The sequence below is a fragment of the Gordonia asplenii genome (genome assembly GCF_012933505.1).
GTDB classification, from domain to species: Bacteria; Actinomycetota; Actinomycetes; order Mycobacteriales; family Mycobacteriaceae; genus Gordonia; species Gordonia asplenii.
Genome location: NZ_JABBNB010000016.1, coordinates 1 through 57,671 on the forward strand (window position 1 = coordinate 1; position 57,671 = coordinate 57,671).

At 65.9% G+C, this 57,671-nt stretch carries 47 protein-coding genes; 21 read left to right on the forward strand and 26 right to left on the reverse strand.

Annotated elements, in window-relative coordinates; genetic code table 11:
• Positions 1-154 precede the first annotated feature (154 nt).
• Entirely contained in the window at positions 155-1,057 is a 903-nt protein-coding gene (locus tag HH308_RS15845) for an NAD-dependent epimerase/dehydratase family protein (RefSeq protein ID WP_170195196.1), read from the forward strand.
• Positions 1,058-1,064: 7 nt separating this feature from the next.
• Here HH308_RS15845 and HH308_RS15850 read toward each other — a convergent pair whose 3' ends face one another.
• Positions 1,065-1,592, reverse strand: a complete 528-nt coding sequence (locus HH308_RS15850) for an SRPBCC family protein (RefSeq protein WP_170195197.1) — start codon at positions 1,590-1,592, stop codon at positions 1,065-1,067.
• Complete coding sequence (locus HH308_RS15855; RefSeq protein ID WP_170195198.1) at positions 1,589-1,975, reverse strand: ArsR/SmtB family transcription factor; 387 nt, start codon at positions 1,973-1,975, stop codon at positions 1,589-1,591. The genes HH308_RS15850 and HH308_RS15855 overlap by 4 nt, the downstream gene beginning before the upstream one ends.
• Before the next feature lie 99 nt (positions 1,976-2,074).
• Between HH308_RS15855 and HH308_RS15860 the strand changes: the two genes are divergently transcribed.
• From HH308_RS15860 to HH308_RS15870, 3 genes are all read left to right on the forward strand, one after another.
• Positions 2,075-2,218 (forward strand): hypothetical protein, encoded by a 144-nt coding sequence (locus HH308_RS15860; protein ID WP_170195199.1) that lies wholly within the window; start codon positions 2,075-2,077, stop codon positions 2,216-2,218.
• An 81-nt stretch (positions 2,219-2,299) separates the two neighbouring features.
• Entirely contained in the window at positions 2,300-3,541 is a 1,242-nt protein-coding gene (gene kynU, locus HH308_RS15865) for a kynureninase (RefSeq protein WP_170195200.1), read from the forward strand.
• Between the two features lie 59 nt (positions 3,542-3,600).
• The gene (locus HH308_RS15870) at positions 3,601-4,023 is read left to right on the forward strand and encodes a hypothetical protein (RefSeq protein WP_170195201.1); all 423 of its coding nucleotides are present in this window, start codon (positions 3,601-3,603) and stop codon (positions 4,021-4,023) included.
• 604 nt (positions 4,024-4,627) lie between these two features.
• On the opposite strand, the gene HH308_RS15875 is transcribed toward HH308_RS15870, so the two are convergent.
• On the reverse strand, positions 4,628-4,834 hold the full coding sequence (locus HH308_RS15875) for a hypothetical protein (RefSeq protein ID WP_170195202.1): 207 nt from the start codon (positions 4,832-4,834) through the stop codon (positions 4,628-4,630).
• Positions 4,835-4,994: 160 nt separating this feature from the next.
• Positions 4,995-5,306 (reverse strand): EthD family reductase, encoded by a 312-nt coding sequence (locus tag HH308_RS15880; protein WP_170195203.1) that lies wholly within the window; start codon positions 5,304-5,306, stop codon positions 4,995-4,997.
• A 392-nt stretch (positions 5,307-5,698) separates the two neighbouring features.
• On the opposite strand from HH308_RS15880, the gene dnaK reads away from it, so the two are divergent.
• The 5 genes from dnaK (at position 5,699) to HH308_RS15905 (ending at position 10,940) form a co-directional block, all read left to right on the forward strand.
• Positions 5,699-7,552: a molecular chaperone DnaK gene (dnaK, locus tag HH308_RS15885; protein WP_170195204.1), complete on the forward strand. Its 1,854-nt coding sequence runs from the start codon at positions 5,699-5,701 to the stop codon at positions 7,550-7,552.
• Positions 7,549-8,139, forward strand: coding sequence for a nucleotide exchange factor GrpE (locus tag HH308_RS15890; protein ID WP_170195205.1), 591 nt, complete (start codon positions 7,549-7,551; stop codon positions 8,137-8,139). Before dnaK ends, HH308_RS15890 begins: the two co-directional genes overlap by 4 nt.
• Positions 8,140-8,205: 66 nt before the next feature.
• Positions 8,206-9,390, forward strand: coding sequence for a molecular chaperone DnaJ (gene dnaJ / locus HH308_RS15895; RefSeq protein WP_170195206.1), 1,185 nt, complete (start codon positions 8,206-8,208; stop codon positions 9,388-9,390).
• Positions 9,391-9,392: 2 nt separating this feature from the next.
• Positions 9,393-9,794, forward strand: coding sequence for a heat shock protein transcriptional repressor HspR (locus HH308_RS15900; RefSeq protein ID WP_170195207.1), 402 nt, complete (start codon positions 9,393-9,395; stop codon positions 9,792-9,794).
• Positions 9,795-9,860: 66 nt separating this feature from the next.
• Positions 9,861-10,940 carry a hypothetical protein gene (locus HH308_RS15905; protein WP_170195208.1) on the forward strand — a complete coding sequence of 360 codons (1,080 nt, stop codon included), beginning with the start codon at positions 9,861-9,863 and terminating at the stop codon, positions 10,938-10,940.
• Positions 10,941-12,029: 1,089 nt separating this feature from the next.
• Here the strand turns inward: HH308_RS15905 and HH308_RS15910 are convergent.
• Entirely contained in the window at positions 12,030-13,181 is a 1,152-nt protein-coding gene (locus tag HH308_RS15910; RefSeq protein ID WP_170195209.1) for an FAD-binding oxidoreductase, read from the reverse strand.
• Between the two features lie 138 nt (positions 13,182-13,319).
• On the opposite strand from HH308_RS15910, the gene HH308_RS15915 reads away from it, so the two are divergent.
• Entirely contained in the window at positions 13,320-14,414 is a 1,095-nt protein-coding gene (locus HH308_RS15915; RefSeq protein WP_170195210.1) for an amidohydrolase family protein, read from the forward strand.
• A 337-nt stretch (positions 14,415-14,751) separates the two neighbouring features.
• Positions 14,752-15,189, forward strand: coding sequence for a redox-sensitive transcriptional activator SoxR (gene soxR, locus HH308_RS15920; protein WP_211188549.1), 438 nt, complete (start codon positions 14,752-14,754; stop codon positions 15,187-15,189).
• A 70-nt stretch (positions 15,190-15,259) separates the two neighbouring features.
• Here soxR and HH308_RS15925 read toward each other — a convergent pair whose 3' ends face one another.
• From HH308_RS15925 to HH308_RS15935, 3 genes are all read right to left on the reverse strand, one after another.
• Positions 15,260-15,835, reverse strand: coding sequence for a hypothetical protein (locus tag HH308_RS15925; RefSeq protein ID WP_170195212.1), 576 nt, complete (start codon positions 15,833-15,835; stop codon positions 15,260-15,262).
• Between the two features lie 74 nt (positions 15,836-15,909).
• Positions 15,910-17,343, reverse strand: coding sequence for an aspartate aminotransferase family protein (locus HH308_RS15930; protein ID WP_170195213.1), 1,434 nt, complete (start codon positions 17,341-17,343; stop codon positions 15,910-15,912).
• 35 nt (positions 17,344-17,378) lie between these two features.
• Positions 17,379-18,890 (reverse strand): CoA-acylating methylmalonate-semialdehyde dehydrogenase, encoded by a 1,512-nt coding sequence (locus HH308_RS15935; protein ID WP_170195214.1) that lies wholly within the window; start codon positions 18,888-18,890, stop codon positions 17,379-17,381.
• Between the two features lie 136 nt (positions 18,891-19,026).
• Between HH308_RS15935 and HH308_RS15940 the strand changes: the two genes are divergently transcribed.
• Positions 19,027-20,646 carry a PucR family transcriptional regulator gene (locus HH308_RS15940; RefSeq protein WP_170195215.1) on the forward strand — a complete coding sequence of 540 codons (1,620 nt, stop codon included), beginning with the start codon at positions 19,027-19,029 and terminating at the stop codon, positions 20,644-20,646.
• Positions 20,647-20,758: 112 nt separating this feature from the next.
• On the opposite strand, the gene HH308_RS15945 is transcribed toward HH308_RS15940, so the two are convergent.
• Together HH308_RS15945 and HH308_RS15950 are read right to left on the reverse strand one after the other, a co-directional pair.
• Positions 20,759-21,643 carry a universal stress protein gene (locus tag HH308_RS15945; protein WP_170195216.1) on the reverse strand — a complete coding sequence of 295 codons (885 nt, stop codon included), beginning with the start codon at positions 21,641-21,643 and terminating at the stop codon, positions 20,759-20,761.
• Positions 21,640-23,466, reverse strand: coding sequence for an amino acid permease (locus tag HH308_RS15950; RefSeq protein WP_170195217.1), 1,827 nt, complete (start codon positions 23,464-23,466; stop codon positions 21,640-21,642). The genes HH308_RS15945 and HH308_RS15950 overlap by 4 nt, the downstream gene beginning before the upstream one ends.
• A gap of 303 nt (positions 23,467-23,769) precedes the next feature.
• Between HH308_RS15950 and HH308_RS15955 the strand changes: the two genes are divergently transcribed.
• On the forward strand, positions 23,770-24,654 hold the full coding sequence (locus HH308_RS15955; protein ID WP_170195218.1) for an SPFH domain-containing protein: 885 nt from the start codon (positions 23,770-23,772) through the stop codon (positions 24,652-24,654).
• Positions 24,654-24,851: a type II toxin-antitoxin system antitoxin gene (locus tag HH308_RS15960; RefSeq protein WP_170195219.1), complete on the forward strand. Its 198-nt coding sequence runs from the start codon at positions 24,654-24,656 to the stop codon at positions 24,849-24,851. The genes HH308_RS15955 and HH308_RS15960 overlap by 1 nt, the downstream gene beginning before the upstream one ends.
• A gap of 380 nt (positions 24,852-25,231) precedes the next feature.
• Here the strand turns inward: HH308_RS15960 and HH308_RS30455 are convergent, their stop codons facing one another.
• Together HH308_RS30455 and HH308_RS15970 are read right to left on the reverse strand one after the other, a co-directional pair.
• Positions 25,232-27,268 (reverse strand): LuxR C-terminal-related transcriptional regulator, encoded by a 2,037-nt coding sequence (locus tag HH308_RS30455; protein ID WP_170195220.1) that lies wholly within the window; start codon positions 27,266-27,268, stop codon positions 25,232-25,234.
• Between the two features lie 14 nt (positions 27,269-27,282).
• Positions 27,283-28,953 carry an Hsp70 family protein gene (locus tag HH308_RS15970; RefSeq protein WP_170195221.1) on the reverse strand — a complete coding sequence of 557 codons (1,671 nt, stop codon included), beginning with the start codon at positions 28,951-28,953 and terminating at the stop codon, positions 27,283-27,285.
• Positions 28,954-29,205: 252 nt separating this feature from the next.
• On the opposite strand from HH308_RS15970, the gene HH308_RS15975 reads away from it, so the two are divergent.
• The 3 genes from HH308_RS15975 to HH308_RS15985 are packed head-to-tail and all read left to right on the forward strand — an operon-like array spanning position 29,206 to position 35,592.
• Positions 29,206-32,304, forward strand: coding sequence for an IniB N-terminal domain-containing protein (locus tag HH308_RS15975; RefSeq protein ID WP_170195222.1), 3,099 nt, complete (start codon positions 29,206-29,208; stop codon positions 32,302-32,304).
• Positions 32,297-34,132, forward strand: coding sequence for a dynamin family protein (locus tag HH308_RS15980; RefSeq protein WP_376767227.1), 1,836 nt, complete (start codon positions 32,297-32,299; stop codon positions 34,130-34,132). The genes HH308_RS15975 and HH308_RS15980 overlap by 8 nt, the downstream gene beginning before the upstream one ends.
• Positions 34,129-35,592 (forward strand): dynamin family protein, encoded by a 1,464-nt coding sequence (locus HH308_RS15985; protein WP_170195224.1) that lies wholly within the window; start codon positions 34,129-34,131, stop codon positions 35,590-35,592. Before HH308_RS15980 ends, HH308_RS15985 begins: the two co-directional genes overlap by 4 nt.
• Positions 35,593-35,694: 102 nt before the next feature.
• Here HH308_RS15985 and HH308_RS15990 read toward each other — a convergent pair whose 3' ends face one another.
• From HH308_RS15990 to HH308_RS16005, 4 genes are all read right to left on the reverse strand, one after another.
• Positions 35,695-36,213, reverse strand: a complete 519-nt coding sequence (locus HH308_RS15990) for a hypothetical protein (protein ID WP_170195225.1) — start codon at positions 36,211-36,213, stop codon at positions 35,695-35,697.
• A 36-nt stretch (positions 36,214-36,249) separates the two neighbouring features.
• Complete coding sequence (locus HH308_RS15995) at positions 36,250-36,651, reverse strand: hypothetical protein (protein WP_170195226.1); 402 nt, start codon at positions 36,649-36,651, stop codon at positions 36,250-36,252.
• A gap of 4 nt (positions 36,652-36,655) precedes the next feature.
• Entirely contained in the window at positions 36,656-38,260 is a 1,605-nt protein-coding gene (gene qcrB, locus HH308_RS16000) for a cytochrome bc1 complex cytochrome b subunit (protein WP_170195227.1), read from the reverse strand.
• A gap of 90 nt (positions 38,261-38,350) precedes the next feature.
• Positions 38,351-38,806, reverse strand: coding sequence for a MarR family winged helix-turn-helix transcriptional regulator (locus HH308_RS16005; protein WP_170195228.1), 456 nt, complete (start codon positions 38,804-38,806; stop codon positions 38,351-38,353).
• A 92-nt stretch (positions 38,807-38,898) separates the two neighbouring features.
• On the opposite strand from HH308_RS16005, the gene HH308_RS16010 reads away from it, so the two are divergent.
• Positions 38,899-40,143 (forward strand): multidrug effflux MFS transporter, encoded by a 1,245-nt coding sequence (locus HH308_RS16010; protein WP_211188546.1) that lies wholly within the window; start codon positions 38,899-38,901, stop codon positions 40,141-40,143.
• Positions 40,144-40,331: 188 nt separating this feature from the next.
• The gene (locus tag HH308_RS16015) at positions 40,332-41,624 is read left to right on the forward strand and encodes a PucR family transcriptional regulator (protein ID WP_170195230.1); all 1,293 of its coding nucleotides are present in this window, start codon (positions 40,332-40,334) and stop codon (positions 41,622-41,624) included.
• A 109-nt stretch (positions 41,625-41,733) separates the two neighbouring features.
• Here HH308_RS16015 and HH308_RS16020 read toward each other — a convergent pair whose 3' ends face one another.
• From HH308_RS16020 to HH308_RS16040, 5 genes are all read right to left on the reverse strand, one after another.
• Positions 41,734-42,525: a TIGR03084 family metal-binding protein gene (locus HH308_RS16020; RefSeq protein ID WP_170195231.1), complete on the reverse strand. Its 792-nt coding sequence runs from the start codon at positions 42,523-42,525 to the stop codon at positions 41,734-41,736.
• A gap of 145 nt (positions 42,526-42,670) precedes the next feature.
• Complete coding sequence (locus HH308_RS16025) at positions 42,671-44,614, reverse strand: hydantoinase B/oxoprolinase family protein (RefSeq protein ID WP_170195232.1); 1,944 nt, start codon at positions 44,612-44,614, stop codon at positions 42,671-42,673.
• An 11-nt stretch (positions 44,615-44,625) separates the two neighbouring features.
• On the reverse strand, positions 44,626-46,662 hold the full coding sequence (locus HH308_RS16030) for a hydantoinase/oxoprolinase family protein (RefSeq protein ID WP_170195233.1): 2,037 nt from the start codon (positions 46,660-46,662) through the stop codon (positions 44,626-44,628).
• Between the two features lie 32 nt (positions 46,663-46,694).
• The gene (locus HH308_RS16035) at positions 46,695-46,961 is read right to left on the reverse strand and encodes a hypothetical protein (protein ID WP_170195234.1); all 267 of its coding nucleotides are present in this window, start codon (positions 46,959-46,961) and stop codon (positions 46,695-46,697) included.
• 171 nt (positions 46,962-47,132) lie between these two features.
• Positions 47,133-47,789: a TetR/AcrR family transcriptional regulator gene (locus HH308_RS16040; protein ID WP_170195235.1), complete on the reverse strand. Its 657-nt coding sequence runs from the start codon at positions 47,787-47,789 to the stop codon at positions 47,133-47,135.
• 39 nt (positions 47,790-47,828) lie between these two features.
• Here HH308_RS16040 and HH308_RS16045 point away from each other — a divergent pair, with 39 nt between their 5' ends.
• On the forward strand, positions 47,829-49,598 hold the full coding sequence (locus HH308_RS16045; RefSeq protein ID WP_246284651.1) for a long-chain fatty acid--CoA ligase: 1,770 nt from the start codon (positions 47,829-47,831) through the stop codon (positions 49,596-49,598).
• Between the two features lie 28 nt (positions 49,599-49,626).
• Here the strand turns inward: HH308_RS16045 and HH308_RS16050 are convergent, their stop codons facing one another.
• From HH308_RS16050 to HH308_RS16060, 3 genes are read right to left on the reverse strand one after another with little or no spacing between them, the layout of a single operon-like run.
• Positions 49,627-51,042: a phytoene desaturase family protein gene (locus HH308_RS16050; protein ID WP_170195236.1), complete on the reverse strand. Its 1,416-nt coding sequence runs from the start codon at positions 51,040-51,042 to the stop codon at positions 49,627-49,629.
• On the reverse strand, positions 51,039-52,841 hold the full coding sequence (locus tag HH308_RS16055; RefSeq protein ID WP_170195237.1) for a DUF3556 domain-containing protein: 1,803 nt from the start codon (positions 52,839-52,841) through the stop codon (positions 51,039-51,041). The genes HH308_RS16050 and HH308_RS16055 overlap by 4 nt, the downstream gene beginning before the upstream one ends.
• A gap of 50 nt (positions 52,842-52,891) precedes the next feature.
• Positions 52,892-54,337: a class I adenylate-forming enzyme family protein gene (locus HH308_RS16060; RefSeq protein WP_170195238.1), complete on the reverse strand. Its 1,446-nt coding sequence runs from the start codon at positions 54,335-54,337 to the stop codon at positions 52,892-52,894.
• A 115-nt stretch (positions 54,338-54,452) separates the two neighbouring features.
• On the opposite strand from HH308_RS16060, the gene HH308_RS16065 reads away from it, so the two are divergent.
• Positions 54,453-56,018, forward strand: a complete 1,566-nt coding sequence (locus HH308_RS16065; protein ID WP_246284652.1) for a putative hexosyltransferase — start codon at positions 54,453-54,455, stop codon at positions 56,016-56,018.
• A gap of 17 nt (positions 56,019-56,035) precedes the next feature.
• Here HH308_RS16065 and HH308_RS16070 read toward each other — a convergent pair whose 3' ends face one another.
• Together HH308_RS16070 and HH308_RS16075 are read right to left on the reverse strand one after the other, a co-directional pair.
• Positions 56,036-56,911, reverse strand: coding sequence for an oxygenase MpaB family protein (locus HH308_RS16070; RefSeq protein ID WP_170195239.1), 876 nt, complete (start codon positions 56,909-56,911; stop codon positions 56,036-56,038).
• A 68-nt stretch (positions 56,912-56,979) separates the two neighbouring features.
• A complete protein-coding gene (locus HH308_RS16075; RefSeq protein WP_170195240.1) occupies positions 56,980-57,570 on the reverse strand; it encodes a TetR/AcrR family transcriptional regulator in 591 nt (196 codons plus the stop codon).
• Positions 57,571-57,671: the final 101 nt, after the last annotated feature.

Below are 57,671 nucleotides of genomic sequence, written 5' to 3' on the forward strand. Positions count from 1 at the left end.
GCCTGCCCTCGGTGGCCCACTATTCGGACGATTTTCACAGCGGCGGCGGACCACCGCACAGGCCACCGCCGCTTGAGGTCTGGGTCGCCAGCCCCGACCCGACGACAGGCCCGACCGGAAACGGCCGGGCCTGTCGGCGTCGTAGGGTGATCGCATGCGACTGTTCGTCACCGGCGGTACCGGAGCGATCGGCGGGTATGCGGTGCCCGCATTGGTCGGTGCCGGCCATCAGGTTCGCGCCCTGGCCAGAGGCGCGGCCAAGGCGGCAACCCTCAGTAGTCAGGGTGCCGTCCCGGTCGAGGTGTCCCTATTCGACCGCGAGGGGTTGACCAGAGCATTCGCCGGCTGCGACGCGGTGGTCAATCTCGCCAGCGCCTTGCCCTCCACCGCGGCGTTCATCCGCAAGTCCGCGTGGGCCGACTGTGAACGGATCCGCACCGAGGGGGCGGCCGCCGTCGTCGACGCTGCCGACGCCGCCGGTGTCGGCGCCGTCGTCCAGGAGTCGGTTGTGATGATCTACCGAGATCAGGGCGCCGCCTGGATCGATGAGGATGCACCGGTGGACCACTATCCGATCTCGGCGGGCAACCATGCAGCCGAAGCGAGCGCACGACGGTTCGACGGCACCGGTGTTGTGCTGAGGTTCGGACTCTTCTACGGCCCCGGCGCCGCGCACAGTCAGCAGATGATGGACATGGCGCGACGCCACGTCCTCTTTCGGGCGGGCCGCCCGGCGTCGTATGTGTCCTCGATTCATCTCTTCGACGCCGCGGCCGCGGTCGTCAGCGCACTTGATGTTCCGGGCGGAACCTACAACGTCGTCGACGACGAGCCGCTGACGAAACGCGAGCACGCCGCCGCGCTGTCTCGTGCGGTGGGGGAGCGCCCGTGGATCATCGGACCGGGCCGCGCGGCCGAACTGCTCGGGAACCGCACGACGTCGCTGACCCGCTCGGTTCGCGCGAGCAACGCCCGGTTGCGTGCCGCGTCGAGCTGGCGCCCGACCTACTCCAGTGTGCGCGAAGGATATTCGGCGATGGCGGCCGAGTCGGGGTGATGCGTCGTCAGTCCAGGCCGGCGAACTCGTTGCGGTAGTACTCGGTCATCGACGACGAATAGTCGTCGAAGACAATCGATTCCACCGATCCGCCGGACTCCGCGGCGACCATCCTGTCCAGGTAGTAGTCCCAACCGGGGCCGACGCCCTGCGCCAACTTCAGGTCCGGGACGTTCTGTGCGAACGTCAGCGTCGTGACTCCGTCGGTCTCTTCGAGGTCGAGTCGCAGCAGCCAATGTTCGGGATTCTCACCGTCATTGGGCATCGACGTCGTGATCCGCAGTCGATGCGGTGGCTCGCATTCGTCGATGGTGAACATTTCGCCGGTGGCGTCGTCGCCCTCGAAGAGCATCTGAAACCTGACGTGGCCGTCGGCCGGATCGCCGGTCCATGTCCCGATCCACCGGGCCAGGCGTTCCGGTTCGGTGACGGCCGCCCAGACGTCGTCTATCGGGGCGTTGAACTCTCGCTGCCATACGCAGTAGGTTTCGCCGTCGGAGTCGTGGCGGCGGCCGGTCGGGGTCGGAGTGCTCATGCGGTGTGCTCCCTGTCGTCTTTGGTTGGGTTGTCGTCTTCGGTTGGGGCCGTGGAGTTTTCGCGATCGCGGGTGGTTCGCCGCACTTCCAGCTCGAGCGCGTCGAGTGCGTGCTCGGGAATGGGGGGGCGGGCTGGACGTAAGCCGGTCAGGTAGGTCTGCACCGGTTCCAGTCCGTCGCGGCGGATCGCGTAATGCCGTTCGCGACCGTGGTTCGTCGCCGTCACCAAGTCGGCCTCCGTCAGCAGACGCAGGTGCTTGCTGATGGCCGGGCGGCTGATCGGATAGTCGGCGGCCAGATCGACGACCCGAGCCGAACCGCGGGCGAGCCGCGCGAGAAGCGCGCGGCGAACCGGGTCGGCGAGTGCTTCGAAGGCGTCCACACCCATATTGGTAACCAAGTAGTTACCAATATGTCAAGGGGTGCCCAGCTGCCAGATGGTGCGGGGTGAGGCCTTGCGCCTCGATTCTGTTGAGACTGAATGCTTTTGGGCCCGACGTCGGTGAGCGAACGGTTGTCCGTCGGTCGATGGATGGGGCCGGTCTCCTGCTCGACGTCGGGGAGCGCGGCGTCGTCGACGCTGATCGGTGGCGCGTCGTCGGATCGTCACCGATCGGCCGCGTGATCAGACGATCGGGTAGACGATGGTGACCGGAGGGCGCCGCGACGTGCGTCGCATCCGTGAACCGCTCAACTTGGGAGACATATGACCGTCACTTCCCGTGCTGACTGCGTCGAGCTCGATGACCGTGATCCGCTGGCAGCCGTCCGAACGCGGTTCGAGCTGTCACCCGACCTGATCTACCTCGATGGCAACTCGCTCGGCCCGCTGCCGAGCGGGACGGCCGCGCGGATGACCGAAGTGATCCAGGCGCAGTGGGGACAGGACTTGATCCGCAGCTGGAACGACGCCGGCTGGTTCGACAAACCGCTGACGGTGGGGGACCGGCTGGCGCCGCTGGTGGGCGCGGGCCCGGGCGAGGTCGTCGTCTGCGATTCGACGTCGGTCAATCTGTTCAAGGCATTCACCGCGGCGCTTGAACTGCGTCCGGGACGGTCGGTGGTGATCTCCGAGACGCGGATCTTTCCCACCGATCTGTACATGCTGCAGGGTGCGATGGAATTCCTCGGCGGTTACCGGCGTGAGCTCATCGGCGAGGGCGTGTCGCTCGAGGACCTGCTGTCCGACGAGGTGGCTGTCGTCGTCCTCAGTCACGTCGACTATGTCACCGGCCGCGTCCACGACATGCGGGCGGTGACCGAGCTGATCCATCGTCACGGGGCGTTGGTGATCTGGGATCTCTGTCATTCGGTGGGCGCGCTGCCCATCGCGCTCAATGATTGCGAGGTCGACTTCGCTGTCGGATGCACCTACAAGTACCTCAACGGCGGGCCGGGGGCGCCCGCGTTCGTATTCGTGTCCCGGCAGCACCAGCCAGACGCGGTGCAGCCGCTGTCCGGGTGGCACGGGCATGCCGCGCCGTTCGCGTTCGACGCCGACTATCAGCCGGCCGCGGGGGTGGCCAGGTTCCGAGTGGGAACTCCACTGGTGCTTTCCTACGTCCCGTTGGAGGTGAGTCTCGATCTCTGGGACCAGATCGACCTGTCGGAGGTGCGCACCAAGAACCAGCGGCTGACCGACCTCTTCATCGACCTCGTCGAGCGCGACTGCGCTGACCTGGGTCTGCAACTCGCGTCGCCGAGGTCGGCCGCGGAGCGAGGGAGTCAGGTCGCGTTGCGCCACGAGGCGAGTTACCAAGTCGTTCAAGCGCTCATCGCTCGCGGCGTGATCGGCGACTTCCGCGCGCCGGACGTGATGCGCTTCGGATTCCCGGCGACGTATGTCAAGTACGCCGACGTCTGGGACGCGGTACAGATCCTTCGAGACGTGTTGATCACCGGACAGTGGCGCGACGCACGATTCGCGGTGCGTTCGACGGTGACGTGATCATCGGGCTGTGCGGCGGACCTCGCGCCGGTAACGCTGACGTGCAATAGGCTTTCGGGATGGCTGATGAGAAGTCGGGTGAGCAGAGCCTCGCGGCGGACGCGTTGGCGTTGTTCGTGAAATCGCAGGAACAGGCGGTTCAAGTCGCTACCGACACCTTGCGAAAGATCCGTTCGATGGCGCTCACCGGCGTATCCGCTCCCGACGAACTGCTGAAGCAGGTCGCCGAACTGAGCGGCGCGGTCACCGGGCTGGCCGGCAGTGCGACCGGCGTCGCCGGCGCGGTCGCGCAGCCGTTGCAGGACTTCATCGTGCAGCAGCGGCAGTTGGTCGAGACGATCGCCAGATTCGCCTCAGCTCAAGCGGAACTGTCGTTGGTGGTCGCAGAGTTCGCGCAACGGCAGGCCGCGACCGTGGCCGCGCTGGAGAAGGTGACCTCCCCGGTGCTCGGACTGCTGGGCACCCGCGAGGATGCTTCGTAGCCCTGGCATGTGATGTGCGGCGGCTATCCGAATTCGCCCGCGGCAACCCTGTCGGGGCAGTGGGGTCCGTGTAGCCGGACGATTGGGTCGAAACCACGGTGGTGCGGACTGTGGCGTCGTTGTCCGTTCCCGTTGGTTCTGGATCCACCGATGGTGGGCCCCTCCGCTGGTTCAACCTGGTTCAACCTGGATCCACCGATGGCACCCCGTCCGCAGGTTGAGCCGGTCCGAGGCGCTAGCCGAGGTCCGTGTCGAAACCTCTCAGCCACATCGACTTTCGACGGTCCGCGCCAATATCGGCGATGACACCCGGCAAGTGTCGCGCGTGCACCCTTCGGGTGCACGCGCCTCGATGTTCGATTCCGTCACAGTTCGACAAGTGCGCTGCCATCAAATGCATTGTGGCACAGGGGTTTCGACACGCTCGTCGCTAGCGCTCCTCGCGGCTCAACCAGCAGATGCAGTGCCCCGACCGGCGAACCCAGGTTCAACGAGCGAGCATGGCCGCGGCAAGAAGCGGGCCCCGGCACATGCCTACCGATATCCGCCGATTTGGTCTGAACGGACGAATCGCCGCGGACGAGAGTTGAGGAGCCGGTCCGGCTCAGTGGTGGTGGTGACTGCTGTGATGTGAGGTCCGGTGTCTGGTCGTGTGATGGTGCGTCGACCCGACGATGTGGTGGGTGGTCTGATGGATGGTCGTATGGGTCGTCGGATGCGACGTCGTCGAATGGCCGCACGACGTCAGCGTCCACGACGCGACGACGACGGCGACGATTGCGGCGCGAGCTGACCGATTCACTGGCGTCACCGGCTCAGTATCGTCCTTCCGCCGTCGGCTGCCCAGCCGATGCCGGGTATGTCTGGACGGTATGACACCCGACGTCGGAGCTTGGCTACACGAAAAACGGGGTGCACGACAACAATTGTCGTGCACCCCGATTCAGAGCGAGGGTAGCGCGGGCCCGACGCTACAGTTCGACCTCGGTGACCTCGGAGAAGAGCATCGTCGCCCCGCCGGTGGCGAAATTGGGGACGTCGCCCGCGGCTGCCCGACCCTCGGGTGAGCCCAAACCGGCGCCGAGTGCTTCCTTCGAGTCGAAGTACAGTTCGGCGATCTGGTAGATCGCCGGCGGGTTGCCGTCGAGCGAGTCGGTCTTCGACACCGCGGCGCTGCGCAGACCGGGGATCTTCGCGGCGATCGGCAGGTGGGTGTTGGTGTAGTACTCGTCGAATGCGGCGGGATCGGTCGGCTGGTTGTACAGGACGGTCAGGCGGTACATGATGCTCCAAACGTGAAGATGGGTTGTGACACCGCGTTTCACGCTACGGCAGCCACCGGCCCCGGCGTCGTCGAACTTCGGTAAATAGTCGACCCGGTGCGGGCAACCTGCCCGGCTCACCGGGGCGACTATCTGCGGATTTCTGCGCGGGCGACCCCAGGAATCAAACCTGAGCGAAGTTCGCTCAACTTTTTTCGAAAACTGGGAATGATCTCCGCAGCCCGCCCGTTACACATACCGAGAGACCTGAGCGTGGGGCACTCAAGTAGGCTTGACGACGATGAACCTGTCCGATAGAACTTGAGTCCGTTGCACTGAGGTTTCAGTTCTACCAAGACCTACAGACACATCTGACCGCCACCCGTTGGCCGGTCACAACAAGGAGGAAACACATGTCACGTGCTGTCGGAATCGACCTCGGCACCACCAACTCGGTGGTCTCCGTTCTCGAAGGTGGCGAGCCCACCGTCATCGCGAACGCCGAAGGTTCCCGCACCACACCATCCGTCGTCGCGTTCGCGCGCAACGGCGAGGTTCTCGTCGGACAGCCGGCGAAGAACCAGGCGGTCACCAACGTCGACCGCACCATCCGTTCGGTCAAGCGCCACATGGGCGAAGGGGACTGGACCGTCGAAATCGACGACAAGAAGTACACCCCGCAGGAGATCAGCGCCCGAACGCTGATGAAGCTCAAGCGCGACGCCGAAGCCTACCTGGGCGAAGACGTCAGCGACGCCGTCATCACCGTGCCCGCCTACTTCAACGACTCGCAGCGTCAGGCCACCAAGGAAGCCGGCCAGATCGCCGGACTCAACGTCCTGCGCATCGTCAACGAGCCCACCGCGGCCGCCCTGGCCTACGGCCTGGACAAGGGTGAGAAGGAACAGACCATCCTGGTCTTCGACCTCGGTGGCGGCACCTTCGACGTCTCGCTGCTGGAAATCGGCGACGGAGTCGTCGAGGTCCGCGCGACGTCGGGCGACAACGAGCTCGGCGGCGACGACTGGGATCAGCGCATCGTCGACTGGCTCGCCGACAAGTTCAAGGCGACCAGCGGCATCGACCTGACCAAGGACAAGATGGCGATGCAGCGTCTGCGTGAGGCTGCGGAGAAGGCCAAGATCGAACTGTCGGCATCGCAGTCGACCTCGATCAACCTGCCCTACATCACCGTCGACGCCGACAAGAACCCGCTGTTCCTCGACGAGCAGCTCTCGCGTAGCGAGTTCCAGAAGATCACCTCTGACCTGCTGGAGCGCACCCGCGCACCGTTCCAGGCCGTCATCAAGGATGCGGGCATCTCCGTCGGCGACATCGACCACGTCGTCCTCGTCGGTGGTTCTACCCGTATGCCTGCCGTGACCGAGCTGGTCAAGGAATTGACCGGTGGCCAGGAGCCCAACAAGGGTGTCAACCCGGACGAGGTCGTCGCGGTCGGCGCTGCCCTGCAGGCCGGCGTGCTGCGCGGCGAGGTCAAGGACGTGCTGTTGCTCGACGTGACCCCGCTGAGCCTGGGCATCGAGACCAAGGGTGGCGTGATGCACAAGCTGATCGAGCGCAACACCACCATCCCGACCAAGCGGTCGGAGACCTACACCACCGCCGACGACAACCAGCCGTCCGTGCAGATCCAGGTCTATCAGGGTGAGCGCGAGATCGCCTCGCACAACAAGCTGCTCGGATCCTTCGAGCTCGGCGGTATCGCGCCTGCTCCGCAGGGTGTGCCGCAGATCGAGGTGACCTTCGACATCGACGCCAACGGCATCGTGCACGTCACCGCCAAGGACAAGGGCACCGGCAAGGAGAACAGCATCCGCATCCAGGACGGCTCGGGCCTGAGCAAGGACGAGATCGACCGGATGATCAAGGACGCCGAAGCGCACGCCGAGGAAGACCGCAAGCGTCGCGAGGAAGCGGAGACCCGCAACCAGGCCGAGTCGCTCGTGCACCAGACCGAGAAGTTCCTCAAGGAAAACGAGGACAAGGTGTCGGCCGAGGTCAAGGGCAAGGTCGAGGCCGCTGTCGCCGAGGCCAACGACGCCCTGAAGGGTGGCGACACCACGGCCATCAAGAACGCGATCGAGAAGCTCTCGACCGAGTCGCAGGCACTGGGCCAGGAGATCTACGCCGCAGCTCAGGCTGAGGCAGCCGCCGCCGACGGTGCTGCCGCGGGCGGAGCCGGTGCCGCAGGCGCCGACGACGTCGTGGACGCCGAGGTCGTCGACGAGCCCGGAGACAACAAGTGACCTCATCCGAGCCCACCCCCGACGCCGCGACCGCGGCCGGGTCGGCCGGCCCGGACGAGAACGTCACCGTCCCGGCCGACCCACTCGCCGAGGCCTTCGCCGCTGATGCAGCCACATCGGCGGCGGGGCCGGCCCCCGACGGCGGGCCGGACGAGCCGACGGTACCGCTGGCCGATCTCCAACGCCTGCAGGCGGACTTCACCAATTTCCGACGCCGCGCGGCGAAGGAGAAGGAAAGCGCCGCCGCATTCGGCAAGCAGATTCTCCTGGAGAAGCTGCTTCCGGTGCTCGACGACCTCGATCGGGCGCGAGCCCACGGCGACCTCGGTGAGGGGTCGCCACTGCGCGGGGTCGCCGACAAGCTGGCTGAAACCCTGACCGCTCAAGGGCTTTCGCCCTTCGGTGCGCCGGGTGAGCCGTTCGACGCCGATCTGCACGAGGCCGTGCAGCACGACGGCGACGGTGCCAGCCCGGTGATCGGTGCGGTGTACCGCAGCGGATACCGCCTGGGCGAGCGGGTCATTCGGACCGCGATGGTCACCGTCACCGACCCTGCTCCGGAAACCGGTGCCGGGCAAGGTGATTGACGCGCAGTCGCGAAACAGTAACTCACTCGACACAACAACTATCAACAGCAAAGGAGGTGACGCCTGATGGCACCACAGCGAGAATGGCTGGAGAAGGATTTCTACAAGGACCTGGGCGTCGCTTCTGACGCTTCGTCCGACGAGATTCGCAAGGCCTATCGCAAACTGGCCCGCGAACTTCACCCCGACGCCAATCCCAACGACAGCGCGGCCGAGGAACGCTTCAAGCGTGTTTCCGAGGCGCACAGCGTGCTCGCCGATGCGGAGAAGCGCAAGGAATACGACGAGACGCGAGCGGCATTCGCCGGTGGACGGTTCCGCGGCGGCGGGGGATTCCCCGGCGGCGGTGGCACCTACACCACGACCGGTGGCGGCGATTTCAACATCGGCGACCTCTTCGGCAACGCCGGATCCGGCGACGCAGGCGGATTCGGGGACCTGTTCGGCGATCTGTTCGGCGGCGGACGCTCCACGCGTTCGACGACGGCGTCGAACCGCCCCCGCCGCGGCAACGACCTGGAGAGTGAAACCACTCTGTCGTTCCGCGACGCCGCATTGGGCACCACCGTCGGGCTGTCGCTGACCAGCCCCTCGCCATGCACCAAGTGCCATGGCAGCGGGGCCAAACCGGGGACCAGCCCGCGGGTGTGCCCGACCTGCAACGGCTCGGGTTTCGTGAGCCGCAACCAGGGCGCGTTCGGATTCAGCGAGCCGTGCCAGGACTGCCAGGGCACCGGATCACGGATCGACGATCCGTGCGACGACTGCAACGGCAGCGGTGTGCTCGTGCGTTCGCGCACCATCAACGTCCGCATCCCCGCGGGCGTCGAGGACGGTCAGCGCATCCGGCTGGCCGGCCAAGGTGAAGCGGGCATGCGCGGAGCGCCGTCGGGAGACCTGTACGTGGTGGTCCACGTGCGGGCCGACAAGATCTTCACCCGCACCGGCAACGATCTGAAAGTTCAGCTGCCGCTGAGTATTTCCGAGATGGTCCTCGGAGCGACGGTCTCAGTGCCGACGCTCGACGGGACCGTCGGAGTGAAGATCCCGGCCAACACCGCCGACGGTCGCACACTGCGGGTGCGCGGTCGGGGAGTGCCCAAGCGCTCCGGCGGCGCGGGTGACCTGCTCGTCACCGTCAAGGTGGCGGTACCGCCCAAGCTCGACGACGAAGCAGTCGAAGCAATGAAGAAGTACGCCGAGGCCGAGAAGGCCTCCGGCTTTGATCCACGAGCTGGATGGGGAGCGTAATCATGGATTCGCAATCCCACGAGGCGGCCACCTTCATGATCTCGGTGGCCGCCGAGCTCGCGGGAATGCACGCTCAGACGCTGCGGACCTATGACCGGCTCGGGCTGGTCACTCCGCAGCGCACCAGCGGCGGCGGACGCCGATACTCCTCGGGCGACGTCGAACTCCTCCGGGAGATTCAGCGTCTGTCGCAGGACGAGGGCGTGAATCTCGCGGGCATCAAACGCATCATCGAACTCAGTCGGGAAGTGGAGGCGCTGCGCACGCAAGTCGCCGAGCTGACCGAATCGCTCGACGCCGCGCGCGCCCGGCCGCGGGGCGATCTGGTACCTGTGCCGCGCACCAGCGCGCTGGTGGTGTGGCAGCCACGAACCGGACGTACCCGACGCCAGAGCGACAAGTAATTCAAAGCGCCTACCCAACGGTAGGCGCTCTTTGCTTGTCGGGCAGTCTTGATAGCCTGGTCAACCATGGGCCATGTGCTAGGTATCGCCGTCGTCGACCGACAGATCGCGTCTGTCGTGCACGATGCTGACGGTGCGCTGCTGGCCAGCAATCTGGTCGAACTCGACGTCGAGTCGCCGTCTGCCGTCGAAGCCGCCATCAACGATCTCGTCGACTCGGTTCCCTACGACATCGACTCGATCGGGCTCGCCTGCGCCGATCCGACATTGACCGAGACTCTCTCGCAGCGTTTCGTGCTCAGCCCCGGCCGACCGGCCTGGTATGAGTCGGTTACTGTCACCGACATCGCGCCCGCTCTCGCGCAGGTGGGTGTCACCGAATCTCGACGCCCCGGCACCGTCGCCATCGTCAACCTCGACGAGAACAGCGCGCCGGCCCCCGGAACGTCGATCGTCACCGTCGATACCACCACCGGCATCATCACCGCCGGAACCGATTTCGACGCCGGACACCGCGCCGACGAACCGTCCGCCGTCGTCGATCCGGCAGGCGCGAACACCGTGGCCGATGCGATCGCGGCGATGCCTGGAGGCGATGCCGTCACGTCGGTCATCTGCACGGGTCCGGGAGCCGCGCTCCCCGGCGTCGCACCCGCGTTCGAGTATGCGATGCAGCGCCCGGTGCAGATCGCCAGTCAGCCGCTGTATGCGATCGCGTCCGGGGCGGCCTCGATGTCCACTCGGCTGCCGGTGCTCGGTGCCGCCGCCGACCCCGATTACGACCGTGCCAATCGTCGACGCTGGGCGATGATCATCGCCGCGGTGGCGGGTGCGTTCTTCGTGGCCACCATCGCGGGCGTGGCGGTGCTCTTCGGCACCGGCACGGCACAGCGGGTCGTCGAGGGGCCGACACTGTCGGTGACGACGGAGACCGTGACCCCACCGGCGCAGACGGTCACCACCACGGTGGTGCAACAGGGCGACGAGACGACGCGGGTCCGCACGGTGACACCGCCGGCGCGGACTGTGACCCGGACGGTTCGGCCGGACGGCCCGACGCCGACGGTCACGGTCTCCGAGACGGCGACGGTGACGGTGACCGAGACGGTTCAAGGCGGCATCGTGCCGACGCTGCCGCAGAGCTAGGGTGTGTCGCGGCTAGTGGTATTGATGTCTAGCGCGCACTCTGCTTCGCCGTATCCTGCTGGTTGAGCGAGGCGAAGCCGAGTCGAAACCATTGTGACGCTGCGGGTTTCGTTAGTGCCTGGCCGGCGGGGGTTTCGACTCGCTCCGCTCGCTCAACCGGCAGAGGAACGCAACGTCATACAACCCTTTAAGTGCGACACCCTACGACTGGATTGTCGCGGCTAATGGTATTGATATCTTGCGCGCACCGCAGCTTCGCTGCATCCTGCTGGTTGAGCGAGGCGAAGCCGAGTCGAAACCATTGTGACGCTGCGGGTTTCGGCAGTGCCCGGCTGGTGGGTTTCGACTCGCTCCGCTCGCTCAACCGGCAGAGGAACACAACGTCATACAACCCTTTAAGTGCGACACCCTACGACTGGATTGTCGCGGCTAATGGTATTGATATCTTGCGCGCACCGCAGCTTCGCTGCATCCTGCTGGTTGAGCGAGGCGAAGCCGAGTCGAAACCATTGTGACGCTGCAGGTTTCGGCAGTGCCCGGCTGGTGGGTTTCGACTCGCTCCGCTCGCTCAACCGGCAGAGGAACACAACGTCATACAACTCTTTAAGTGCGACACCCTACGACTGGATTGTCGCGGCTAATGGTATTGATATCTTGCGCGCACTCTGCTTCGCTGCATCTTGCTGGTTGAGCGAGGCGAAGCCGAGTCGAAACCATTGTGACGCTGCAGGTTTCGTCATTGCCTGGCCCGCGGGGGTTTCGACTCGCTCCGCTCGCTCAACCGGCAGAGGAACGCAACGTCATACAACTGTTAAGTATCGCCGCGTGAACCCGGCCGTGGCGCGGTCCAGACGCGAAGCGACACTCTGGTGGCCGGGGTGGAACGATTCGTTGATGCCCATGGTGCGCGAGAGGCGCGAGTTCATCTGAACCGTCCATGACAAGAGCGGCAACGGTCGCGTCCGATACCCATCCATGGTCCCCGTCGAACACCCGCGGGGCATTCCGACCGTCCCCAAGTCGCGACAATCCACCAGGAGGCCGCGGGCGAAGCGCTCAGCGGCCTCCCAGCGTGGTTTCGGCGTGGAACTACACCGGGTCGTGCTGGATGGAACTCGACGGCACACCCGCGATGAGCAGTTGCCTGCGGGTGTTCTGAACCATCTCCGGCGACCCCGCGATGAGGACTTGGTGCATCGCCCAGCGGCCGTCGTCGAGCGCAGCGTCGATCGCCTTGCCGTAGCGGTGTTCGATCGTCGAATCCTGGGGCAACGCCGACGCGTTGAGCCACCACGGATCCTCTTTCTCCTCCGAAGTCACGATGACGCGCAGCCAGGGGTTCTGGGCGACCATCCGGCGCAGAACGCCGAGCTCGTAGAGTTCGCCCGGGTACTTGGTGCCGTAGTAGAGCGTGGTGCGCGGGGCGTCGACGCGACGCGACATGTCGGTCAGGATGGCGCGCAGCGGGGCCAGCCCGGTGCCGCCGGCGATCATCAGCACTTCGGAGCCGTCGTACTTCACTTGCATCGTGCCGTGTGCCTGGGCCAGTGCCCACACGTCGCCGACCTGGGTTTCGAGGATCACCGACTTGCTGAACGTGCCACCTTCGACGCTGCGAACGTGAAACTCCAGTTCGCCCTGCGGATTCGGAGGGATCGACGGCGACAGATTGCGCCAGACGCGCCGCCACTGCGGGATCTGCACTTCGAGATACTGGCCGGCCTTCTGCGGAAGTGGGGCATTCGCCACCAACCGGATCACCGCCACGCCACGGGACACCCGGAATTTCTGTTCGACGCGAGCGGTCCAGACCGCCGGGCCCTCGACATACTCGGCCGCGCCGCGCATCACACCGGCGGCGAGGTTGAACGCTTCGGTTATCGTGGCGGCAGTGCTGGGGGTCCAGGCGTCGCCGAGGAGTTCGGCGAACTCATCGACTATCACCTGTCCCGCGAGCGGATAGTATTCGGGGAGGACGTCGAATTTGCGGTGATCGCGTCCGAGTTGCCCGAGTACCTCGATGAGTTCTTCGTGCCCGGCGGGTTGCGGCACCACTGACAGGATGTGGTTGATCATCTTGTGGAACGAGGCCCGCTGATGCGTCATCGACGCCGGGTACAGTTCTCGCAGGTCGGGGCGGATTGCGAACAGGCGCGCAAAGAAGTGCCGGGTGAATGTGGCGGGGTCGTCAGCGATGCGCTGGCGTAAGTACTCAATGGGATTTTCTTGTGGATCCAACATTTTCTCCAAAGCACCTCCTTCGGTGGTCGTGGTGAGTTTGTTTTCAGACTTTAGTCGCAGGCGGCGTGTTGCGTCCAAAGCTACGCGATACCTGATATGTGCGCGGGGCGGCGGCTGCAGTGACATATGGTCGTAACCATGCAGCCTCTCGAGGGGGTCGTGCCGGGGGTCGTCGACGCTCACGCACATTTCTGGAATCCGAAGCGGACACCGTGGGCGTCGAATCGGTTGTCGAGGTCGTACCGCTTCCTGCCTCGTCGGGTGGGGGATCTGGTGTTCACGGCGGCTGTCGGACAGGCCGATCGGGAGTTCGCCCTCACGCCGCGCAATGTCGCCCGCGCCTACGAGCCGGCGCAGTACGAACTGGACGTCCGGGTGGTGCAGACAGCGGTGGGTGTCCCGATCGAATCGGTGGTGTTCGTCGAGTCACACTGGCACGCCGACGATCACAGCGGCGTGGACGAGGCGCGATATGTGGCGTCGCTGCCGTTCGGACGCGACGGAGCGCCTGATCTGGGCGCGTTCGTCGCGCACGCCGATCCACGCCACCCCAATGTGACCGCGCAGCTCGATCTGACGGCGGCCGCCGTACCGCAGTTTCGTGGCGTCCGGATGATGGGGGCGCGCCACCCCGACCCGAAGGTTCGCGACTGGGTCGACGTCGACGCTGTGCTCTCCAGTCGTGACTTCCTGGCCGGATTCGCCCGAATCGCGGAGCGGGACTTGCTGTTTGAGGCCTTCGTCTACTCCCACCAGCTTTACGACGTCGTGACGCTGGCCCGCGAGTACCCGCAGACGACCATCGTCATCGACCATCTCGGCGCGCCGGTGGGAGTCTTCGGTCCGGTCGGCTCGCGAACCGGCGCGACCGCTGCGGCGCGGTCGGACGTGCTGAGATTGTGGCGCGAGCGCACCGCGATGCTGGCGCAGAACCCGAATGTGGTGATGAAACTGTCCGGCCTGGCGTTTCCGATTCTCGGCTACGGCCGCCTGGCGTCGGGCAACATCGGCAGTCGGGTGACCCTCGAGGAGATGATCGCGCCGCTCATCGACCATCTGCTCGCGCATTTCGGCGTCGATCGACTCCTCTTCGGCAGCAACTATCCGATCGACAAGCCGAACGCACCGTTCGAGACCATCGTCGTCGCGCTCGCCGAGATACTCAAGCCGCACGGAGAAGAGTTGCTGCGTAAGGTATTTCGGGAGAATGCGCGTCGGGTGTACCGGATGTGAGCGGTCGAGTGTGCAGCCCTATCGCGCTCGGTCCAGTGGTCTTCGGTGTCGTGGGTTCGGATAGCGGATGGTCGCTGTCGTTCTTGCTGCGGTAGTTGCCCTGCGCGGCGCTGATGGGCTGGGTACTGCGGTGGTTTCTTCGACGCTGCGGTAGCGAGCGCAGTCGGAAAAGGTTGCCGCAGCGGCGAATTGGTTGCCGCAGTCGGAGCAGACTTACCGCAGCGGGCGCGCGACACGCAGTCGCGTCGGCGGGCCGACGCGTCGATCGCCGACTTCAAGTGCACTTGAAGTCGAGGGCGGATTTCGGCGTAGCGTGGGGCGGGTGAGCGCACAGCACATGGAACTGACGGTCGGTGAGCTGGCCGATCGGTCGGGGGTCGCGGCGTCGGCGATTCGCTACTACGACGACCTCGGGCTCATCTTCAGCCGCCGGACGTCGGGCAATCAGCGTCGTTACCACCGCGCGATGCTGCGGCGCGTCGCGTTCATCAGAGCGTCGCAGGCGGCGGGCATTCCGTTGTCGGAGATCTCAGAGGTGTTGAGCGCCTTGGGTTCTCGTGAATCGCCGACGTCGAAGATGTGGGAGCAGGCGTCGAAGCGCTGGGTGGCCGACCTCAACCGACGCATCGAACTGCTCGAACGCATGCGTGACCTGATGGGCTCCTGCGTCGGCTGCGGCTGCTTGTCGATGACCGATTGCCGGCTGCTCAATCCGCACGATGAGTTGGGGGAGAAGGGGCCGGGGCCGCACCGATTGCTCGACGGGCTGGAATGACCGTGACATGACAAAGTTCCACACGCCGAGTTGTGAAATCAAGTCGGTCGGGCACCGATACAACGAGCAGTCACCCGTAGTATGCCGGTTGCGGCGCGTGCGGATCGGCACGGACGATATCGAGCACATCGTCGTCGACTAGGCGGTCAATCGCCCGACGACGACCACCGATCCCGGCCCAGTGCGGATCGACATCGCACGCGATGCACCAGGCGTGGTCTGCCGGCCAGACGAATGCGGCGGGTTCTGTCGGAGAAAGCGTGGACCGACTCCACTCGCCGACCTGCGCGAGCGGACCTTTGAACAAGTAAAAGCGGCGGTTGGGGACCTCGATGCGAGGCGCGCCACCACTGATCTCGACCGCTCCCGGCCACCCTTCCCACAGACCGAAGTAGGCGTCATCGGGGGTCGACGTTTCCGCGGCGAGGAGTGCGCACAGGCGAGCCACGAGTCCGGCCTCATCGGTGGGTCCGCCGGTGTCGACGTCACATTCGGATTGGCCCTCGGAGACGGGGTCGGGGATGAAACGAAGGCGCGCATGGGAATCGAAACCCTCTGGGCCGAAACCGACGAGGACGTCCCACGGCAGTGCCGAGTCGATCAGCCACTGCGCCGGGGACAGATCGTTGCAGATAGTAAGTGTCATCGATGTGCAACGTACCCGACAATGCGATTCGGCCCCGTCCCTTCCTCAAAGGCCGGGGCCGAATTGCGCTGCGATCACTTCATGAACGTGTCCGCGACGTCGAGTGCCCGGTCCAGGATCGCCAGACCCTCGCGCACCTCGTCGTCGGAGGCGTTGCACGGCGGCACGGCGTGGATACGGTTGAAGTTGGCGAACGGCAGCATGCCGTTCTCCTTGCACGTCGCGATGATCGCGTTCATCGCCGGGCTGGAGCCGCCGTAGGGTGCCAGCGGTTCCTTGGTCGCGGCGTCGGCGACCAATTCGATCGCCCAGAACACACCCAGTCCGCGGACCTCGCCGACGCTGTCGTGGCGGGCGGCGAGGTCGCGCAGGCCCGGCCCGAGGATGTCGGAGCCGATGCGGGCGGCGTTGTCGATCATGCCTTCGGACTCCATCGCCTCGATGGTGGCGACGGCGGCCGCGGTGGCCAGCGGATGACCCGAGTAGGTCAGGCCGCCCGGGTAAGCGACGTCGGCGAAGGTGTCCGCGATGGCATCGTTGATCGCCACGCCGCCGAGTGGTACGTACCCGGAGTTGACGCCCTTCGCGAACGTGATCAGGTCGGGAGTCACGGTGTCATTTCCCGTCGCTCCGCTCGCCCCGGTGCCATGTCGCCCCGTGCCGAAGTTCTGGATGGCGAACCACTTGCCGGTCCGGCCGAAGCCCGCCATCACCTCGTCGGCGATGAAGACGATGCCGTACCGGTCGCAGATCTCACGAACACCCGCCATGTATCCGGGCGGCGGGACCATGATGCCCGCGGTGCCCGGCACCGACTCCAGGACGATGGCCGCGATGGTCGACGGTCCTTCGAGTGCGACGCGTCGTTCGAGGTGTTCGAGCGCGCGCTCGCACTCCTGCTGCTCATTCTCCGAGTTGAAGACCGAGCGGTAGAGGAACGGACCGTCGAAATGCACCATGCCGCTGTTGCCGTAGTCGTTGCGCCAACGTCGGGGATCACCCGTCATGTTGATCGCGAGGTCGGTACCGCCGTGGTAGGAGCGGTAGCGAGTCATGACCTTGTAGCGGCCGGTGTGCAGGCGGGCCATACGCACGGCGTGCTCGTTGGCGTCGGCGCCACCGTTGGTGAAGAACACGCGGTTGAGGTCGCCCGGGGTGCGCTCGGCGATCAGCCGAGCACACTCCGAACGTGCATCGTTCGCGTACTGCGGAGCGATGGTCGCCAACTTCTGGGCCTGTGCGGCGATGGCCGCGGTGACCCTCGGGTGCTGATGACCGATGTTGGTGTTCACCAGTTGCGAAGAGAAGTCGAGCAGTTTACGGCCCGCGCCGTCCCAGACGTAGGACCCCTGGGCCGCGATGATCGGCATCGGATCGATCTGTGCCTGCGCCGACCACGAGTGGAACACGTGCTTGCGGTCGAGTTCGTAGGCACGCTGGCCTGCGGCGATGGCTGTGCTGACATCCTCGCCGGACGGCAGGACATTGGTTTCGAGCGATGCGGTCATCTGCGGGTATCCCTTCGGGGTCGGTTCGGATGGATTCAGTCGTGGGTCGGGAAACCGAGGTTCAGGCCACCGTGGCTGGGGTCGAGCCACCGGCTGGTGATGACCTTGCCGCGGGTGAAGAAGTGCACACCCTCGGTGCCGTGAGCGTGGGTGTCGCCGAACAGCGAGTTCTTCCAGCCGCCGAAGCTGAAGTATGCCATCGGCACCGGGATCGGCACGTTGATGCCGACCATGCCCACCTCGACCTCGTTCTGGAAGCGGCGGGCCGCGCCACCGTCGTTGGTGAAGATCGCGGTGCCGTTGCCGAACGGGTTGGCGTTGATCATCTCGAGCGCCTCGTCGTAGGAGTCGACGCGCACGACCGACAGGACCGGGCCGAAGATCTCGTCGGTGTAGATGCTCATGTCGGTCTCGACGTGGTCGATCAGCGTCGGGCCGAGCCAGAAGCCGTCGGCGCCGCCGTCAGCTTCGACGGTGCGGCCGTCGAGGACGATGGTGGCACCGGCTTCTTCGCCCGCGTCGACGTACGAGGCGACCTTGTCGCGATGAGCCTGGGTGATCAGCGGGCCCATGTCCGCGCCGCGGGAGCCGTCACCGATCTTGAGGGTGTTGGTGCGCTCGACGATCTTGGCGACGAGGTCGTCGGCGATGTCGCCGACGGCGACGGCAACCGAGATGGCCATGCAACGTTCGCCCGCAGCGCCGAATCCGGCGTTGACCATGGCGTCCGCGGCGAGGTCGAGGTCGGCGTCGGGCAGGATGATCGCGTGGTTCTTGGCGCCGCCGAGAGCCTGGACGCGCTTGCCGTGAGCGGTGCCGGTGGCGTACACGTACTGAGCGATCGGGGTGGAGCCGACGAAGCTGATCGACTTGATGGCGGGGTTGGTGAGCAACTCGTCGACGGCGGTCTTGTCACCGTGCAGCACGTTGAACACACCGGCCGGCAGGCCTGCCTCGACCCACAGTTCGGCGATCCAGTTGGTAGCCGACGGATCCTTCTCCGACGGCTTCACGACGACGGTGTTGCCGGCCGCGATGGCGATGGGGAAGAACCACATCGACACCATCGCGGGGAAGTTGAAGGGGGAGATGATGCCGACCGGGCCGAGCGGCTGGCGGACCGAGTGGACGTCGATCTTCGACGACGCGTTCTCGGTGAAGGCGCCCTTGAGCAGGTGCGGCATTCCGCAGGCGAGGTCGACGACCTCCAGGCCGCGGGTGACCTCACCCAGTGCGTCGGCGGCGACCTTGCCGTGCTCGGCGGTGATGATCGCGGCGAGCTCTTCCTTGCGGGCGTTGAGCAGCTCGCGGAAACGGAACATGGTGTTCACGCGCTTGGCCAGCGAGGTGTCGCGCCAGGCGGGGAAGGCGGCCTCGGCGGCGGCGATCACGGTGCGTGCATCTTCGACACTGGCGAGCGCGACCTGACCGGTGACGGCGCCGGTTGCGGGGTTGGTGACCGGAGCGGTGTTACCGCTGGTGCCGGCGAACGGCTTGTTGTCGAGCCAGTGGCTGATGGTCTGTACTCCGCGAACGCTCTGGGTCATCTCGTCGAGATCCTTCCCTGTTGTCGGCCACCGGGTGTGGCTGTGTTGGCTTGGTGATAACTACTTTCCGGCATAAGCAAGCCCCAAATCGCCGACATTGTGGTCATTTGGGTTACAGAGAAATTACAATGCGTAAATGTTGCCGACGATTGCCCGGATTTTGGAGCTCCCACCGGTGCGTGCGGGCGATCCGGTCGTGCTCGGCGGCGGGCCGCTCGACCAGCCCGTCCGGTGGGTACACGTCTCCGACGTCGGGGATCTGTCCGACCTGCTGTCCGGTGGCGAGCTGGTGTTGACCACGGGCGTCGCGATGATCGATCCCGGCGCCGTCGACTATCTGCCCGGGCTGAAGGCGGCAGGCGCGGTGGGGCTGGTCGTCGAACTGGGGACGTCGATCGACGAGGTCGACCGGGCCTTCGTCCGGCAGGCCGAACAACTCGGCTTTCCGCTGATCGCGCTGCGCAACAAGACGAAGTTCGTCGACGTCACCGAGGCCGTGCACCGGTCGATCGTCGCCGAGCAGTACGAGGAGGTGGAATTCGCGCGGCGGGCCCACGAGGTGTTCACCGAGTTGACGATGAAGCGTGCGTCGATGTCGGACATCGTCGGCGCGGCGTCGGACATGATCGCCGCCCCCATCATCTTGGAGGATCTCAATCATCAGGTGATTGTGGTTGCCGCACAAGGTATTTCGACGTCGAAATTGCTGGCGGACTGGGAACGTCGGTCGCGGTTGACCCCGTCGTCGAGGGTCACCCACTGCGCGGGGCCGGAGAGTTGGCTGGTGACGCCGGTCGGGCCGCAGCGCCAGCAGTGGGGACGGCTCGTGGTGCCCGCGGGCGCGGGCGACGAACGCGAACGGATGGTCCTCGAACGCGCCGCACAGGCCGTCGCGATGCGACGGATGGTCGAACAGGATCTCAATTCCCTTGAGCAGCAAGCGCAGAGCGGTCTGCTCGACGATCTGCGGCGCGGTCGCATCGACGACGAAGCGGAGGCGACGGCCCGTGCGCACTCGTTGGGACTCCGCCCGGCGCTGACGTATCTGCCGATGGCGATTCGCGTCAACGAGACCGCACGCGCCGATCAGGTTGTGGCACAACGACGTCAGGTCCGACTGCTCGACGCCGTGCGGCACGCCGTCGGAGTGTCGAGGCAGACCGCGCTGACCGCGAACCGGCAGGCCGGTCACATCGACGTGCTGTTGTCGCAGCCGTCGGTCGGGGATCCGGAGGAGACGCTGACACGCGTGGCGACCGAGATCCGCACCGGTCTGCTGCGGCTCGGCGGTGTCTCGAAATGCGCCATCGGCGTCGGCCCGGCGTCGACGAGGCTGATCGACGCCGTTGACGGTCTCGACGACGCCGCGCACGTCGCCGATGTCGCGCTGTCACTGCCGGACACCGGCCCACGCGCGGCCAAGCCGTTCCATCGTGCTGTGGACATCAGGCTGCGCGGGCTGCTGGCCCTGCTCTCCGACGACCCGCGGGTGCAGGCATTCGCGGAAAGCGAATTGCGTGGCATCCTCGATCACCGCGCGCGCCACGATGACGACGCCTTCGACATACTGCGTGCGTTTCTGGAAGTCGGCGGCAATAAGACCGAATTGGCCAAGCGGATGCATCTGTCGAGGCCGACGCTCTACGCGCGCTTGGCGACCATTTCGCGAATACTCGGCGTCGACCTCGACGACGCCGAGTCGCGGACGTCGTTGCACGCCGCGCTGTTGATCGTGGAGACGCCGAAACTGAGGTGACTCGAGCCGGCCTCGGACCGCAAAGCGCACGATCCCCTGGGTCTCGAACGCCCTTGTCGTGACAAGGGATCGGTCGAGATCCAGGGGATCGTGGTTACAGCGTGGACAACTCCTACGTCGCAGGCCTCGGCAGGATCATCACGGGCACGGGCGAATTGCGCACGATGCGCGCCGCGACCGACCCGAGGAATACCTGTTGCGTCTGCGCAGCGGCACCCGAGCCGAGCACCAGAACGTCACCCGGACCCCACTGCACCGACTCGACGGCTGCGCGCCAGTCGGGTCCGACGCCGACGGCCACCTCGACGTCGGGCAGCCCGACCGTCGACCGCACGGTGTCGAGTTGCTTGGTGATGTCGTCCTGGATGTTCTGCCACCACCTGTCGACGACGAGGTTCTCGGCCTGCTTGGGCGTCGCCATCGCGTAGGCGCTGACGTCGCGCGCGGTGAACGACACCACGCGCAGCCCGACACCCCACTTCTTGGCCAGTGCCGCCGCGGCTGGGATCAGCCCGTTGACGTCGGCCTGGCCGCCGAACGCGGCGGTGAGCCGACGCACCGGGCCGCCGCCCGATGCGTAGCCGCGCGGGGCGATGGCGATCGGTACCGCGCTGCCGTGCACCACACGGTCGGTGACGCTGCCGAGCGCCACCCGGCCGAGCAGCCCCGTCGACGACGATCCGACGGTGACGACACTCGCCTGCTGTTCGGTGGCGAACTGCGCGAGTCCGGTCGGGATCGACGTCGCCGCGCGAACCTCGACGGTGATGCCGGTGCCCGCGGGCAGGGCGTCGACCGCGCCGTGCAAGGCACGCTCGGCGTCGGTCGTCAGATAGTCGAGGTACTCGTCCTCGATCGGATCCGACTTCGGCGGGCGTCGACGCTCGACTATGGCGACCGCGACGATCTGCTCGCCGGTTGTCCGGGCGATCTGCGCGGCGAGTTCGACCGGAGCCGTCCCTCGCCGCGCGGCGCTGAATCCGGCGACGATCGTCACGCCGTCGTCCCCGCTTTCTTCGCGTGCGACACCACGTGAGTCACCGGCACGTTGTGCTCGGACCGGGCTCGGTCGACGACGTCGAACCGCTGCCACACCGAATCCTCCGGCGGAAGCGTCGAGATGACGATCCGGTCCGGGCTGAATTTCGCGACGGCCTCGGCCAGTGCTTCCAGCGGCCGGTAGTCACCGAGCTCGCCGTCGGCGGTCAGACCGTCGCCGCGCAGCGAATCGAGCGTGGCGTTGAGCCGCTCGGTCGCGATGCGTCGAGTTTCCTCCCAGACGTCGAGCGGACCGTGCCGGTCGGCTGCGCCCATCTCGATGGGGCTCGTCGGCACGACGACGTGGTAGACGGTCTGCTGGTCGGCGCCGATCTTGGTGAGCTCGTTGTGCAGCTCGTCGGAGTCGACCGTCTGGTTGGCCAGCACGAGCACGCGGTGCGGCTTGTCGAGTGAGACGGCGTCGGGAACCGACGGACGCGACTGAACGAACTGGCGGTTGACGAAGTACAGCACCACCACCAATGCCCAGGCGCCGAGGCTCAAGAACAGCTGCGAACGCGTCGAGCCGTCGATGCCCATCTGAATCAGGATGGCGACCATCGCGAGTGCGGTCAGAATCGACAGCACCGGGAACAGCCACATCTTGACCTTGAGGGTCTCACTGCCGTTGCGGTAGCGCAGGACGATCTGGCTGACCATGATCATCCCGTAGACGAACAGGATGATCGCGCCCGATGAGTTGAGCAGGAACGCGAAGATGGTGTCGGCCCAGAAGGCGGCCGCGATCACGCAGATGAAGCCGATCAGCGACGACCCGATGATGGCTGCGCTCGGCACACCGCGCGCGTTCACGACCACCAGCCGCGCCGGCGCCTCACGTCGGGCGGCGAGCACGAAGAGCATGCGCGAGGCGGTGTACATACCGGAGTTCAAGCAACTCAGGACCGCGGTCAGCACGACGGCGTTCATGATGTGGTCGGCGTAGGGAATGCCCATCTCGGTGAAGGCTTGGACGAACGGCGACGCCGCGCCCTCCTTGCCCATCTCATTCCACGGCACGATGCAGACCAGCAGGAACGACGACCCGACGAAGAACACGGCGATACGCGCGATGACCGAGTTGGCCGCACGCGCGACGTTCTTCTCCGGATTGTCGGACTCGGCGGCGGCGATGGTGGCGATCTCGGCGCCGACCATCGAGAAGATGACCGTGACGACGCCGACGGTGATCGCCATCGATCCGTTCGGGAAGAACCCGTCGTGTGACGTTAGGTTGGAGAAGTCGAGCGACCGGCTCGGCCACAGACCGAAGACGAAGCACGCGCCCAGGGCCATGAAGACCAGGATCGCGGCCACCTTGATGCCGGCGAACCAGTATTCGAACTCGCCGAACGACGACACCGAGAACAGGTTGGTCGCGGTCATCAGGATCAGCAATATCATCGCCGTGAGCCAGATCGGGGCGCTTGGGATCCAGAAGCGGATGATCTTGGCGCCCGCGATCGCTTCGAAGCCGACGACGACGACCCAGAAATACCAGTACAGCCAGCCGATCGAGAAGCCGGCCCAGTTGCCGAGCGCGTCGCGCGCGTAGTCGGCGAAGGAGCCGGTCGTCGGATTTGCGACGGCCATTTCGGCGAGTGCGCGCATGACCATGATGACGAGAACGCCAGCGAGCGCGTAGGTGATGAAGCTACCCGGTCCGGTCGCCTGGATGACCACGCCCGATCCGACGAACAGTCCGGCGCCGATCACGCCGCCGATTGCGATCATCCGGAGTTGACGGTCGCTCAAGCCCTTCTTGAGCTCACCGCCGCTCATCGTCTGCCCCCTGGGGTCGGGGTCCCCTGTGCTGGATGCGTGGACATCATCACCTCTTCTTTCCGTACCGATCGCGAGCGCGGGTGTGACCGCGCCCTCCTACTGTGATGTGGCTTACATCGCATTGGGGTCACTTTGCGCTAATTGGCTCAACTTTCTGGCCGACGGTTCGGCATAGAGAATCTCCAATGCATTACAGACCGTAAAGATGCCGGGTTTGCGGCGTCTTCGACCGCTATGGCGCGGCGACTATCAATGTGATATCACTTTGATAGAAACTTCATAGGGCCGAGGAGGCAGAAGATGGAACTTCGTCAGGCAACTCGTTGGAACGGGTTCGTGGTGCTGTTGTCTGGATTCGTGGTGCTGGTCGTCGCGATCGGGGGCGCGGTGGCCGGGCTCATCGGCTTCGGCAATCATCGTTCGATACCGGGGCTGGTCGGTGCGATCATCGCGATCCTGATCGCGCTCGTCGTCCTCGCGATCGCGACGGGGTTGACCATCGTCAACCCCAACGAGGCGAAGGTCGTGCAGTTCTTCGGCCGTTACGTCGGATCGGTGTCGGAGCCGGGCTTCTTCGCGGTACTTCCACTCACCGACCGTCGCAGCATCTCACTGCGCGTGCGCAACTTCGAGACGCAGAAGCTGAAGGTCAACGACGCTGACGGCAATCCCGTCGAGATCGCCGCCGTCGTCGTCTACCGCGTCGTCGACAGCTTCAAAGCCGCCTTCAGCGTCGACGACTACGAAGAATTCGTCGAAACGCAGTCGGAGGCGGCCGTCCGTCACCTCGCGACGACCCGCCCCTACGACTCGCACGACGAAGGACGAATGAGCCTGCGCGACGGTGCTCAAGTCGCCGAGGAGATGACGGACGAACTGCGCGTACGCACCGAGTCGGCCGGCATCGAAGTCATCGAGGCACGCATCACCCATCTCGCCTACGCACCCGAGATCGCCCAAGCGATGCTCGTGCGCCAACAGGCGGCGCAGGTCGTGGCAGCGCGTCAGAAGATCGTCGAAGGCGCCGTCGGCATGGTCGGCTTGGCCCTCGACAGGCTGTCTGAAGACGGCGTCGTCGAACTCGACGAAGAGCGCCGCGCCGCCATGGTGTCGAACCTTCTCGTCGTCCTGTGCGGCGACCGGGCAACCCAACCCGTCGTCAACGCAGGTACCCTCTACGCCTGATGAGCGACGACGACGCGGCCGTCCCGGCGGCCCCCCGACGCCGCAAGAAGGAACCGAAGAGGGTGCTCCTGCGGCTCGACCCGGCCGTCCACGAGGCAATCGCCAAATGGGCGGCCGACGACCTGCGCAGCATCAACGCTCAGATCGAGTTCGCCCTGCGTCGGGCGCTCGAGGATGCGGGCCGCGGGCCGCGCTGAGGTGTACGCGTTGTAAACCCGCTCCGGTTGGAGGCGCCTGGTGCGTGGGCGGTTTCGGGGGCCGGGGAGTGGGGCTTTTGATTGAATTCTGTCCCGTGGTCGACGCCGGGGGAGCGGGTCCCTTGGTGGCGGTGAGCGGGCAGTTTGCAGTCTGCTCCCTGAGCCGATTGCATTCTGTCCCCTAGACGACGCCGGGGGAGCGGGTCCCTCGGTGGCCCTGACCGGGCAGTTTGCAGTCTGCTCTCTTGGCCGGATTGCATTCTGTCCCGTGGTCGACGTTGGGGGAGCGGGTCCCTCGGTGGCCCTGACCGGGCAGTTTGCAATCTGCCCCGCTCGACGCCGGGTTGTCCGGCCCATGATCGGGCCTACTGCAATCTGCCCTACTCGTAGCCGGCCGCCCGCAGCGCCGACAGCAGGTCCGAGCGCGAGCCGGCGTCGAGGCGTCGACGGATCCGGGACACGTGATGTTCGACGGTTTTGGCGGAGATGAACAAGCGCTCGCCGATCTCTCGATAGGTGAAGCCCGCCAACAGTTCTCGGGCCACCTCGGCCTCGCGGTCGGTGAGCGGGCCGTCGACGGCGGGCGAGTCGGTCGGCACAGCGACCGAAGCGTCGTCGGCCGCCGCGAAGTAGGCCCGCCAGGCCGACGACCACGCGGGCGGGTCGCCGTACGCGGCGAGCAGCCGATCGGCTGCGACGACGTGCGCCGCGACGGCGTCAGAGCAGCCCAATTCAGTTGCTGCCGAGGCAATTTCGCCCAGTAGGAGGAGCGCGAACAGATCGCTGCACGGAGTCAGCAGAACGTCGGAATACTCGGCCCACCGACGACGGAGGAGTTCGACGTCGCGGGAGCGTCGGGCCGCCCCCAGATCAGCGGCGGCAAGCAGCAGCCGATCACGCGGTGTCCCGGCCGCGACGTCGCCAGAAACCGCAGTACCCTCGACGACCCCGACGAACCGGCTCAGCAAGCCGGTACCGTCCGACGACGCCAGGTGCCGCGCACCCGCGTGGTCGCCGACGTGCAGCGCCACCATGGTCGCCACCCAGACCTCCGGAGTCACATGGCTGCTCGCCGGCCGGGCCCCGAGTGTCACGGACTGCGAAAGCTGTTGTGCTGCACCGAGATAATCGTCCGAGAGGCTCGCCGCCAGTCCCGTGCGAAACAAGTCCGCCGCGAGTTGGGCTCCGGTAGGTGCCAGTCCGGCGGTGTCATCGACGACGATGCCCGCGCCCGTCCCGACGTCGGCGATCATCGCCCCCACGCCGCCCGACGAACCCGTTGCGCGCCTGCACCATGCGAACAGGGTTGCCGCGTGACTGAGATGACCACGCGACCAGGCGACCTCGGCGGCGATGGAAACCAGTGCCGCAGTGTCGAATTCGCCGCCCAGTTCGCCGGTGGCGGATCTGGTCAGCAGATCGTCGGTCAGCGCCGAGGCGACGTCGAGATGATTCGCGGCGAGCGCCGCCCGGGCGATCCGCAGCGCGTCGCCGACGTCGGGTGCCGCCTGCTGCAACACCGCGAGGAGTCGCGCGGCGGCCGGACCGTCGTCGACGCCGTGGATCAATACCTCGACGAGGGCGGGGTCGGTAATCCCCAAGCTGACCGCAGCCATCGCCTCGTCGACACTTAACACGTTGTGCTGCAACCGATATGACAACGCCGCCCGATGGAGGTCGGCGAACCGCGCAGCCCCGACGACGGTGCGCAACGCGCCGACCACGACGCCGGGAAAAACGTCGGACGCACTGAGCAGTCCGCTGCCGCGCGCGGCGTCGAGCGCGTCGACGATCACCTCGTCGTCGACGCCGAGAACTGCCGCAGCCGACGCCGGGTCGACCGGTTGTCGTAACGCGGCGAGCACCAACACCGACTGCGTAACCGGATCGAGCCGCCGGAGCAGTCGATGCTGCCACTGGGCGGCGACGTCCTCGACGACGGCGGCCACCCGCTGGTCGGACGCGGCGTCGTCGAGCAGGGCCAGCGTCTCGTCGACGACCACCGCGACGCCGAGACTGCGTCGTCGGATGAGTGCCGCACCCGCGGTGCTCAGGCCGGTCGCGTCGGCCCGGGCGAGAACATCGGCGGTGGTCAGCGGCTCGTGGACGACGAGCCCGCCGTCCCGGGCGGCGAGCGCGGCGAGTGCGCCGAGTTCCGCGAAGTGATCGCGCGGTTCCGCGGCGGCCAATACTCGCAGACGTCCGCCGACGACGGCCGCGGCGAGCGCGTCGAGACGTTGTCCGTCGAGCAAATGCGCGTCGTCGACTACGACCCAGCCCTGCGATGCGGACCCGACGTCGTAGGACACGTCGTGCCCGGCGTCGCGCAGCTCGCCGGCCAGCTCGTGCAGCATCGTCGACTTTCCGCTGCCCGGCCCACCGCTGATCAGAACGCACATGCGGTTGTCGTCGATCACGGATCCGCTGACGCTCAAGGGCAAAGCACTTGCGTCACACCGCAAACGGTCTTGCCGACCTTCGGCACTACCTGGGGGATGACGGGAGTCTGGGGCGCGGGTTGTCCGGTCTCGACGGGCGGGGTGGCCGTGGAGCCGGAACCAGAGCCCGAACCGGAACCAGAACCAGAGCCCGAACCGGAGCCGGAACCGGTGTCCGAGCCCGATCCCGAGCCGGATCCGCCGCCGGTGTTCGCGGTGGTGGGGGCGGTCTGCGCCGGCGCGGGTGCCTGCTGACGCGCCGGGGCCGTCGAAGTGCCGGGCGGCGCGACCGTGGTGCCCGCGGCCTGCGTCGTACCCGGAGCCGGTGTCGTCGACGCCCCGACGGTGTCGGCCGTGGATTGTCGATCGCTGCCGTGTCGTTTCGTCGTCGCCGAACTCGGGTGCGGCGCAGACGTACTCGTCGTCGTAGTTTCGGCATTCGCGGGCGGTGCCGTCGTCTGATCGGTTCCGCCGACGACGCCGGTGCTCGCCGCGAGGGCGACCGCCGCTACCGCTGCGACGCCGGCGACCGCGGCGCCGATGAGGATACGACGCCGCCACGACACGGGCGCGTCCGACGCCGTGTCGCCACGCGGAGCGGGGGAGAGACCGCGAGGCACGGCCGGGACGGCCACGACGGCGGCCGGAGCGGCTGCCGCGGGCACCAGCGCGGTGGCGGCCGCGGCCGAACCGCGGCGTGCCGCGATGATCGCGCCGCCGACCGCGGACTGCCGCGTGGGCTGCTCGACCAGGGTCACCGGAAAGGGGAGACTCGCGGCGAGAATCTCACCGACCAGCGGCGTCAGCGCGACACCACCGGTGAGGATGAGTCCGGCGACGTCGCCGACGAGGAGATCGCACGACGCGATCGCCGCGGTGATGAGGCCAACCGATTCCGTGATCGGTCCGCGCAGGAGGCCCTCCAGCTCGGCGCGCACCACTCGGGCCTGCGTTGCGACGTGCGGAAGGGTGATCTCAACGGTCGACTCGGTGGCCGCCGACAACTCTTCTCGCGCACGCCGACTCGCGGTGCGCAGCCTGGCCAGTGCATCGACGACGGCGGGGTCGTCGATATGGGCCGGGTCGAGCGCGTCGGCCGCTCCGGTAGCCATCAGCAGATGGGTGAGCAGACTGTGGTCGAACTCGTCGCCCCCGACCTCCCCGGAGAACATCGGCCGGCCGAGAATCGTCGGCTCGGCGTCGGCCGAGACGACCGTTACCCGCAGGCCCGACGCACCGAGGTCGTAGATGACCTGGGTGCCGACCGCACCGGGCACCGCGGCGACGGTGGCGAGTGCTTCGGGTACCAACGCTGCCGAGGGAAGGTCGGGGCCGGCGAGATCGTCGGACAGATTCTCGACGACCCGTGCGGCCGACTCCACCGCGTACTCGCTCCACCGGTCCGGATAGACCAGGGTGACCGGTCCGCTCGGCGTGCGCGCCTGTCGCAGGACGTCGATCACGGCCTCGACGTAGAGGACCTCGGGAAAAACCGACGAACCGTCGTCTTCGATGATCGGTATCGGATCGCCGACGCCGTGCACCATATTGGGTTCCGATGTCAACGATGCGGTCGGGACGGCGAGCGTTTCGGAGCTGCCCGCCGTCGAGACCGCGACGACGCTGTTCGCCGCGCCGATCTTGACACCCACACTGGTAGTCATTCTGGTGCTCACATCCTCAATGCTGCGGGCCTGATGAGCCCTGCTATCACCTCCATTGTTCGTGGTAGGCGGCCGATTGGTTACACCTGGGGGACGGATTGGGGCAAAAGTCCCAGTCCCACCCCGGATGGCGGCGAGAACTAGGGTTTTCGCCCGACGCGGCGATGCCCGACGCGGCGCTAGTTTCGATGGCAGAGTGCATCGGCCGACCCCTTCGGCAGGTGCTTTTCGACCTTCGACGAGAGGCAAGACATGCCCACCAACGCAGTACTCGATTTCATCCTCCGACTGCTTCGCGATCAACAGGCAGCCGACTCCTACTGCCAGAATCCGAACCTCGAGCTCAACCACGCCGGGCTCACCAACATCACGCCCGCAGACATCGCCGCGGCGGCTCCGCTGGTCGCCGGCGCGGCGACCAGCGCCAACCTCGGGGCCATCGTCGATGCCGGCGGCGGAGGCGGGGCCGCAGTCGGCGGTGGCGTCGTCGGGGGCGGTCTCGGTGGCGGCGTGGTCGGTGGCGGTCTGACCGGGGGCGGCGTTGTCGGCGGCGGCGCGGGCGGGACCATCGGTGGCGGGACGATCGGTGGAGGCACCGTCGGTGGTGGGACGATCGGCGGTGGCACCATCGGTGGTGGGACCATCGGTGGTGGGACCATCGGTGGCGGGACCATCGGTGGCGGCACGATCGGCGGCGGGACCATCGGCGGTGGCACCATCGGCGGCGGATTCGGGGGACTGAATGCCGGCAACGTCAACATCGGCGGTCTGAACGCGGGCGGTCTGAACCTCGGCGGTCTCAACGTCGGAGGCGTGAACCTCGGCGGCGCCGACCACGGCAATCACGTCGGCGGAACCCTCGGCGCGGGCTTGGCGGCCGGACTCACCGCGGGCGGCGCCGGCGCCGCAGCGCTCGGTGCGACGCTGGGCGGCGCCCTGGAGTCGGTCCTGGGCGTCTCCTCGGTAGGCACGCCGTCGCTAGACGCCACTCTCGGTTCGTCCGTTGCCGGCGTGCTCGGCGCGGCACTCGGCGTCGACGCCGCCGGGACCGCACAGCTCGCATCCGCCATCGACGCGGTCGCCACCGCAGGCGGATCGCTGTCCGGTGCCCTCGAATCGGGCTTGGCCGGTGGCGGCGACGCCGCCGGAGACGTCGGTACCGCGCTCGGCGGCGTCCTCGGCACCGCACTGAGCTCCGACAGTTCGCTCGGCGCGGGCTTCGCGACCGCGCTCACCGGTGGCGCCGACGTCGCCACCGCACTGTCGTCGACGTTGTCGGGAGCGTTGGGTCTGAATTCCACCGTGCAAGCGCAGTTGCAGTCGGCCCTGTCGTCGACCATCTCCGCGGGCGGTGGCCTCGGCGGCGCATTCGACTCGGGAGTCCTGAACGGGTTGTCGGGCGGCTTGGCCACGTCGCTGTCGTCGTCGTTGGCGTCGACGCTGGGTCTCGGCGGCGGAGTCGCCGGAGACCTCGGCGCTGCGTTGGGCGGTGTCGCGGGTGCCGCGCTGACCGCCGGTCCCGGTCTGTCCGCCGATGCCGGCGCCGGTATCAGCGGCCTGGTCGGCGGTGCGCTGAGCTCGACGCTCGGCGTCGGGGCCGCACAGCAGGCCGGTCTGACCGCGGCACTCGACGGCGTCCTCGACGGCGCTTCGTTGCCCGCGATCTCCGCACCGGGTTTCACCTCGGCACTGAGCAGCCAGCTGTCAGCGGCGCTGGCCGGTGGCGGCAGCGCGGCGTCGACCCTCGGCGCGACCCTCGGCAGCTCGCTGGCGACCACCTTCAGCGGCGACGCCGGTGGTGCGCTCGCCGGCGGTGTCGGCCTCCAATCCGCGCTCAGCGCAACGCTTTCCGACGGCGCGGGTCTCGGCGGCAGCCTCGGCACCGGCGGCGACCTCGGCAGCGCCTTGACCGCGGCACTGCACGCGGGCGGAGTCACCGCGGCGACCATCACCCCCTTGCTTTCCGGTGGATTGGCCACCGACCTCGCGGGCGAACTCGGCGCAACCGGTGCCGGCGGCGGCATGGCCGGAGCAGAACTCGGTTCGACGCTGGCCGGAATGCTCTCCGGCGCGGCGGGTGGCGCAGTCGGCTCCGACGGCGGGGTTCTCGCCGCCGATCTCGCCTCTGCGCTCGGTGTCAGCGGTCCCGTCGTCGCGCAGCTCGGCTCGTCGCTCGACACCGCGATCGCCGCCGGTGGCGGCGGTGATCTGACGACCAGCCTGGTCAGCGCGCTGTCCGGCGGCGGCGAGGTCGGCGGCAACGTCGGCAGCGCCTTCGGAGCCGTGCTCGGCAGTGCGTTCAACGGAAGCCTGGGATCGGATATCTCGGCGGCGACCGGCGGCGGCGCCAGCCTCTCATCGGCATTGTCGACGACGCTGGGCAGCACCCTCGATCTCGACGCCCGCACGGCGGGCCAGGTGGGCGCGACCGTCGACACCGCGCTCGCCGCAAGCGGACACGGTCTCACCCTCGCGGCGACCGGGCCGGCCGTCCTGGGCTCTACTCTCGGTACCGCGGGCACCGGTGCCGCTGGGGCCGGATTCGGATCGCTGACCGGCTTCGGATCGACGACCGCGGGCAACACCGCCTTCGGCTCGCTGACCGGGGTGTCGCAGACGCAAGGGGTCGGCGCGCTCCACGGCCTCGACCCCCTATCGGGGCTGAGCCCGGTCCAAGGCGTGGATCCGGTGCACGGTGTCAGCCCGGTTCAAGGTCTGAGCCCGGTTCAAGGTTTGAGCCCAGTCCAGGGCGTGGATCCGGTGCACGGTGTCAGCCCGGTGCAGGGGCTGAGCCCAGTCCAGGGCGTGGATCCGGTGCACGGTGTCAGCCCGGTTCAAGGTCTGAGCCCGGTTCAAGGTTTGAGTCCAGTCCAGGGCGTGGATCCGGTGCACGGTGTCAGCCCGGTGCAGGGGCTGAGCCCAGTCCAGGGCGCGGATCCGGTGCACGGTGTCAGCCCGGTGCAGGGTCTGAGCCCAGTCCAAGGCGTGAGCCCGGTACACGGTGTCAGCCCGGTCCAGGGCACGGACACCGCGGGCACCGGGTCCAACCTGCCGAGCACCACGGGATCAGGCGTGCAGGGAACGCAGCAGCCTTCGGGAACCGCTGTGCCGCACCTCGATTCGACGACGACGGGCACCAGCCCGGTCGACGCCGGTCTGCACACCACCGGTGACGCCACCGGCGGTCTGTCGTCCGATCTCGGCACCGACCCGACGTCGGGCTTGTCCGGCGGCCTGCACACCGGCCTGACTTCGGGGCTGACGACCCACACCGACACCTCGACCACCGATCACACCGACACCACCTCGCATGGGCATACCGGTGTGGATCTGCACGGAATCGGTGGATGATGTGACCGTGGCGCAATCACCTGCGCGGGCGTCGACCGCAGACGACCTCGGCGCGATCGCGGACAACCTGTCTGCGATCGCCGCCGTGGCCGGGCGGCGTGACCTCGCCGACCGACTCCTCGCGGCGACCACTCGTCTCCGCGACCCCCGGCTGCGCATCGTCGTCGTCGGGCAGCTCAACCAGGGCAAGAGCCAGTTCGTCAACGCCTTGCTGAACATGGCGGTGTGCCGCGTCGGAGATGACGAGACCACCGCGGTTCCGACCCTCGTCCAGTACGGGGCGCAGCCGGCGGCGGAACTGATCGTCGGCGATCGCCGCGGTCACGAGTCGGTTGCGCTGCCGTCGTCGGCGATCGGGACCATCACCTCGGGAACCGACTTCGCGGGCGGCAAAGACGTTGTGCGCGTGGACGTCTCGGTGCCGAGCGCGCTGCTTGCCGACGGACTCGTTGTCATCGACACACCTGGCGTCGGCGGGCACGGACATCCGTTCGCGGCGATGACGCTGGGCATGGTGTCGACCGCGGACGCGGTCTTCTTCGTGTCCGACTCCAGTCAGGAGTTCACCGCACCGGAGATGAACTTCCTGACTCAGGTCACCACGCTGTGCCCGACGGTCGCGTGTCTGCTCACCAAGACCGACCTCTACCCGCACTGGCGGGCCGTCGCCGACGCCGACCGGTCGCATCTGCGGTCGGCCGGTATCGACATCCCGGTGTTGCCGGTGTCGTCGCACCTGCGCGCCCATGCCTTCGCCCGGCAGGACGAACGGCTCAACGCGGAGGCGGGCTTCGCCGATCTGTACGACTACCTGCGTGCCGAGGTACTAGCGAAAGCCGTTGCGGCCAGCCGTGACTCGGCGACCGACGACATCCGGGTGGTCGCCGAGCATCTCGCGCTGGCGATGAGCGGCGAGCTGGCGGCACTCGGCGATCCGGCGGTCGCCGAGCAGGCGCGCAGCGCTTTGGTGGCGGCGTCGGAGCAGGCAGAGCAGATGCGACGCGAGTCGGCGCGCTGGCAGCACACGCTCAACGACGGCATCGTCGATCTGGCCGCCGACATCGACCACGATCTGCGTGACCGGCTGCGTGCGGTGACTCGCGAAGCGGAGGCCGCGATCGACGATTCCGACCCGGCCAAGGATTGGGACCGCCTCGCCGACTGGCTCGTCGAACAGACGTCGGTGGTCATCGGGGAGAACTTCGTGTGGGCCACCGAGCGGGCGCAGTGGCTGGGCGAGCGGGTCGCGGATCACTTTGCGGCGACCGGTGATTCGACGCTGCCGTCCCTGGGCATCACCGATCTCGACGGCCTGCTCGACGAGGTGACCGCGCTCGCGGCGCCCGATGTCGAGCGCACCGGCATCGCGCAGAAGCTGCTGATCGGCATGCGCGGGTCATACGGCGGTGTCCTGATGTTCGGATTGATCTCGACGATGATGGGCGTGGCGCTCATCAACCCGATTTCGGTGGGTGCCGGACTTCTCTTGGGCAGCAAGGCATATCGTGACGACAAGCAGGCGAAGATCCTCGAGCGGCGTGGGAAGGCGAAGATGGCGGTGCGCGCGTTCACCGACGACGTGAGCTTCCAAGTCGGCAAGGAGTCGAGAGACCGGTTGCGCACCATGCAGCGGGTGTTACGCGACCACTTCACCGGGGTGGCCGAGCAGGCGGCCCGTTCGATCAATGAGTCGCTCGCCGCGGCGCAGTCGGCGGCCGAATTGGCGGGCACCCAACGTGAGTCGCGTCGGGCTGCACTGGAGCAGGAACTCAAAAGCGTTGCGGCGCTGCGCAATCGTGCCGACCAATTGGCGCTGGGTTCGGCATGACACTGATCGACACCGCGCAGCGGTTGGTCTATTCGGCACGTGCGGCGGTCGACGACGACGCCGTCGCGCGTGCCGAGTTGGACCGATGCATGGACCGATTGTCGGCTCCGTTGCGGGTGGCGCTCGCGGGTTCGCTCAAAGCGGGTAAGTCGACGATGCTCAACGCGCTGGTGGGTCAGGACATCGCGCCGACCGACGCCACCGAGTGCACGCGGGTGGTCACCTGGTACCGGCGCGGTCGCGCGGCAACGGTGACGGCGGTGCGCTACGACGGTGGGGCACAACAGGTTCCGGTTACCCGCTACAACGGCCGCCTCAGCTTCGACCTCGGTGCGCTCGGTGCCGAGGACATCGCGCACCTCGACGTGACCTGGCCGAGCGCGGCGCTCGATTCGATGACCATCGTCGACACGCCGGGCACGGCATCGTTGACACGCGAATTATCCATGGCGACAGAGGAATTGCTCGCGCCGACCTCGCGGGAGTCCGGCGTCGACGCGGTGGTCTATCTGATGCGTGCGATGACCGCCGAGGACACCGCGATGCTGCGCCGGATCGGTGAGGCACTCGGCGGCGACGCCGGGCCGCTGGGCATCGTCGGAGTGGTGTCGCGGGCCGACGAGATCGGTGCGGGACGTATCGACGCGATGAGTTCCGCCCGGCAGACAGCGGGCCGGATCGCAGGCGAGCTGAGCCGAACCGGCTTGTGCCAGGCCGTTGTTCCAGTTGCCGGACTATTGGCGCTGGCGGCCCGGACCATGCAGGAGATCGAGTTTCGCGGCTTGCTACGGCTGGCGTCGATGCCGCCGGAGACGCTCGACGATCTGCTGCTGTCGGTCGATCGGTTCGTGGCAACGCCGATCGACGGTGTCGCACCGGAGGTCACCGCGGCTCTTGCCGATCGATTCGGTGTGTTCGGAATTCGCATGGCGGTCACCGCGATTCGGTTCGGCGCGGGCACGGCGTCGGAGTTGGCGGCCGAACTCATCGCGCGTAGCGGTCTGGACGAGTTACACGACGCGATCGCGTCGCAGATCGCCGACCGGGCAGATCAATTGAAAGCGCATTCGGCGCTGGTGGCGACGGAACGGATTCTGTCGGCGTCGCGCAGTCCGCGGGTGGCGGGGGTCCTCGCCGACGTCCGGCGCAGCCTGGCCGATACCCACGGCTTCTCCGAACTCGCGCTGCTCGGCAAATTGCGGTCGGGGCAGGTTGCGATGACCGACGAGCGCTGCGCGGAATTGAGCCGCCTGATCGGCGGCAGCGGTGTGCAGCCGTGGGCCAGACTGGGGTTGCACCCGCAATCGCCGTCGGGCGAGGTACGGCAGTCGGCACTGCGCGCGGTGTCGACGTGGCGCGACCGGATGCGCCACCCGCTGGCCGACGCCGAGGTGTCGGCGGCAGCACTGGTGGGTGTGCGAAGCGCGGCGGGGATCATCGCCGAGCTGGACGGGGGCTGAGGGTCCGGATGTCCCGACGACGGTCGCACAACACAAATGGCTGAACCCGAACGGACATTCCGTTCGGGTTCAGCCATTCCGTTCGGGTGGAGTACCGACCACTCATTCGTTCACGAAGAATGCCATCACTGTCCCGATGACCCCCACCGCCGCGGCCTCCACCGCGGCCCACTGGAACGCCGGGCTGAATCCGGCGGCCGTCATCTCCTCGCCCGAGGCGTTGATCGTCACGTACATCCCGGCGGCGAGGAGTGCGACGGCGACTGCGGCAGTCACCAGCCAGTTCCGCCAGCGCGGCAGTTGCTTGACGATGCGCCACAGTCCCACAGCCGCGCATACCACGGTGATCGCGGCCAGGCCGGCACCGAGGGCGAGGGACACGTTGGCCGCGTGCTGGGCGTCGTCGAGTTTCGTCCCGACGTTGTCGGTCACCGCGGCGAGCGCCAGGTGGTGACTGAGGTCGCTGAAGTGAAGCAGCGCCCCGACGACGCCCAGCGCCAGCAGGATCACCGCGGCGGACCACAGCGCCACGATCAACCAGTGCAGCGTGCCTCGCGACGGGGTCGGTGATTGCATCGGCGTGATCGAGATCTCGGGGCGACGCGGAGGGCCAGCGGTCATGTCGTGAAACCTTAGTGCACCCAATCCGTCGTAGTATCACCTCGCCCGATACAGCCGCGACCACCGCACCGCCTGCCGTGCGGTGCGCGAGGTGCACCAGGCCGCGACGGCGAGTGACGTCATCGCGATCGCCACCAGTTCGATAGTGAACCACCACAGGTCCGGCGTGTCTGTCACGTAGAAGTTGCCCAGCACGATGAACAGCGCGCCGATCGCCGCCGCTGCGCCGACGAGCGCGGCCGGCCAGGTGGCGCGGGCTTCGAGGTGATGCTTCTCCTCGATGAGTTCGGCTTCGGCCAGCGTGGATTGACGCCCGGCGTCGAGCGTCGAGACCGCGACGAAGAACTCGGGATCACGGCGCGGCGCCGTGGACCGCCGATACGAGACGAGCCACGCTGCGACGGCGACTACCGCCGACACCACTCCGACGACGATCACGGTCCTACTCCTGCCGCTTCGAGAGTTCTTGCAGCACAGTTCTTTCCGCATGAGCGAGGTCGCGGCGGTGTTCCTCGCTGAGCTCCTGCTGGTCCGGCGGATCGGCGAGCAACAACGACCCCGACCCCGGCGCGCCGGCCGATCCCAACTTGTTCATCCGTTTCGGCAGAGCCGTTCCCGCGTAGGGCAACGGGATCGGATGTCCTTGTGCGTCAACAGGTCCCAGCGGTTGGTGGATCTCGATGTAGGCGCCCTGCGGCAGTCTCTTGACGATGCCCGTCTCGATGCCGTGCTCCAGGACGGTGCGGTCGGCACGTTGCAGCGCCAGTGCCCACCGGTAGGCGACGAAATAGGCCAGCGGCGGCACGACGACGAGCCCGATGCGGCCCATCCAGGTGGTCGCATTGAGGGACACATGGAATTTCAGCGCGATCACGTCGTTCATGCACGCCAGGACGAGGATCACGTAGAACGACACCGCCATCGCACCGATACCCGTGCGTACCGGAACGTCGCGCGGACGCTGCAGCAGATTGTGGTGGGCCCGGTCGCCGGAGAACCGCTTCTCGATCCACGGGTAGGCGATCATCGACACGAACACCAGACCGATCACCAGGACGCCCCAATTCGACGCCGGGACAGTGTGATTGCCGAAGTAGAGCTCCCAGGACGGCATGAGCCGCAGCAGCCCGTCGGTCCACATCATGTAGATGTCCGGCTGCGATCCCGCCGAGACGTGCGCGGGGTTGTAGGGTCCGAGCACCCACACCGGGTTGATCTGGAAGATGCCGCCCAAGATGGCGAGCAGACCGAAGACGATGGCGAAGAACGCGCCCGCCTTGGCCGCGAACACCGGCATGATCCGCACGCCCACCACGTTCTTCTCGGTGCGGCCGGGTCCGGGGAACTGAGTGTGCTTCTGATACCAGACCAGCGCCAAGTGTGCCCCGATCAGCGCGACGATGATGCCGGGGAATAGCAGCACGTGAATGATGTACATGCGCGGAATGATGATGTCGCCGGGGAATTGGCCGCCGAACAACGCCCAATGGATCCACGTCCCGACGATCGGCAGACCGAGCGCGCCAGCGGTCAGTGCGCGAACTCCGGTGCCCGACAACAGATCATCGGGCAGTGAGTATCCGAAGAACCCTTCGAACAGGGCGAGGATGAGCAGTACACAGCCGATCACCCAGTTCGCCTCGCGCGGGCGCCGGAATGCTCCGGTGAAGAAGATGCGCAGCATGTGGATGACGATCGCGGCCGCGAAAAGCAGTGCGGCCCAATGGTGTATCTGCCGAACGAACAGTCCGCCGCGCACGTCGAAGGAGATGTTCAAGGTCGATTCGTATGCCCTCGACATCAGCACACCGTTGAGCGGCTGGTACGACCCGTGATAGACCACCTCCGACATCGACGGGTCGAAGAACAGCGTCAGATACACGCCGGACAGCAGCAGGATGATGAACGCGTACAACGCGATCTCGCCGAGCAGGAAGGACCAGTGCGTCGGGAAGACCTTGTTGACTTGTCGGCGCAGGCCGGCCGCCAGGTGGTAGCGCGAGTCGAGGTCGTCGGCGTGGCGGGCGAGGCGAGTAGAGGTGGCCATTGGATGCTCCCAACATGGACTTTGTTCATCTACTACGTTCGATAGTAGGACTTTGGTCCCTGGTTGGGAAGGGGCAGCCGGCGACGGGGGCTACTGCTGCGTTTGATGCAGTCCCTCGTCGATGGAGCTCAGCAGTGCGCGGGCCTGCTCGACGCCGCCGGTGTCGCCGCCGAGCGCTTCGGTCAACCGGCGCGACCAATGCGCCCGCAACCGCTCCAGATTGCGATCGGCTTTGTCGGTGACGAACAGTCGTGAGGTTCGCCCGTCGTGTTCGTCCCGGTGGCGTCGAATCAAGCCGTGTCCTTCGAGTGATCGCAGGGCGACGCTCACATTGCTGCGTGCAATCGCCGTCGTCGACGACACGTCGCTCGCGCAGCAACCCGGGTTGCGGTGAATGCAACGCAGGATGAGCGCTTCGCTGCCGGTCAGTGCGACGACACCCGCGACGCCCCGGGGGCCCTGTGGGTCGAGTTCGCGGGCGACGCGCAGGATCACGTCGGCGAGCTCGGTGAGCGGGGTCATCCCCTCGTCGAACGAGTTGGTCATGTGGCGACTGTAGCAGGTGATTATGGTTTGCATAACTACAATTGTCATGGTTTCATAACTAAATCGACGACCCCGAGGAACTGATGACGACGATGCGCACCCACACCCCGGTCCCGGCCGACCGGAATCGCCTCACCGGGGTGATTCTGCTGGTCCTGGCGTTGCTGTCGGCAGTCGCCCCGCTGGCCATCGACCTGTACCTGCCTGCCTTTCCCGACCTCGCCGACGAGTTCGCGGTGTCGGCGACACAGGTTCAGTTGACGCTGACCGCGTTTCTCGCCGGTCTGACGTTGGGGCAGTTGGTATTCGGTCCGCTGTCGGATCGCTACGGTCGGCGGGGCCCGCTGATCATCGGCGCGACGCTGTGCGTCGCCGCTTCGGTACTGGCCGTATTCGCTCCCGGTAGCGCGGTTCTGGTCGCGGCCCGATTCCTGCAGGGCCTCGGCGGAGCAGCGGGCATGGTCATCGGTCGCGCCATCATCTCCGATCTCACCGCGGGCGACGGTGCGGGCAGGGCGGCCGCCCGGGCATTCAGCCTGATGATGATCGTCGGAGGTGTCGCGCCGGTCGTCGGGCCGGTGGTCGGCGGCGCACTGGCCGAACCGATCGGCTGGCGGGGAATCCTCGGCGTCGTGCTCAGCCTCGCCGTGATCATGCTGGTCTGCATCCTGGTGGTCCTGCGGGAGAGCAACCCGCCGCAGCGTCGAGCCGAACTGTCCGCCCAGCGCGCCGCGCAGGGAGCCTGGTACAAGTCTTTCTCGTCGCGGCAATTCGTCTGCTACACAATGGCATTCGGCTTCGGGTTCGCGTCGATGATGGCGTATATCTCGGCGTCGCCGTTCGTCTACCAGGACATGATGGGCCTCAACGCCGCACAGTACGGACTGGCCTTCGGCTTCAATGCACTCGCGCTGATGGGTGTCAGCGCGGTCTCGGCCCGACTGGTCCGCCGGATCGACGCCGCGCGGCTGCTGGCACTCGGTGTGGGCATCGTTCTGGTGGCGAGTGTCGTTCTGTTGCTTCTCGCGGTCTGCGGGGCACCGGCACTCACGCTGGCCGTTCCGTTGTTCTTCGTCGTCTCGGCCCAAGGGCTGATTCTCGGCAATGCGACCGGACTCGCCCTGACGTCGGTGCCGCAGGCCGCGGGTGGGGCGTCGGCGATTCTGGGCGCGCTGCAGTTCGGACTCGCCGCGCTGGTGTCGCCGCTGGTCAGCATGGGTGGTGAGGGGACGGCTGTCCCGCTGGGAATCGTGATGGTCTGCTGTGCGACGGTGGCGACCACCGCGATGGTCGTGTGCGTCTCCCGATTCCCGTTGCGAGCCTCGGCGGACAGCTGACGGCAGAATTGAGCGGCACCCGGCCCTACGCCTGAAGCGCATTCTCGCCGTAGCCTGTCGGCCGGTGTGTCATCGTCGTAGCGGGCGACCTGCCGGAGTGCCGAAGCGAGGCGCCGCGTCGAGCGGGCTTGCGAGTCGAAGTAGGCGAGCTTCGGTGTGACGGCGGCCCCGCGACGACAGGAGAAGCGATGAGTTCGCGTGCGGAGATCGACGAGGCGTCGGCGTCGCTCATGCGTACCATGACCGCGCGCTTGGGCGAGGTGACGCGGGTGCTGCAAGCAGCGTTGCTCACCGACATCCCGGAATTGCGGGGCAATGCGCAGCTCGTGGAACTCCTGCACGACAGCGTCGAAGGCAATGTGGCCACCGTCTTCACCGCGATTCAGCACGGCATCCCGGGCGACGACGTCACCGCGCCGACCGCCGCCCTCGAATATGCGAGACGTCTTGCGCAGCATGATGTTTCGCCGAACGCGTTGGTCCGCGCCTATCGACTGGGGCAGCAGGAGCTCCTGCGGCAGGTGCTGGCGGAGATCCGTGCACGCGGGATGGATCCCGAGCTGGCGCTGGATACCTTCGAGACGGTGAACATCTCGGCCTCGCAGTACATCGACTGGGTGTCCGAACAAGTCGTCGGCGTCTACCAGACCGAGCGTGACCGCTGGCGCGAGAACCGTGATCGCGTTCTGGCGCAACGTGTTCGCGAGATCCTGTCGGACGGTCCGACGGCGTCGATCGACGAGTTGACGACGTCGCTGCGCTATCCGTTCGGTCATCGCCATCTCGCCGTGATCGGGTGGTATTCGACCAACGACCACGCCGGCGAGCTGATCGACGTCGAACGGTTCGTGGTCGAGGCCGCGGATAAGCTGGGTGCGACCGCACGGCCGATGTTCATCGCCCAAGACCGAGTCACCGGAATCGCGTGGATTCCCTTACACGACAGGTCCAGTCAGTCTGCCGTGGACAAACTGGTCGACGTCGCGGGCAATCGTCCGCATGGGCTCTCCCTCGCCATCGGTGAACCCCTGGCCGGCATCGCGGGCTTCCGCCGATCCCACCAGCTGGCCGACGCCGCGCGCATCGTCGCCCTCGATGGAACCCGGTCCGACACCGCGATCATCACCAGTCGAGAGCCGGGCGTGATGATCGCCGCGATGCTCAACGGCGATCTGTCGCATGCGGACTCCTGGATCGTCGAAGTCTTGGGGGAGCTGGCCTCGCCGACGGAATCCGACGCGGGACTTCGGGAAACGCTGCGCGTATACCTCGAATGCGGAGCCAGCTTCAAAGACACCGGAGCGCGTCTGCACCTGCATTCCAACACCGTCAAATACCGCATCGGGCGGGCCGTGGAACGCCGCGGCCGCCCCCTCGAGGAGGGGCGACTCGATGTGGAGATCGCCTTGCTGCTGTGCGCGCGGTTCCCGCGCCTGCTCAAGGGGCCGGCCGATCGGTCCGGGTACCGTAGCGAGAGCTAGACGTGGAATCCGGTGACTGTGGGTCGCGGGCACGCCTGGCATCGGTGCAACGCGACTTAACAGTTGTCGAGGTCGTCGGTTTGCAATTTCGGGCGAATCATCTGCAGAGCTACGCGAGGCGTTTGCGGGGAGTCGTGGTCGGACGACCGGCAAACGCTTGCGCGATTTGCAGCCAGTCGAGTGCGTCTTCGCCAGTGATATCAAGGTGTAGTTCGTCCAGGTGGCTGCGCTGCGTGACGGCGAGGCAGAACTCCTCGGCGGTTCCGCGCACCCATGAAGTCGCGTTCCGGCGGTCGCCCCACGCCCAGGTCTCGCCGTTCGGTGCGGTGAGCTCGACCGCGATCGAGGCCTCGGGCGGTGCGAGCCCCCTGTTCCGATAGGAGAATGCGCGGGTTCGGACTCCCAAGTCAGCTATGTGCCGGAGCGACTTTCCGGCGGGATACTCCTCCCGGAGTGTGCCGGCGATGTCGTGGCCGTGCGCCCAGGTCTCCATTAGCCGAGCTGACGCCATCGATATCGGACGCATCGTAGGACCGAACCATTCAATGCGGCTGTCGGCGCCGATCGTTCGAAGTATCAGCGCGAGATGATTGCGGCCGTTACGCCACCGGTACAGCAGGTCATCCGGTTCGAGGAGGGCGAGTCGCGCAGCAGCTTGGTCGACGAAGGCTTCAGGGGCGGCCATCCAAGCAGCGCGAATCTGCGTGAACTCGCCACTGTCGATGAGGGAATGGCGAGCGGCGTCGTCAGTCCACAGAAGGTGTCCGATTTGATGCGCGATACTCCAGCCCGCAGCCGGCGTGAGAGTCTGCCATTCAGTTGGCGTCAGTGATGTGAGGAAGCCCTCGACGATCTGTCCCTCGGTACGGAGATCATCGAGGACTTCGTTGATATCAACCATTGTGCGTGACAATAACTTTCAATCGGATTGGCGCCGCATAGTAATGTGCGGGATGTGCGGATCGGGTTCCGTCCGACGAGTTCGGTGTAGACGCCGAAACCCGGCGCTGCTCATGGCTGCGCCGGATCCCGGCTACTTCGCAGGTTCAGACAGACTGTGTCCGGAGTTCGGCGGTTGCCTGTTCGTCGACGCTGAGACCTTCGGGGTCGTTACGCGGGTCTCCGCAGATGACAACTCCGTAGTCACGGCGCGCCCCCTCGATGCTGACGTACTCGTTGCGGACGTCGGCAAGTACCTTGGCCGGGGTTCGTTGGTAGGGGTCGCCCCATCCGCCTCCGCCGTTGGTCAGGTAGCGGAACAGCGCGTTCGGTTGCGTTTGCCACACTGTTCGGCTGGCGAAGTGTTGGTACTCGCCGTTGATGTCGACGCACTTGGTGGTGGGGTCGATCATTCCTCCGACGGGCGTGGATGCCCGGTAGACGTCGGGTTCGGTGCCCAAGATCTTGCCGGTGTGGACGACATCGGCCGCCTCGCCGTCGAATAGCCAGACCGCCCCCAGTGCGCCGTTGCGGCCGCCGTGAACGCCCGCGCCACTGGCGGACTTGGTGTGCAGGGGACTCGAGAAGTGTTCTGCTGAGGTCAGATAGAGGGTGTCTTTGAGGACGCCTGCTCCGCCGCGGTGGGTTCCGGGTCCAGCGGAATCGATCTGGTATTCCTTGCGCAGAACCACCGCAGGTGTTTCGGACTCTATCGCTTCGGTTGCCGGGTCGAGGTTGTTGAGTTGGTACTGCACCGAGTAGCTGTCGGCGTCGCCAGCGATAGTGGCGCCCCAAGGGCCGTGTTCGCCGCCGCATTGAGCCGTGGTGTTCCAGGGGGTGCCGTCGTCGAACAGTCCGCTTGCGTTGTGCAGGTTGAGGGATCCGTAGTCGCCGCCGACAGCCCGTTCTCCGAGGGCGCGTTCCAGTGCCTTGAACAAGGCCAGCAGAACGACGCCGGAGCTGTCGAAATAGAGGAATACCGCGCCGTCCGGTGGAGTCGCACTGATGAAGGTGCCTTCGGGAATGACGATGTCGACATTGCGATACTCGCCCGAGGTAAACGGTGTGTCCGGGCTGATGAGGAACTTCAACCCGACTCCGACCGCGGTTTTGGTATCGAGCGCTCCGCAGTTGACGCTGGTCCGTGCTTGGGGAGATGTGCCGCTGAAGTCCAACTCGATTTGGTCACCATGCTTGCGGATCTTGAGCTTGACGACGTATTCAAGAGTGTCGTCGATTCCGTCGGAATCGAGGCGCTCTTCAGCGTCGTATTCACCGTCAGGAATAGTTGCGATGGCCGCTTGCATGGCCTCAGCAGATACGTCTGTGCTGTATCGGATAGAGCCGAGATACGCCTCGACGCCGTAGCGTCCAATGCTTTCTTCGATCAGCCGTTCACCCAGCAGGAGGTTCTGGAAGATGGTCTTGATATCGGGGAGTAGGAGTTCGCCGTAACGCGCGTTGTCGAAGATGAGGTTGAATGCCTGTTTGACTGGCTCGTCATCCTTATACAGCAGCATCGGATTGATCACGAGGCCGTTCTCGTAGACGTTGCGTTTGGTACCGCTGAATCCGGCCGGGACGATCCCGCCCATGTCGAGTTGGTGGGCACGCAGCGTGACGAAGGAGACGAGTTCGTCGTCGTGAAAGACCGGCCGGACGAAGCAGACGTCATTGACATGGGTGCCTGCGCGGTACGGGTCGTTGCAGATCAGGACGTCGCCTCGACGGAGGTTGTCGACGCCGTACTCTTCCACGGTGTTGCGCACGGCTTCAGAGATCGACCCGAAGAACAATGCCAGGCTGTTGCTGACCGCTGATGTGGGGTAATTGAGCTGCGGTGGCCCCGATATGACTGCGGCGAAGTCGTACCAATCGCGCAAGATCACCGAGAACGCGTTGTTCAGCAGCCCCGTGCACATGTGTTGAACGATGTATCGCATGCGGGCGGACAGAATCGCCGCGGTGAATCGGTCACTGCCGTAGGTCACGGCGAACGTGTCGTCGGAAAGCGTCTTGAGTGAATCGGGGGTAGTGGTTGTCTCGGTCATGGTTTGGGTCCTCAGTTCTGCTGCATCCGAATTCGGAGTTCGGCGCGCTCGCCGACGGTGACGTATTGGCCGGGAACGACGAATGTTGTGGACAGTGCTTCGCGGATCACCGCCGGGCCTTCGATCACATCACCGGCACGGAGTGACTCGCGGTCGTACTCGTGGGTAGGGATGGGCGAGTCTTCTAGGTAGCGAATAGTGAGTTCTCTTGTGGGGGTGGGTGATTCGCCATCAGGTCGGTTTGGGAGCAGCGGGTAGTCGACCTTGTCGGCCTTGACAACCGCCTGCACGCGGTAGGTGACGCCCTGGACGGGGAGTGCTTCGAAGCGGTTGCCGGCGCGCTCCTGGTAGGTGTCGTGGAAGTTGGCGATCATCGTCTCGATAGCGGCACCGTTGATGGGGCCTTCGGGGACCTCGATGAACGGGGTCTCCCAGGTCTGCCCGGCCAGGCGCCCGTCGAAGGTGCGGTGATAGACGACTCGGTCGCGGTGATCGTCGCGGATCTGCCCGGCGAGCTTCGCTTCCATCGACTGGTAGATCTTGTCGACCGATTCAGCCATGTCCGGGCTGAGTAGCGTGTAGGCGCTGCGACTGTCGGCGTAGACGAGGTCGGTGCTGACGAGGCCCAGCGCGGAGAACAACCCCGGGTGCGGCGGCACGATGACTTCTGCGGCATGGACGAGGCCAAGGGTGGCGGGCAACAGCATCGGCCCCGCGGCGCCATAGGCGACGAGGCTGAAGTCGCGTGGATCGACGCCGTGCTGGATCGCGATGTTGGTCAGTCCCTCGGCGATGTTGTTGATCGCGATGTTGAAGGCGTAGCTCACTCGCTGATCGAAAGACAATGCGCAGTCGAGGTTTTCGAATGCGCGTCGGGACAGGTCCGGATCGAGTTTCATGCGGCCGGCGGCAAATCGTTCTCCGTCGATGACCCCCATCAGAAGGCACGTGTCGGTGGTGGCGGGCTGGGTTCCGCCGACTCCGTAGCAGGCGGGTCCAGGGTCAGAGCCGGCGCTGCCGGGGCCGACCTTGAGTTCTCCCGCGGCATCGATGGTCACGAGGCTGCCGCCTCCGGCGCCGATGGCAGTCACCTCATTCGACAATGCGTTGACCAGCAGGTCGTGCTCGAGTTCGAAGGTGGTATCGACAAACGGCTTCCCGTCGTGCACAAGGCTGATGTCGCAGGAGGTACCGCCGACATCGGCGCAGAGAAGATTGTCAACGCCGATCATTTGGCCGAAGTGGGCGCTGGACACCGTTCCTGCCGCTGGTCCAGCGAAGACAATGCGGAACGGGTGCTCCATTGCGACCTCGGCATGGACCAGTTGGGCGCCGCAGTCGGCGAAGTTCAGGTCGCCGCCGAAGCCGAGATCGCGTAGGCCGGCGTCGAGACGTTTGCTGTAGTCGGTGTAGATCAGGCGCATGAACACGTCGATCACCGTGGTCGACGCCCGGGCGAACTCTTTTGCCAGCGGAGAGACCTCGCTGGAGATCGACACCGGGATGTCCCCGAGCTCCTCATGGACCAGTTGGCGCAGGATTTCCTCGTGGTGAGAGTTCACGTAGGCGTTGAGCAGGCAGATGGCGACACCCTGCACTCCGCATTTGCGCAGGACCGCCAGCTCCGCCCGGACGGCGTCGGTGTCGAGAGGAATGAGAACGTCGCCGGTGGCGGTGATTCTTTCTGGGACGCCGCGGCGCAGGTATCGCTCGATCAAGGGCCGATTTGCGTCGCCGTACGAACGGCGCCATTTCGGATTCATCAGTCCCTCGGCCGGACGCCACGTGCGGCCCATGTCGAGGATGTCGCGGTGGCCCTCGGTCGTGAGAAACCCGATCTTCGGAAGGCGCCGGGTGATCACGGCATTGAGGCCGTGCGTGCTGGCGTGGTTGAACACATCAGCATCGGCGACGGCGACTTCAGATGCGCCACGGAGGACTCCCTGCTCGGTGGTTCGCACGTCTGTGGAGATTTTTGTGGTCCTGATCTGACCGTTCTCGATCGATACCACGTCGGTGAAGGTACCGCCTACATCGACACCAATCATTTTGTGCTGCTTTCTTTTTGAGATGGACGGCGTCAGCCGATGTGCAGGTTGGAGGAGGTCAGTGTGATCGGGCCCAACAGATGCCAGGGTTCGCGACTGACCGAGGCGAGCGTGGGCTGGTGTTTGATCACCATGTACCAGCCACCCTCAGAAAGGACCGGGTAGCGCTTGAATTCGCTAGCGCTGCTGCCGGGGAAATCGTGGTCTAGATCGACGCCACATGCTCGGAGGTCGTCGTCGGTGACTTCGGTGCGGTGGACGACGAGCTCTGCGGCCGGCACCTCTTGGGAATGACTCATGGCAACACTTTCTGCTTGCGAGCTCCCCGCGTGGGATGTCGCCGTCGGGATTCCGCGCGATCAGCGGTGACTGGATGCGGCGTCGGGGTCGCTTCTGCTTCGATTTCTTGCAAGCCCTCACACTTCGGTTAAGCACTTGCTTAGAGCAGTGTTGCACAGATCACGCCGATGTCAAGTGGTGACAGCAACCATTCGGTCAACCAGAGCGACATAGTGTGCGGCGAGTTCCTCTTCGTTGGAAACGCTGTGCGAGGGGAACCATCGGACCGAATCGATGGATAGCGACAGGATCGCCAGGGTGGTCGCGGGCACATTGCTGACCGCGAATGCGCCGGTGCGCACTCCCTCGCGGACGATTGATTCGACGACCTCGTGAATGTCGCGGCGGACCTGGGCCACCTCGGCGAAGTTGTCCTCGTCGAGGAAGCGGAGTTCGTACTGCACCACTCGACCGATCACGTGGTTGTGCGCATGCCAAGCCGTGAAGTCGAACACGGCTGACCGCAACCGTTTCATGGCGCCACCCTGCACTGATGCTGCGGCTAGGAGGCTCTCGTAACAGGCGCGATGGCCGAGCAGGCAGATCTTGAGAAGCATCTCCTGTTTCGACGCGTAGTGGATGTACATCGCTGCCGGACTCATTCCGGCCCGCTTGGCGATCGCGCGTGTGGTGGTGCCCTGGTACCCGTCTTCGAAGAACGCGTCACGCGCCGCGGCAAGCAGGCGGTTCGCCGCGTTGTCTCGTGTCGTCGTCGGCGGGCTGTCGGGGTGCAGGCCCGTGAGCCAGTACTCACGTGAAGCTTCGCCCACGATCTGCGTTCCCGTCATCGGTTGCTCCCAACTGCTTCGATCTCTTGACGCTTGACATTGATCGAGCGCCGAGTAACTCTAAGCATATGCTTAATGCCATCGCGGTGGCATGCCGCTTTCAGAATCCCCTCGGTCAGCGGGCAGGTCACGACGACAAGTGATCCGGGCAGGACTCCCGGATACAACGGAGAAGGAGCAAGGATGTTCGGCATGATGCAGGACCGGCCGCTGGTCGTCTCGATGTTGCTAGAACGCATGGAAGGCCGTTTCCGCGGAAAGGAGATCGTCACGGCACAGGCCGATGGAGTAATGCGAGCGACCTTCGGTGATGTCGCAGATCGGGTCCGACGCCTGGTCACGGTGCTCGACGGACTCGGCGTCCCCGCAGATGCGCGGGTGGGCACGTTCGGGTGGAACACTCAACGGCATCTGGAGCTGTATGTGGCGGTCCCGTCGTCGGGTCGGGTTCTGCACACGATCAACCATAGGTTGTTCGCCGAACAACTGACGTTCATCGTCAACGATGCGGCGGACGACGTCCTATTCATAGACCGTTCGCTATTGCCGATCGTGTGGCCGCTGATGAAGTCATTCACCACCGTTCGCCAGATCGTGGTGATGGATGATGGCGATTCGGCCGAGATTCCCGACGACCCGCGCGTGCGCGACTATGAGACACTAGTCGCCGATGCAGAACCGGCGAACGATCAGATGTTCGCTGTCCACGACGAACGCTCGGCCGCATCGCTGTGTTACACCTCTGGCACCACTGGTCAGCCGAAAGGTGTCCTCTACGACCACCGGTCAATCATCCTGCACGCGTTGATGCTTCAGACCGCCGACGCTTTCGGGCTCGGCGAGTCCGACACCATCATGCCCGTGGTGCCGATGTTCCACGTGAACGCATGGGGCCTGCCCTACGCTGCGCTGATGTGTGGGGCGCAGTTGGTCATGCCAGGGACCGCGACAGCGCCGGCCGAACTTCTCGGCCAGATCGAACAGCACAGTGTGACATTCACCGCGGCGGTGACCACCGTGTGGCGTGGGGCGCTGCAGCACTTGGGCGGTCATGATCTGACGAGCCTGCGGCACATCGTGTGCGGCGGTGGTGCGGTCCCGCTCTCGCTATCGCGGGCCTACGACGAGGCGATCGGCCAGCCTCTGCGCAATGCGTGGGGCATGACCGAAACGAGCCCGGTCGTCACCTGTGCCTATTTGCCGCCGAGAACGCAGTTGTCGCGCGAAGATGCGCGCGATCTCTTGGCGCACCCAGGAGTCGCTTTGCCGCTCACTCAGTTGCGTGTTGTCGGCTCAGACGGGAAAGTCGTTGCCCGAGATGGAAAGTCGACCGGGGAACTGCAAGCTGCAGGAGCAACGATCGCCGCGGCCTACTTCGGGCAGTCTGGCCCGAGCGCCTCGTCTTCGTTCACCGACGACGGCTGGCTTCGCACCGGCGATGTCGCCACCATCGGACCGGACGGGCAACTGCGCATCGTCGATCGCACCAAAGACCTGATCAAGTCGGGAGGGGAGTGGATTTCCTCGGTCGAGCTGGAGAACGAGATCATGGGACACGGCGACGTCGTGGAGGCCGCAGTGATCGCGGTTCCCGACGACAAATGGGGTGAACGGCCACTTGCTTGCGTGGTCGCCGCACCTGGAACGATGCTGTCACCCGAATTGATCCGGCAACATCTTGCCGGGCGGGTCGCCAAATGGTGGGTACCCGAACAAGTGCTGATCGTCGATGAAATCCCGAAAACGGCGACTGGGAAGTTCTCCAAAGTCGCGCTGAGAGACAGCGTCCTTGGTCTCGATGCGACCTAGCCCAACCGAGACCGAGCGCGCCACTTCGCTACCCGCCCAATTCTCGCAATGCCTGCGCCGCGGCGTTGGCCCCGCACATGCCGTGTGCGCCTGGGCCGGGTGGCGTGGCTGCCGAGCAGATGTACGAGCCGGCGATGCCCAGTGAGTAGGGATCCAGAGTCGTGCGCGGTCCGAATACCAACTGCGGCAGGTCTTTTGCGCCCGTGCAGATGTCGCCGCCGACGTAGTTGGGGTTGTACACCGACATCTCGGTGGTGCTACGCACGGCGGTCCCGACGATCCGGTCGCGGAAGCCGGGTGCGAATCGTTCGATCTGCCCGATGATCGCTTCGGTGGCGTCGCCGGTGAATCCGTTCGGCACGTGGGCATAGGAGTACACCGGGTTGATGTCGCCCGCACTGCGCGACGGATCGGCCAGAAACTGTTGTCCCAGTAGGACGAATGGCCGCTCGGGCATCTTGCCGGTGCTGATCATCTTCTCCGTCGCGGCGATCTCGGCGAACTCGCCGCCGAGGTGCACGGTGCCCGCTCGCCCGACGTCGGGATTGCTCCACGGTATCGGGCCGTCGATTGCGAAGTCGACCTTGAACGCGCCCGGCCCGTAGCGGAACTTGCGGTAGGCCTTGCGGATTCGCGGCGGAAGCCGATCGCCGAGGAGTTGCGCGACAGCGGTCGGAGCAAGGTCGTACATCGTGATGTCCGACGCCGGGAGATCCGCGGCCGACTCGACCCGACATCCCGTTTCGATTTGTCCGCCAAGGCTTTTCAGGATGTCGACCAGGGCTGCGATGAGAACCCCGGACCCGCCCTCGACGACCGGCCAGCCGTGCCGGTGTCCGGCGGTGAGAATGCCCAGGCCGATCGCCGACGTCAGCGGGCGGTTCAGTGGCCGAAAGGTATGTGCCGCAACACCGCCGAACAGAGCGCGCCCCTCGGGAGTGCGAAAGGCGCGGGCCAGGACCGCGGCGGGCAACGCCGTAGGAGCACCGAAGCGCGCAAGCCGGAACGGGTGCTTCGGCACACGGAGCAGCGGGCCCATGATGTCGGAGCTCCAGGTGTCGAAGCTGCCCGACGTCGACTCGAACAGTCCGCGCCACAGCGCTGCGTCGGCGGCCAGGCCGTCGGCGGTGCGCCCGACCGAGGTGTACAGCACTCCGGCTCGGCCACCGTCGATGGGGTGTGCGCAGTCGGCGTCGGCGAGAAGCCAACGGACACCACGGCTTTGCAGGTCGAGGCCGGCGAGGAAGGGGGAGCCGACGGCCATCGGGTGGAAGGCGGCGCAATGGTCGTGGATCAGGCCGTCGACGATGCCACCGCTGGAACGGACACCGCCGCCGACGGTGTCGGCGGCTTCGAGGACGGTGACGTCGACGCCGCTGCGGGCGAGGTAGACCGCGGCGGCGAGCCCATTGGGCCCGCCGCCGACGATGGTGGCAGTCGTCATGCCGGCTGACCGGCCTTGTGACCTTGAGTGGTGCGCAGGTCCGACCAAGTCACCTGCAGCGGGCCGGGGCCGTCGGGAAGCCATGGCTGTGTCTCTACCATGTCGCCGACGATCCAGGTGCCTTCTTCGACGACTCCCAGTGCGGCGTCGATGACCTTGTAGTCCTGGGTCTTCTTGCCGATCGGCTGCGACTCGGCCCATACGATGACCGCTTCACCCGGCTCGAACTGGGCTTCTTCCTGAACGGCGGCGATGAAGTCCCAGTTGTGCAGGTGGCCGTCGCCGAAGTTGAAGCCGATGACCGAGTTGCACAGGAACTCACCCTCTCGGACGGTGCGGGTGTCGATGTCGGGCAGGGTGTCGAGCAGGACGGAGAACAGTCCGCGGCCGTTGCTGTGCAGCGAACGCCATCCGATGGTCATCTGCAGGGTGATCTCGGCCCACTCCGGCGGGTAGCCGGCGGCGATGAACTGGTCGACCTGGTTGGGCGCCGAGCGGGTGACGCGGTTGAGCTTCTCCTCGGCGCCCGGCTTGAAGGCCCACAGGGCCGTGGCCCAGTTGCCCGCATATTGACGCATGGACGGAAGGAACGAGACCTTGTCGGGCCGGATGTTGCCCAGTACCGGGAAGAACAGCAGCGCCGCGGCGATGATCAGTGCCAGCCACCATGGCGACATGTCCCAGAGTGCGAATCCGTCGGCGTTGGGGAAGCCGAGGAACAGGATGAGGGTGGTGTAGGCGAACAGCACGTTCCACTCCAACGGCACGGCAAGCGGGAACGTCGAGATGATGAACAGGTGGAAGCAGATCATGAAGATCGCTGCGACGAGGGTGATCCACTTGTTGGTCGAGAAGAGCAGGACGAGCGGGGCGGCGATCTCCACGAAGGTGCCCATCACGTGTGCCATGAAGTGTGCGAAGCCGGAAGGCCGCATGTCGTCGGGGATCTTCTTGTACGCGGCGCGGCGCAGTGCCCGGAATGGGGCGAGGCATGGGCTGTTGCTCATCATGGGCGGGATGACGAGGGCGAAATGCTTGCCGAACTTGGAGAATCCGGCACCGATCCAGACGACGCCGATGAGAAGTTTCAGCGCGATGATCATGTTGGTGAACGGAAGCACGGCGAACATGATCATGGCCGGCAGGTACTGCTCGCCACGGGCGCCGAGGAAGATCGTCTTGTCACGAAGGCCGATCAGGATCAGCAAGACGATGGGCACGACCACCACGATCGGGCGCACCAGGCCCGACGACGTGTCCAGCCCGATCTTCGTCATCCCGTCGATGAAGGATGAGTTCTGCACGCCCGGCAGTGCCATGGCCACGACCAGGGAGGCCAGGAGTGCCAGATACACGATGACGTCACCGATGGAGCGACGGCTCCCGTTGGTGCCGGGAATCCACTTCCACGGTCGCATCCGGATTGTTCCGGGGCGCGCCCAGAAGAGAATGCCGCCGGTCATCGGCTTGGCCTTGCCGGCCAATGGACCCCAGGATCCGGCGATGCCGATCGCCTCGAGCAGCACCGTCCACAGCACGAGCTTCTGGTAGACGATGGGCTGGTTCCACCAGCTGCCGATCTCCCAGAAGTGCAGGCCCGAGGTGAGCGTCGCGACGAGCACGCCGCCGAAGGCGTACATCACGAGAAGTTTGACGATATAGATGGTGTGCACCATGTAGGGGGTGCCGAAGCCGTGCTCGGCCCACTGTGTGCCGAGGACGCGAATGCGCTCCATCAGCGGCTTGGCGAGGAATTCCTGCGGATCCACCGCGGGAAAAACCGGATCCTTGAATGGCATGGGTCCTGCTCCTTGTCGATGAGTTGTGTTGTGTGAGTGATTGATTCGGGTCAGGCGCCGGTTGGCGTCAGTTGCCTGCGCAGGGTCGGCTTGTCGAGTTTTCCGACTGCGTTCTTGGGCAGCGTGTCGAGAACGGTGATCTCGACGGGCAGTTTGTACTTGGTCAACGACTCGGTGAGATGCGCGAGAATCGTTGTGGTGTCGAGACTTTCGCCGGCGTTGAGGGACACGTAGAGCACGGGGACTTCGCCGAACTTCGCGTCGGACCGTCCGATGACGGCGGCTTCGGCGACCTGCGGCAGTCGGTAGACGACGCTCTCGATCTCCTTGGGGTAGATGTTCTCGCCGCCGCGGATGATCATGTCCTTGGCGCGATCGACGAGGGTGAGGTAACCGTCGGCATCGAGGAAGCCGATGTCGCCGGTGCGCAGCCAGCCGTCGACGAGAGTCTTCGCGGTGTCCTCGGGCCGGTTCAGGTAGCCGGGCATGACGTTCGGGCCTGCGATCAGCACCTCACCGCGCTCGCCGGTCGCTACCGAATCGCCGATGCGGATCTCGACGCCGGGCAGTGCGACGCCGACGGTGCCCGCCTTGCGGGGGCCGTGGATCGGGTTGGCCGTTGCGACACAGGTGCATTCGGACAGGCCGTATCCCTCCACGAGCGGAAAGCCGAAGCGCTCTTGGGTTTTCGCGAGGAGCTCGACGCTGGCGGGTGCCGCTCCGCAGATACCGAAGCGGATCGACGAGGTGTCCGGCTCGACGTCGGTGGGAAGGTCGACGAGCATCGTGTAGATGGTAGGGACCGCCGAGAAGTAGGTGGGGCGGGTCTTCTCGAGCAGGGCGAAGAAGGTCTCCGGCCGGAACCGCCCGGCGATGGTCGTCTGCCCGCCCGCGAGTAGCGGGGACAGAGTGCCGACCATGATGCCGTTGGCGTGGAACAGCGGCAGGATCAGCAGGCTGTGATCGGCGTCGGTGAGTTCGAGTGCGTCGACGAGCATGATCGCCTGCGCGGTCAGGTTGCGGTGCAACAGGCGCACTCCCTTGGGGCGCCCGGTGGTTCCGCTGGTGTAGATGAGCAGCGCGAGGTCGTCGTCGCCCGCGATGGGTTCGGCCGCGTGCGGCGCGGCGTCGTGCAGCGCCGCTGCGGTGGTGGCGATTACGTCGACGATCGGTCGATCTTGTTCGGTGACAAGCACTTTGGAGCCGGCGTCGGATACCTGGTACTGCACCTCGACGTCGGTGAGGGCCGGGTTGATGGGTGTGGTGGCGGCGCCGAGTCGCCAGGCGGCGAAGAGGGTGATGATCAGATCGGCGTTGTTGGGCAACAGGATCGCCACGACGTCACCCGCTCCGACGCCGAGGTCGGCGAGGCCCGCCGCGACCCGCCGCACGGCGTCGGCGAAGGCGGCGTTGTCATAGGCGCGGTCGTCGTCGGCGATGGCGGGGAGGGTGGGTGCCTGCGCGGCGCGGGTGTCGGGGAGGAGGGCGAAGTGCATGTCGGCGATCCCATTCGATGTCGGTGAGCTACTGGGGAAAGAGTAGGAATTTGCGATCTCGGTCACATCGTCGTGCGCGATGAACTATTGCCGGACGTTTGTCGATGATCGACAAATGCGCAGGTCAAACGGGCAATGGGAAATGTTCGGCTACCTCGCAGCGGACATCCGGCGGGCTCACAGACTCACCGCCGACAGTGGTGCGATGGCTTGTATACCGCTCGACGCCGAGGTGGCGTCGGATATCTCCGCGCCCGCCGTGAAGCGCGACGCCACCCGGTGGATACGGTGGTCGACGCTCGCGGCGATCGTCGTCGTCGCACTCGTCGTCCGATATCAATTCGTCGACTTCGAGACGATGGACTACCGCGCCTTCCTGAGCCGGTGGTACCAGACGATCGCCGACGCCGGAGGTTTCGCCGCGTTCAAGAATCAGTTCGCCGACTACAACTATCCGTATCTGTATCTGCTGGCGATTCTCACTTATCTGAAGGTGCCCGCGCTGATCGGAGTGAAGGCGATCTCCTTCCTCTTCGAGGTGCTGCTGGCCTTCTTCGCCTATCGGATCGTCGCGCTGAAGACACAGCGATTCACGTTGCGCGCGTTGGCTTTCGGTGTGGTGCTGCTACTGCCGTCGGTGGTGGCGAACGGGTCCATCTGGGGCCAGGCCGACGCCGTGTACTCGGCGTGCGCGGTGGGCGGCGTGTACTTCCTGATGCGCGCCCAGGCGTCGGGGCGATGGCGCTCCAACTCCTGGTGGGCATGCGTATTCTTCGGTCTCGCAGTGTCTTTCAAGCTGCAGGCCGTCTTCGTGCTGCCTGTGCTCGCGTTCCTGCTGCTGCGCCGGAAGCTGCCGTGGTACACGTTGTCGGCGATCCCCGCCGTCTATCTGCTGCTCGACTTCCCGGCGCTGGTGGTCGGAGCTCCTTGGCGCACAGTCTTTTCGGTGTATCTGGATCAAGCCGACTCGTACAAACAGTTGACCCTCGGCGCGGCGAATCTCTATCAGCTGATACCGGTCAGCGGCGACGTGACCTGGCTCGCTCATGCTGGAATAGCTTGCGCCGCAGTGCTTATCGTCGGCTTCTTGGCGTGGTCGGTATGGAAGCGGCCTGCGGTGACACCTACGACGATCCTGCTCGCCGCGACGGCGAGCGCGGTGATCGTGCCTTTCCTGCTGCCCGCCATGCACGACCGGTACTTCTATGTCGCGGAGATCCTCAGCGTCGTGCTCGCGTTCTACCTGCCGCTGCGCTATGTCGTCATCCCGGTGCTGATTCAGGCCGCGGCGATCGGCGTGTATTACTCGTCGTTGACCGGTGATCAGGGCCGGTCGATAGGCTTCGGCGGACAGGGGAATGGTGGACAGGGGCATGGCGGACCGTGGGATGGTGCGGGCGGGCCGGGCGGTGCGCGTGACGGTGACGGGCATGGTTGGCCCGGGGGCAATCAGGGTGGTCAACACGACGGCGGTGGGCATGGCCCCGACGGGGGCGGCGGCTATACGTCGGGTCGCGGTGACAGCGCACTGACCGTCTACGGCTCGATGATGGCCTTGGCCGTGATGAGCGTGGTGTGGGCGATGGTGAGCGTGTTCCGGAAAGTGTCACCGACTGGGCATCGTGCGGCCGAATTGTCGGTGAGCCGCGCGCATGATTCCCCAGCGGTCTCTCGGGCCTGAGACCTCGATACGCGACGTCACTCCCGCACGTGCAACTTTCCCAGCGTCGGCAGACCCAGCGCCTGTCGGACGTGCAGGTCGACCAGGTAGGCGTGCAGCGACGCCGGGCTGAGCCACGGCGCGACGAAGTCGACGGCGCGATGCAGTTGAACCGCGCGCTCGAACTTCTGCTGATCGCGCTCCGACCACGTCCAGCCCATCAGCTCCCGGAACTCCGGTGGGAGCGTCGCGCGCGTCATGAACATCAGCTGGCGGCCCAGCGCCAGCGACATCAAGCGGCCCGCCGGTCCCCACTGTGCGTGCAGGAACGACAGGTCGGCGAGCGAGGTCAGGTGAGCGCGGACGTCGTCGTCGATGGCCAACTCGGGAAGTGTCGCCGCCCAGAGTCTTTCGAACTCGTCGAAGGTCGTCGGCCATTGGCTGTCGCGAACCTCGAGGGTGGTTCCCAGTGACTTCCCTTGTGCGAGAAGCTGATTGCGGGTGGCGGCGTCGAGCGTGCCATAGGTGAGTTCCCACGAATCGAGGAATCCCTTGAACAAGCACATGGCGACCCACAGTTGCATCTTCGGGTCGTTGCCGCTGTAGTGCACGGGCGAATCGGGCGTCGAATGGACGTGCGAATGCACCTCGCGGACGGCGCTTCGGTAGGCGAGTTTGTCCGACTCCGACCCGATGATGGCGACGGCCAGATACTGCCCGGTGGTCCGCTGCCGTTTTATGACGCGTCGATAGGCGCTGCCGGAATCGACTCGCGATTCGAATACGCCACGGCCGACGCCGGGCAGCGCCAGTTGCATGATGATGTTGGCGACGCCCATTCCGAAGAACAATGCGGTAGTCGATTCGGGAATCGTCGTCGGCGGTACATTCCGCCGACGAAACGGGATCCTCATGGATCGACGGTAAAACTGGCAACGGTCGTTGTCAATTGTGGTTGGTCGGGACGTCGAGCCTCGTCGAGTCAGTGATGTTCGGGGTCGCGCGGCAAGAAGGCTGCGGCATTCGCCACGCCGCTTGTGAGTACCTCCTGCGAAAGCTCGTCGTCGCTGAGCGCACGGGCGAGCTGGAGCGTGCCCACCATCATCGTGTACAGGCCGATGGCGTTTGCTCTGGCGGCCTCCGGGCGTTGTGGGCGGAGTCGACGTGCGATTTCGTCGATGATGGCGTTCGCGCCATCGGTGTAGGCGTGCTTAGTGACGTCGGGACTACGTGCGACCTCATCCAGAAGAGCCGCCGATGGACAACCCGCAGACGGGTTGTCACGGTGTGTCGGAGTCAGATACTCCCGAATGAACAACTCCAAGCCGTCGCGGCCATGTGGGAGTGCGCGAATAGCGGCTGCCTGGGCGGACATCTGCTCGGCGATCACACTGGCGACGAGGTCGTCCTTGGAAGCGAAATGTGCGTAGAAGGCGCCATTCGTCAACCCGGCATCCGACATCAGTCCGGCGATGCCGGAGCCGTCGACGCCGTCGGCCTTGAACAGTCGGCCCGCGGAATCGAGGATCCGTTTTCTGGTTACGTCCTTGTGTTCCTTGCCGTAACGAGCCACGTGACCTCCCGCTGGATCGCACTTGCCTCTCGCAAGCGGTGATACCGTTGAGCTTTATATTATGATCATACGCTCCGATGGGGTCGCAACAGGGGTCGGTT

Coding starts and splice junctions, on each gene's coding strand:
- dnaJ (WP_170195206.1), top strand. CDS start 8,206: ATGGCACCACAGCGAGAATGGCTGGAGAAGGATTTCTACAAGGACCTG.
- HH308_RS16040 (WP_170195235.1), bottom strand. CDS start 47,789: ATGACGGGAACGCAGATCGTGGGCGAAGCTTCACGTGAGTACTGGCTC.
- HH308_RS15990 (WP_170195225.1), bottom strand. CDS start 36,213: ATGACCGCTGGCCCTCCGCGTCGCCCCGAGATCTCGATCACGCCGATG.
- HH308_RS16015 (WP_170195230.1), top strand. CDS start 40,332: ATGAGTTCGCGTGCGGAGATCGACGAGGCGTCGGCGTCGCTCATGCGT.
- HH308_RS15915 (WP_170195210.1), top strand. CDS start 13,320: ATGCAGCCTCTCGAGGGGGTCGTGCCGGGGGTCGTCGACGCTCACGCA.
- HH308_RS16055 (WP_170195237.1), bottom strand. CDS start 52,841: ATGCCATTCAAGGATCCGGTTTTTCCCGCGGTGGATCCGCAGGAATTC.
- HH308_RS15880 (WP_170195203.1), bottom strand. CDS start 5,306: ATGTACCGCCTGACCGTCCTGTACAACCAGCCGACCGATCCCGCCGCA.
- HH308_RS15910 (WP_170195209.1), bottom strand. CDS start 13,181: ATGTTGGATCCACAAGAAAATCCCATTGAGTACTTACGCCAGCGCATC.
- HH308_RS16065 (WP_246284652.1), top strand. CDS start 54,453: ATGCGCAGGTCAAACGGGCAATGGGAAATGTTCGGCTACCTCGCAGCG.
- HH308_RS16010 (WP_211188546.1), top strand. CDS start 38,899: ATGCGCACCCACACCCCGGTCCCGGCCGACCGGAATCGCCTCACCGGG.
- HH308_RS15940 (WP_170195215.1), top strand. CDS start 19,027: ATGTTGCCGACGATTGCCCGGATTTTGGAGCTCCCACCGGTGCGTGCG.
- HH308_RS16070 (WP_170195239.1), bottom strand. CDS start 56,911: ATGAGGATCCCGTTTCGTCGGCGGAATGTACCGCCGACGACGATTCCC.
- HH308_RS16025 (WP_170195232.1), bottom strand. CDS start 44,614: ATGACCGAGACAACCACTACCCCCGATTCACTCAAGACGCTTTCCGAC.
- kynU (WP_170195200.1), top strand. CDS start 2,300: ATGACCGTCACTTCCCGTGCTGACTGCGTCGAGCTCGATGACCGTGAT.
- HH308_RS16050 (WP_170195236.1), bottom strand. CDS start 51,042: ATGACGACTGCCACCATCGTCGGCGGCGGGCCCAATGGGCTCGCCGCC.
- HH308_RS15905 (WP_170195208.1), top strand. CDS start 9,861: ATGGGCCATGTGCTAGGTATCGCCGTCGTCGACCGACAGATCGCGTCT.
- HH308_RS15960 (WP_170195219.1), top strand. CDS start 24,654: ATGAGCGACGACGACGCGGCCGTCCCGGCGGCCCCCCGACGCCGCAAG.
- HH308_RS15935 (WP_170195214.1), bottom strand. CDS start 18,890: ATGACCCAGAGCGTTCGCGGAGTACAGACCATCAGCCACTGGCTCGAC.
- HH308_RS15845 (WP_170195196.1), top strand. CDS start 155: ATGCGACTGTTCGTCACCGGCGGTACCGGAGCGATCGGCGGGTATGCG.
- HH308_RS15900 (WP_170195207.1), top strand. CDS start 9,393: ATGGATTCGCAATCCCACGAGGCGGCCACCTTCATGATCTCGGTGGCC.
- HH308_RS16060 (WP_170195238.1), bottom strand. CDS start 54,337: ATGCACTTCGCCCTCCTCCCCGACACCCGCGCCGCGCAGGCACCCACC.
- soxR (WP_211188549.1), top strand. CDS start 14,752: ATGGAACTGACGGTCGGTGAGCTGGCCGATCGGTCGGGGGTCGCGGCG.
- HH308_RS15970 (WP_170195221.1), bottom strand. CDS start 28,953: ATGACTACCAGTGTGGGTGTCAAGATCGGCGCGGCGAACAGCGTCGTC.
- HH308_RS15975 (WP_170195222.1), top strand. CDS start 29,206: ATGCCCACCAACGCAGTACTCGATTTCATCCTCCGACTGCTTCGCGAT.
- HH308_RS16030 (WP_170195233.1), bottom strand. CDS start 46,662: ATGATTGGTGTCGATGTAGGCGGTACCTTCACCGACGTGGTATCGATC.
- HH308_RS15860 (WP_170195199.1), top strand. CDS start 2,075: ATGCTTTTGGGCCCGACGTCGGTGAGCGAACGGTTGTCCGTCGGTCGA.
- dnaK (WP_170195204.1), top strand. CDS start 5,699: ATGTCACGTGCTGTCGGAATCGACCTCGGCACCACCAACTCGGTGGTC.
- HH308_RS15950 (WP_170195217.1), bottom strand. CDS start 23,466: ATGAGCGGCGGTGAGCTCAAGAAGGGCTTGAGCGACCGTCAACTCCGG.
- HH308_RS15925 (WP_170195212.1), bottom strand. CDS start 15,835: ATGACACTTACTATCTGCAACGATCTGTCCCCGGCGCAGTGGCTGATC.
- HH308_RS16005 (WP_170195228.1), bottom strand. CDS start 38,806: ATGACCAACTCGTTCGACGAGGGGATGACCCCGCTCACCGAGCTCGCC.
- HH308_RS16035 (WP_170195234.1), bottom strand. CDS start 46,961: ATGAGTCATTCCCAAGAGGTGCCGGCCGCAGAGCTCGTCGTCCACCGC.
- HH308_RS15985 (WP_170195224.1), top strand. CDS start 34,129: ATGACACTGATCGACACCGCGCAGCGGTTGGTCTATTCGGCACGTGCG.
- HH308_RS15955 (WP_170195218.1), top strand. CDS start 23,770: ATGGAACTTCGTCAGGCAACTCGTTGGAACGGGTTCGTGGTGCTGTTG.
- qcrB (WP_170195227.1), bottom strand. CDS start 38,260: ATGGCCACCTCTACTCGCCTCGCCCGCCACGCCGACGACCTCGACTCG.
- HH308_RS15930 (WP_170195213.1), bottom strand. CDS start 17,343: ATGACCGCATCGCTCGAAACCAATGTCCTGCCGTCCGGCGAGGATGTC.
- HH308_RS16020 (WP_170195231.1), bottom strand. CDS start 42,525: ATGGTTGATATCAACGAAGTCCTCGATGATCTCCGTACCGAGGGACAG.
- HH308_RS15870 (WP_170195201.1), top strand. CDS start 3,601: ATGGCTGATGAGAAGTCGGGTGAGCAGAGCCTCGCGGCGGACGCGTTG.
- HH308_RS15850 (WP_170195197.1), bottom strand. CDS start 1,592: ATGAGCACTCCGACCCCGACCGGCCGCCGCCACGACTCCGACGGCGAA.